The organism is Ferruginibacter sp. SUN002 (assembly GCF_050611725.1).
GTDB lineage: Bacteria > Bacteroidota > Bacteroidia > Chitinophagales > Chitinophagaceae > Ferruginibacter.
On sequence record NZ_JBODJB010000001.1, the window covers coordinates 1,872,586 to 1,930,256 of the forward strand.

Sequence of the window (57,671 nt, forward strand, 5' to 3'; positions counted from 1 at the left end):
CCAATAAACAAATCCTTTGGAGAATCAACAGATTCCGATCTGTTCATCCTTACACATCGGTTTTTATTTATGCTAATGCTTTGCATTATTTTTGATAGCAGAGATAGTGCGATTGATAAAATAAGAGGTATGCATAGTCTGACCACAGATATTTCTAAACGAGTATTGATATATCTGGTAGCTATCGTATTTATGGCACTGTTTGCGGCAGTTCTGTTATACGAACATTTTGATATTTCAGTAGATCAGTCAATTGCATTGCAGGTTTCAACTATTGCCCTGTTGATCACTTTTTATTTTTCTACAAAAAAACAGGGCTATTTCTTTTATTATTTTATGGTAGACGGAATGATGTTATTTTCGTCAATCGCAACTTATATAGCAAGTATTTAATATTTTTGATTTCAAATTTTTATTATGGCAAAAGCAAAAAAGGTAAAAAGTATTCTTACAGAAAAGAGTTACGAGTTTTTAAAGAATTATATAAACAATCCTTCCCCAACGGGTTTTGAAAGCAGCGGACAAAAAATGTGGCTTGAATATGTAAAGCCGTTCACGGATAGTTTTTTTACTGATCCTTATGGAACTGCGGTAGGAGTAATCAATCCCGATGCTCCATTTAAAGTTGTTATAGAAGCACATGCAGATGAGATCAGCTGGTTTGTGAACTATATATCTCCGGAAGGGTTGATCTATTTAAAACGTAATGGTGGTGTAGATCATCAAATTGCACCATCGATGAGGGTTTTGATACATGGCAAAAAAGGCCCTGTAAAAGCAGTATTTGGCTGGCCTGCCATACACACTCGTTTACAAAACCCTGAGGCTAAAGAACCACAACCAAAAGTTGATAACCTGTTTTTAGATTGTGGTGCAAGAAGTAAGAAAGATGTGGAAGCATTAGGTGTTCACATTGGAGCTGTTGCTACTTATGAAGATGGCTATGAAGAATTGAGCTACGGTCATTTGATCGGAAGAGCATTTGACAACCGCATTGGTGGTTTTATGATTGCCGAAGTTGCAAGATTATTAAAAGAAAATAAAAAGAAATTGCCTTATGGTTTGTATATAGTGAACGCAGTACAGGAAGAAATTGGTTTAAGAGGAGCAGAGATGATTGCCCGTAGAATAAAACCAAATGTAGCCATCATTACCGATGTAACGCATGATACTTCTACACCAATGATCAGTAAGATCATTCAAGGCGAAACGGTTTGCGGTAAAGGCCCTTCACTGACCTTTGGTCCGGCGGTGCATAACAAATTATTGGATGTTGTACAAAATGTTGCAGAGAAAACCAAGATTCCTGTTCAGTTGCACACCGTAAGCAGAAGCACCGGCACCGATACGGATTCATTTGCCTATGCAAACGATGGTTGTCCTTCTGTATTGATCTCAATCCCATTGCGTTATATGCATACTACAGTTGAAATGTTGCATAAAGACGATGTGGAGAATACAATTAAGTTAATGTACGAGACTTTACTAACGTTAACGCCTAAAACAAATTTGAGTTACTTTTAATTGTGCAAATTATTATTGAGAGCCTCCTTTATGGGAGGCTTTTTTATTTTACAATAGTCGTTTTGTTGCAAAAGAAGCACCACCAATATTCCATAGTCTTATCCTGCAATAGCCCTTCTGTTTTACGTTTACAGTCAGAGCACTCCTGGATTTTAGTTTCATCTTCATAAGCATGGTAACCACATTCGTCGCACCTCCATTGAGTTAATGGGCTTTCTTCTTCGTCAAAATACCAAGTAAAAGAATCTGATTTACAAGATGGACATATTTGAGTAGCCATTAAATATTTTTTAAAATAATGTTTTTATATCATCTTCCCCTTCGCCTCAACACACCACAACAACTCACTCACAAAACCAGCCGCTCTTTTATCAACACCTGCTTTATCAACCGGGTTGCCTTCTTCATCAAATGAGTCATGTACTTTTGGAACAGGGAACATGGCAGGCACTGTCCATGCTCTTATTTTCCAGAGAGAGAATTGCAAAGAGGTGATTACTTGTGTACCACCGAATACTCCGTCTGATACAGTTGAGATGGCGATTGGTTTACGTCGCCATTCATCATACAAAAGATCTACCACATTTTTTAATGCAGCAGGATAGCCGCCATTGTACTCAGGCGTAACAATGATAACGCCATTTGCAGCTTTTATTTTTTCTGCAAACTCAATTGTTGCAGGAGTGGGGTTGGGTTGTAATCTCAATCTTTCATCGAACAAAGGAAAATTATACTCCTTTAGGTCAAGTATTTCAACTGTTGCAAGATTATTTGTTTCAATGTATTTTTTTAGATAGAGTGCTACTCTATGACTGTTTCTGCCTGTTCTTACACTGGCTGATATAATAGCGATATGTGGCATATGTGTTTAATTATCAAGTTAAAAGGATAAGAAAATTAATACTTATTTTTGATAATACAATCGTCTTGCTATGTCTTATATAAGAAAACTGTCTTTATTAGTGTCTTTCTGTTATGTGTGTATGTCTGTGCAATCACAGATTGCTCCTGTGGCACAAACGATCGTTGGGAAAACGATATGCGGTTATCAGGGGTGGTTCAGTTGTTATGGAGATGGTTCTCCGGTGGCCAGATGGTTTCACTGGTCAAACGGAACATACCAAAGCAATGCAGGAGCTCCGGCACCTGGAGCTATTAAATTTGAAGCTTACCCTGCTATCGATGAATACAATGCCGGCTCTTTATTCCAAACCAATCTGGGTAATTTCGGGGATGGTAGTTCGGCCAAATTATTTTCTTCTTACAAGGCCGATGTAATAGAAACGCATTTCAGGTGGATGAAACAACACGAGATTGATGGGGTAGCGTTGCAGCGTTTTATCAGTGAAACATTTGATGGTGTGTTTAAATTGAATAGAGATAGTATAACGGCAAGGGTTAAACGTTCGGCCGAAGCCAATCAAAGAGTATTTTATTTGATGTACGATATCAGTGGATTAGATGCAACTAAATTTGATTCTTTAAAGACAGATTGGCAAAATAATATGATTGCCAAATTGAATATCACTTCTTCTCCGTATTATTTGCATCAAGGTGGTAAGCCGGTGGTTTGTATATGGGGATTGGGTTTTACGGATAGGCAAGGTGATGCGACTCAATCGTTAGATGTGATCAACTGGTTTAAGGCAAATGGATGTTATGTTGTTGGTGGCGTTCCTACCAACTGGCGTACAAGTTCAGGAGATTCTAAAGCAGGGTTTACAAATGTGTACAATCAATATGATATGATATCTCCTTGGAGTGTAGGTAGATTTGCGGATAGTATTGGTACTGATAATTTCAAGACAAATTATTTGATCCCCGATCTGGCTTATTGCAATAGTAATAATATCCTGTATCAACCGGTTGTATTCCCGGGCTTTGCATGGTCTAACTGGAACGGAGGTTCGAAAAATCAGATTCCAAGAAATAAGGGCGAGTTTATGTGGAGGCAGGTGTATAATATCAAACAGTCCGGTATCGGTAATATGTATGTTGCTATGTTTGATGAATATGATGAAGGAACAGCTATTACTAAAATGGCGGATAGTTATTATTCCATTCCAACCAATCAATATTTTTTAACCACCAGTGCAGATGGTACTTATCTCTCTTCGGATTTTTATATGCGATTAACAGGAAAAGCTACAAAAGCGATCAGGGATGAGGAACCAATTACAAAATACGTGACCATTCCTTATTCGGTTGGTCCCATGTGGTTTAGAACAAGTTTTGAGAAAACATTTGATGCAGCACCCAACTGGACCGATTCTCAGGAGCCAAGCATTCCTGCTGTAAATATCGGAGGTATAGGTGGTGGAGGTAATCCTGAGTGTGGTGTTGTTACCGGAGAGATAACACAGCATATTGGAACAAATGCTATACGTTTTTCAGGTAGAGATAATTCTGCAACATCTTCTTATATCTATTTCAGAACATTTAGTGTAAACATTCCTGTTGATCTGAATACGGATCTGAGTTTCTGGACATATCCGCAACAAAATTTGTCAAGATATGTATCAATAGATCTGCTGTTGAGTGATGGCACAAGATTACAAGATTATCCTGCAATAGATACAAATGGTTTATCCATGCATCCAAGTACACCGAGGGGCACATTAAATACATGGAACAAAACTACCTCACATATCGGCACATGGCTGAACGGAAAAACAATTACCAAAATAATGATTGCATACGATCATCCTGCGGAAACAGGCGATTTTAGGGGGTATGTTGATGATATTTCCATTTATCAGGCTAACAGTACCGTATATACGTTTATTGGTAATGGTAATTGGAATGTACCTTCTAATTGGTTAAACAACAATATGCCTCCGGCAGATCTGACCGGCGGTATTATATATATTGATCCTGTTATCGAAGGGGAGTGTATATTGAATATTACACAACATTTAAGAGACGGGAATAAATTGATTGTAAATCCTAATAAAAAATTCAGACTGACTGAAAGGCTTGAGATCAAAAATTAATTGTGAACTATGAAAGTGAACCCGGTATTTAAAAGACTTTTAATAATATGGCTTTCTATATTTTTTGTTAGTCTTGCAATAACAGCTTTATATTTTCTTATAACAGATAATTTCTTTGGCGAAAGAAAAGACGATGCAGCACTTTTATACAAAGGTTTATACAAACTGGTGGGTTATATCACTGTTTGCATACTTGCAGTTTTTTCTTTGACGATCTTTTTTAATGTTAAACCAAGTGTCAGGTATAGCAGAACCTCACGTTTTGCAAGTTTTTTCTTTCCTTATTTAATGTATCTGACATATGTAATATTATCAAGATTTTTTGTGCATGAGGATAGTCTTAAAAATATACTTTCTTACTTTCTTTTTTCACTTCCGTGGCTTTTACCATTTGCTGTTTTGCTTATAGCAGGATATGTTCATTTTAAAAAATACCTAAAAAACAAGAAAGCTTAAATTAATCAGGCATCAAGCAATGCCTGTATATCAAACTTTCTCATTTTTAAAAATGCATTCATAACTCTTTGCCCTTTTTCAGGATCGGACATGAGTTTTCCCAGTGTTTTCGGAACGATCTGCCAAGACACGCCGTACTTATCTTTCAGCCACCCACACATGCTTTCTTCACCACCATCAGCGATCAATTTGTACCAATAATGATCGATCTCTGCCTGATCTTCACAGTTCACAACAAATGATACAGCCTCATTCGGTGTAAACTGAGGGCCGCCGTTCAGTCCCATGAATTTAAATCCGTTCAACTCAAACAAAACAACAATTGGATTTTCCGTTGTGATTTTTGAATTAGGAAAGATGGAGCCATAGAATTCTGCTGCTGCTTTGGCTTGTCCGTCAAACCAGATGCATGGATAAATTTGATCAGCCATAATTATTTCTTTTTATTTTTTAATAATGCTTTTTCGGCATTTACTTTAACAGCATGTTTAACAAGTTTCGTTATCAATCGTACAGGCACAGGTTTGTCAAAGTCAAATTGCAGGGTTGCTTTAGATGTTCTGTATGGCTCAACTTCATCCTTGAACGTATCCAGTGATTGTGGTACAAATACCGAATAGTGTTTTTTAAATCCGGCAAAATAAGCCAACATGCCGTTGTATTTGAAAGCAGGCATGCCATAACTGATAAGTTCCGTAGCCTTTGGTGCGGCTTTGCTAATTGTTTCCCTTACTTTTTTTAAAGCAGGCTGTGCCAATATTGGTTGTTTTGAGATGTAGGTATCAATATCTTTTATTGTTGTATTCATATGAATTATTTTAGATCAATACTTCTGCATTAAATCCATGTTCGTTCAGTACTGCAATGATCGAATGTTGAGCAATATGCTCGGCTTCTATTCTCAAAATTTTGTCACAATCCTCCAGATCAAAATTGATCTTACTGCCGGGGAAATGCGACAATAATTGTTTGATCAGTATTTCAGATTGATCAACTCTGTTGACATTTGTTTTAAATACCTCTACCATTATTTATTTGGTTTCGAAATATAAAGCTTTGTTCAGTTTGTGATAAAAATAATAGGATAGTATACCCGGTACTATCCAGATCAACATCGTCAACATCATTGGATCAAAACCACCTATAGCTATTCCGGAATAAACTGCGGCGAACAGATCAAAAAATAATCCGGCATAAGCCCATTCTTTAATTCTCGGGAAACCCGGTATAAGTATGGCAATCACGCCCAAAACCTTGGCAATGCCTGTAAACCGGATGAAGTAATTTGGATAGCCAAGATAGTCTCCAAAAATCTTGATGCTCTCTTCATTTAATACAATACTTCCATAAGAGGAAAATACCATTAATGCTGAAAATAAAATGGTGAAGATCCAATAAAGTAGCTTGGTTTTTTTCATGTTTATGTTTTTGATTAAAGATTTAGCTTGATAAACGTACCATACATCTTACATCCTTATCGCTCAGATACCATTCCACACAACAGCCATTAGGGTCAATATCTGGCTGTGATATTAATTTCTGAAATGCAGTACCTATAGCCGGAATATTTTGCATAAAATCGTTTATCAATATACAGTTATATTTCCCTTTTTTGACAATGAACTTCTCTAGATCGTGTTTGCTTAATTCGCCTGAAATTAATTCGTTGGCCGCTGCTTTGTAAATGATGCTGCCAGGTTTTTCAGGATATGAGATGCCGAAATATTTTCTGTCGGTTGTATATGGAATAAGCGCATGCAATGCTTGGTGTGCCTCCAAGACTCCGTCAGGAAAGGATTTGGCCGTAATGCAATATACTTCAATGTCAGTTTCTAAATTGAAAATGGTCATACGATAAATTTTCTACTGCAAACATAAGTGTAAATTCAAAAAACAGTTATATGCAAAAACGACAAACTAACGGGTTGATTGCGACAATGTTTTTATTTAGCTTTGCAGGATGAAAAATATATCCATTTTGATTTTAGAAACTTCGGTGCCTGCGGCTATTGTTGATCCAAGGTATATGTTTACAGCAATTAATGAGTTTTATAAAAGCGCCGGTCATCAGCCGTTTTTTAATGTGAATCTTGTTGGCGTCACTAAAGAAGTGAAATTGTTAGATGGAACAATTACAGTACATCCTGATTTATTGTTGAAGCAAGTGAAGAAGACCGATCTGATCCTTGTTCCTGCCATCAGTGGTAATGTAAATGAAGCATTAAAGAAGAACGCGGCTGTCATTCCATGGATCGTAGAACAGCATAGAAAAGGAGCAGAGGTTGCAAGTTTGTGTATTGGTGCTTTTGTGTTGGCAGCTACAGGGTTATTAAATGGCAAATCATGTTCAACTCACTGGTTATTTGCAAACGATTTCAGAGATATGTTTCCTGAAGTACAGTTGGTAGAAGATAAAATTATCACAGATCAGAATGGTTTGTATTCAAGTGGCGGTGCAACATCTTATTGGAATTTATTATTGTATCTGGTAGAAAAATATACAACAAGACAAATGGCCATCACTGCTTCTAAATTTTTTCTGTTAGATATGGAACGTGAAAGTCAGATGCCTTTTGTGATGTTCAAAGGACAAAAGGATCATGAGGATTTTCAAATTGTAAAAGCACAGGAATTTATAGAAAAGCATTATCAATCTAAATTAACGGTAGATGAATTGGCCAATAAATTCGGCATTGGCAGGAGGACCTTTGAAAGACGATTTAAAAAAGCTACAGCCAATACAGTCATCGAATACATGCAAAGGGTAAAAATTGAAGCTGCTAAAAAACAATTGGAACGTGGTAGAAAGACAGTGAATGAAGTGATGTACGATGTTGGATATACCGATGCAAAAGCTTTCAGGGATGTGTTTAAAAAAGTAGCGGGTATGTCGCCGGTAGATTACAGAAATAAATACAATTAATAAAATACCCACTTAGCGGTATTGTAATATTTCAGTTACTGTAGTTTATTTACATAAAAAAATATGAGATATTTATTACTGTTTTTTCTTATCCTGTCATCAGTAACTCAGGCTCAGCTAACCCAAAAGCAATTGGATGACTTAAAAGAAAATTCTAAAAGATTAGATAGCATAACGGCGAAAACGAACGAGTCGATCAATAATAGTATTCGCAGAATGGACTCGTTGACCAGAGCACAATCTCAAAAACAGATGGATCGTAACCTGGAAGCATTTATGGCTGTTCAGAAAGAAAATCAACGTAAGGCCAAGCAAGGGGCATTCATCCGCATTGGAATAGGCATTTTACTCCTTGTTGTATTGATCATAGGTTTAAGACGTAAGAAAAAGCAACAAGATATCTCATAAATGAATACCGATGATCAGCGCTGCAATACAAAGTATTGTGATCAAAATCAGTAGTGGGGTTATAAATTTCATCCATGTTTTCAAGCTTACATTCACCATTGCAATTGCCGGGAGCACAAGTCCTGTTGGCGCAATGAATGACATCAGGCACATACCATACATATATGAGTTTACGATCTCTCTTCCCGGAATATTAACAATGATGGCTAATGCACCAATAATGGGCATTGTGAGCACTGCCATACCCGAAGATGATTGTATGAATAGCGAAAAGACAAAATAAAACAACATTAATAAAAGAATAAAGAGTGTAGGCGACATGCCCTGCACAATGCCGGCGGTGTAAAAAATAATTGAATCACTTACATGGCCATCATTCAATACAACAGAAACACCTCTTGAAATACCAACTAAAAAAGCTACTGAGAGTAAACTTGCCGCTCCTTTAATAAACTCACTTACAAATACTTTTTCATTTACTCTATTTATAATAGCAATCAAAATAGATGATGCTACAAACAAAGCAGACATTTCAACTGCCCACCATTTTAAAAATACTACACCGGCAATCATGCCGAGAAAAGTGAGTATATATATCAGTAACGATAGTTTTGTTTTCCAGCCTAATGAAGAAGCGATCTCATTATTTATATTTATATCGTAGGGAGGCTTTACAATACCATCAATTTTGTAAACTAATGAAGCCGTTGGATCTTTCTTTATTTTAGCGGCATATCGCAAAATGTACCATATCAGCAATGCGGTGATAATGGCCCAGAATATCAACCTTGCTGTTAGGCCATCCATCCAGTTAATGCCGGCAGCATTTGATGCAATGATAACAGAGAATGGATTAGAAAAAGCGGCGATCGGCCCCATAGATGTACCACCGAAAATAATGGCCAGTGGGATCAGGAGGTCGTAGCCGGCTGCAATAAAGAGTGGAACAAGAATAGGATAGAAAACCAGTGATTCTTCGGCCATGCCATAAGAGGCCCCAAAGAAGGAGAACATAATAGTAAGAATGACGATCAGCCAGGATTCACGTCCTTTCATCTTATACGAAACCCATGTAATGCCTTTTACCATTGCTCCGGTTTCATTAAATACATACATGAATCCACCGATGATGAGAATAAATAAAATGATATCGATGCTTTCAATGATCCCCTTTACAGGAGCCTGAAGAATGCTAATAAAGCCTTGTGGGTTTTTGGGCTGGCTCTTGTATGTATTAGGAACTGATACTGCTTTATGTATATCTCCATTAGCAAATTTTTCTACGTCAATATGAATACCCAGACTGTCCAATGTCTTTTGTGTGAGTGGCAACTTCGTTTCACCTGAGTCGTTAGTAATACTAAAACTACCCTCATTGACTGATAGTTTGCTGTATTCCCCTGCCGGTAAAAACCAAGTGCTGACCGCTGCAAGAATAATAACGATCATCAATATGGTTATAGGGCTGGGTAACGTTCTTTTTTTAGTCATTGTGTTAGTTTACAATATTTATTAATTTTCGCCGAAATCGGTCTGACGATCCCCGTCTGATTGCGGCAGAAATACTGTTGCATTTATTTCCGCCATTTACTTATTCCTAAATAACATATTGTGATACCTATTAATGCAAAAATGATTGTTGAAGGAGTTTTGCCTATTGTATTGATCAAGCTGTTCAGGTCTTCCAGCCTTGATGAGTCTGTATTGCCAACAGGCTTATACACTGCAAAAATAAACCAGGCAAAAGCCAATACGATCAATCCGCAAAATAGTATGATCACTGCTTCCAATCTTTTATTTTTCATCAGTCGGCTTTTTAAAATAAGATTCTAAAAGTAGCCAAAAAGATTTGCATAAAAAAAGTCAGGTATTTTGTACCTGACTCGATGGTTATGATAAGTAATTTCTTACGCAGAGTTTCTACCGGCATTGATGATGCCAAAAGAAGAACGCATTACCAGCTTTTCATACGTTGGTTTCAGCGGTGAGTTGTGAATGAGCTGATCATCCAATTCTCTGATATTATTGATGGCGTATTGTTGTATCGTCAATATCGGCATTACAATTCGTTCTCTCATATTGATCGATAAATTATCAACAGGAAAATCTCCCATCAATTCTTTTTTGCCGGATAATTTCAGTACATACTTTTGTGTAAGTAAAAACTCTTCGTATATGCTGGTCCATAACTCTCCGTATTTAGGATCTTTAGCCAGATAAGCTGTTAAAGGGAAGAAGCATTTCTTCATTGCCATTTCGCAGTTATCCATTAATGTTTTGAAGTATAGTGAATCTTTATAGAGCTCTTTCAAGTCTTTGAATTTGCCGTTCTTCTCCATTATTTGTAACGCAGTACCAACGCCGAAATAGCCTGTTACATTCTGTTTCAACTGAGCCCAGGCACCAACATAAGGAATGGCACGAAGATCTTTCAAGGTTAGTTTGGCAGATACATTCCTTTTAGCAGGGCGGCTGCCGATATTTGTTTCGCTGTAAAATTTAAGCGGACTAACCTGCGACAGATAATCTGCAAAATATGGATGACTTTTCAATGAAACATATTTATCAAAACTTTCATCTGCCAGTTCCTGCAACAGTTTCTCCTGTTTCTTTTCCATCGTTTTATGACGACTGTTGAAAAGTTCATTAGAGATACCGGCATGTAATAATTTTTCAAGATTGTATTGTGCAGCATCAATAGTACCAAAAGTAGAACTGATCGTTTGTCCTTGTACCGTTAGTTGAATTTCTTTGCTGGCAATATTATTACCCATGGATGCATAGAAATTATGTGTTTTACCACCGCCTCTGGATGGAGGGCCACCACGACCATCAAAAAATACTACATCAATTTCATATTTTCTGGAGACAGCAGTAAGTTGTTCTTTTGCTTTGTAGATACCCCAGTTGGCCATAAAGTAACCACCGTCCTTAGTGCCGTCACTGAATCCAAGCATGATGGTTTGACGATTCCCTCTTTGTTTAAGGTGTTTGGCATATACTTTATTCGAATACAATGTTTCCATAATGCTTGCTGCATTCTGAAGGTCATCTACTGTTTCAAACAAAGGGATAATATCTGCAGTAATTTCTTTTTTATCCCAACCACAAAGCAGGAATAAGCCGTATACTTCGAATACGTTCAATGCTGTATTAGTCTGACTGATGATATACCTATGACAGCCCAATTCACCATTGGTGTCCTGTATTTGTTTGATCGCTTTAATAGAGTCGATCGTATCTTTTGCTATTGCTGAATCAAATTGTACCTCTTTTGCAATAGGCTCTTTAATGTTTGTAAGTAAAGTGATTTTTTTCTCATCGCTTAAACTTGCATAATCTTTCGGTAGCAGGTTTGTTTTAGCTGCAATGCTTTCCAAAACAATATTATGTTGTGAACTTTCCTGTCTAATATCAAGTGATGCAAAATGTAAACCGAAAACATTTACTTTATTGATCAAGCTATCAATCAGGTGAAGGAATAAACCATTGGTTTCATATATGATCGTTTCCTTAACCTTGGTCAATCGTTCAATAATGTACTCTTTTGTAATTGGAGTGCGCTTACCCGGAATGAAAATATTTTTATACAGTTCATTTTCCAATTCCACCAATTGCGCTTCAACACCTTTGAAAGTAAGTCTGCGTTTAAGTCTGCGTATCTCCAGATAATAGCATTTGATAATGCCGCCTCTTAACGCATCGGCCACCTGAAGGGTAGTAGCAGCATTCACAAATGGGTTGCCGTCTCTGTCTCCACCCGGCCAAAAACCCATATTGATGATCGGATTTTTTTCATCTACAGCATTTGGAAACTGGTTCTTTAAAAAAGAAATGATCTTGCCGGAGGCAGAATAGAAAACGTTTTCTAAAAACCATATCAGGCTGATTGCCTCGTCGTAAGGCGTAGGTTTTTGTTTTTTAAAGAAAGGAGTTTTACCTAACTGCTGTAAGTAAGTATTTACTAAAAGTGTATCGTTGTCTTTTAATGCCTTTGCAAGGTCATGTATAATACCCAACACCGAATCAGGATAAAACTGGGTAGGGTGTGCCGTTAGTACAAGCCTTACAGCAAAGTCTTTTAATTTAGCAGTAAGTTCTTCTTCTTTACCGTATTGCAAAATTTCGCTTTCAAGATGTTTTAAAGTGCCAACACCACCTGTATCGTTTACATCCTTAAATGCAGAATCTTCCAATGCATCAAATAGTACAATTTGTCTTTCGGCAAACTGAATGAAACGAAAGAGCAGATCCAACTTTTCTTTAGGATCCGTAAAAGTGGTATGTTTATTAAAGAAATCTTCAATAATTTCTGCCGGGCTCTTTTTATTTTTATAGCCTTCCTCACACATGTTCAACAACAACGACAGAAGAATACCCGTTTTTTCGATACGGTGAAACGGCAACGCAGTAAACAAACTATTGTACAGCTGAAATTTAATGCCTACGGCATTTTTAAATTGCTGCAAACCACGTGAAGACTCAACACTCATATTAAAAATTATTAAGATAAATAGAAATTATGGCCCAGCAAACGTATTCAGGGGTGAAATTACTTTAAAAATTTGAAATAATTAATGTTGAACACGTACAATTGTACAAATCCAGGCATTGAGCCCTATTTTACGCTACAAGTCCTCACCCGCCATTGACCACATCCGGGCTTTCCGCTTCAATAGGGTGTAAGGCTTCGGTGGTGAATCACCTTCAGCATTTATTTATTGAATCTGTAAAAGATATAGGGGGCAATGGTGGTCCAGATAGGAATCAATATCCAGATACGACCCTTTAAGATATTATAGTCTGCCAGTAGTGAAGATATTTTATTACCACGGGCAAGTCCGAATCCAAATTCAAAACACAAAGTGAGCAAGAGCCATAATAGGCCAATTAAAATTGATTGTACAGCTGATTGCGGAGGCAATTTTTTTACGATAAAATGCACATAAAAAGCAAAAAGAACAATCAGAGAAATTGTTGATATTTGATGTGCCAGTAATTCGCCTGTATATTTTTTATACCATAAGTCTCTAAATGCCCCATTGAAGATGGCAATGAGCAACATAGGAAACCAACATAGAAAATATTTGAACATGGTTGTTTGTTTTGAACTTAGTCTGTGGTCATTTTCTTTAATTCTTCTTCAAGCCTGTCAAAATTTTCTTCATTTTTATCCGGTATAAATGATATCACCTTGTTATATAGAACCGGATCGTCGAAGACCATTTTGAATATTACTTTGGTTTCTACGTCTGATATTTTTTCGAAACTGATTTCAATGTTAAATAGTGGGTGTGAATGACGTTTCCATGAAATAAATTGCTGTGGAATGATCTTCGTGAATTCACATTCGTTTTGATAATTGCCTTTATCAGGGCCATGCATGGTAAATATCCATTTGCCTCCTGGCTTTAGATCAAATTCATGAAAAGTATTGGTAAATCCTTTTGGTCCCCACCATGCAGCTAAGTGTACGGGGTCGGCCCATGCTTTGTAAACTATCTTAATAGGAGCATTCAGTATTCTGGTGGTTACAATTGTATGGTTTTCGGTTTGTGACGATTCCATTTGTGTTTTTAAATATTTGATGATGGCGTTTTATCAAATTTAAAATATTTTTTCATCACAAACGGATACTTTAATATGAATAGTGACGACCTTCAAAAGTCGTCACTATTACTTAAAAAGGTTGAAACTATTCGGCCTTTATCTCAACAGTATTGCTTTTAGACTTGTCCGTTATTTTATCTGTTTTAATTCTGTTGGCCGGAATATTGCTTTGTTCAATAAGGTATAGTTTAACGGCATCCAACTGTCCATCAGCAATTTCCTGATTTGATTTTTTATAACCGGTATATCCTGTAAGTAGAATTGTTGCGGTTGGGCATTCTTTCATTGAAGCGGCAACCATATCCAATTGCTTTTTTATTTCACTGGTTAGTGTTTCCTTGCTGTTTTCAAAATAAATTTCTATAGGCTTTAAAACCACTTCTTCGCATTTTTTCTTTTTGCAACATATGGTTGGTTTATAAAGTGTAATGTCGTATGTAGTGTTCTCCATTGATGGATGATAACTTCTTATGGCTGTTACTAATCCGTCGTAACTTACCGCAATACTTTGTGCTGTTACCTGTTCTTTTTTTAGCGTAAACGAAAATTGCCCGTTATTGTCTGTCATCAAATCTCCGCCATAGTCAGCTTTTACTTTTGCATTGGCAAGCACATTGCCTGCTTCATCTTTCACAAGGCCTTTAATGGTAACTTCTTCAGGTAGTTTAATTTCCGGAGCGTTTACAACAATTTTATAATACTCTTCCTGTATTTTAATGTTGCCCTGTGCATTTACTATGGTTACACTTGTAATAAAAACGATGATAGTAGCTGTTAGCTTTAAATAAAAGGGGATTGAATTTCTTTTTTCAAATAATGTGTTTATCTTTTTCATGTTTATCAGATGAGGATGATAATATTTCAAACTAAAATATTATTCCTACATACTATTAAACTGAAAAAGGTAGTAATAGGGTTGGGTAGTTATTGAATTTTTTGCAAAATAATAAGTGTAAGCATGAGCAAGTTTTATTAGTAATCTATATTTATGTCGGCAGTATCTGTTGCATTGATATTAATGATGGATGATAGCGTATCTTGATTGGCAATATTAACATACCAGGAGATTTTGTTGTCATATTTTGCACGGCCATACACATTAACGATAGTGTCTGTTGGAGTACGAGGAAACCAGTTGTTTGATCTCCACCAACATACAACTGCATCGCAATCCCCATTAACATCAATATTTAAAGCATCTGTACTTGAGTAGGAATTTATTTTTTTGAGGTGGGCTCTTATCAAACATTTAGGTGTTAGAGAAATACTATAGCTAATACTGCTTCTAAAGCCTTTTGTCCAATATTTTGTGTGCTCAACAACCAACTCATCAATGGCGTTCGGACGAACAAAAATGGCTCTACCCAAATAGTCGGTCGTAATTGTTTTAAATGGAGAAAAGACTCCCGTGCATCCAACAAAAAAATCCCATTGGGTACATTTTTTTAAAATTACTTTAGCCCCGGCTATGGGTTTGCTGCTAAATTCCTCTGATACGTAGATTGTGTCATTTATCGGAACGACAGCATTGATTCCTTTTTCCTTTGTACAACCCGAAACGATTGTAGCAAGCAAAATCAAACATGCAAAGGAAATCCTCATTATAATTTGTTTATTGATAGCTTATGCGTTTAGTAAAATAGTAAAAATTTGTGGCAAATACAAACGAATAATCAGTAGAATCCTTATAAAACCCTGAAGGTAATAGAGGGGTTTTTATTGTTAAGCACCAATGAGCGGACGGTGCTAGTTATGCAACGCATGGAATGCTTTTGATATTTCATGCCTTATTTTCGGAGAAAGGTCGCTGGTTGGTTTCCACTCCATATAACATATATAATCATCGATCATGAATGAAATATGATTTGTTATGTGATCATGCCTATCTTCAAAAAAATCTTTATGCCTTTTTTCAATTTCTTTGAGCACATTCAGGAATGCTACTTTTTCTTCTATATTAAGTTCCCTTCCCATGCTAAATTAATATCAATTAGTAAGCCAAATTTTGTTAATTATTTGGGGCTGGGAACAATGACCAAACCATTTCCTTCGCAAGTCCATATAGACATATATTTTTCGGAAACAACAATATGGCTTTTCCATTTTCCATACTCCTGATACAAGCGAATGGTACATATATCAGTGGCTGTAATAAAGTCACCCGTTTCCGGTAAATGATTGTGTACCGATCCAAATTCATCTTTTTTATCCGGGTCGGTATAAGGTACAGGAATAAGGCTTTGATGAATTCTCTTTTTTGAGATCAACTCGTTCTTGTTGGTAAATGTCATTAAATAATCATTGCCGAGGTATGCAGTATTTGGTTTGGATGAGCCTGAAATTGCGTAAACCCATTTCCTGTCTTTTTCGATGATGGGAACTAGATTAAGTGTGGATCCTTTGTAGTACAAAAAAAGACCGGTGTCGGATTGTATCACGTTTTGTGCAGCGGTCTTTAAATTATAAAAATCTTTTTCTGTTGCTGTCATGGTTCTTCTCACAGAATCGTACACTACTTTTTTATTGCTTTTGAAATGTATGGTTCCAATGATCTCTGGATCATTGGAGTTGCTATAAAAAATGCAAACATCATCATCGCCGATCGGGTAAGAAACATAACCACCAATAATATCTTGATCGCCTTTGTATTCCTGAAAGAAAATGTCGGTGCCATACCATGAAGCATATTCGGATTTGTACAACTTATCCGCTTCTTTTATGATAGAGTCACGTATCTTATCAATATCAGTTTGTCCGCATACCTGATCAATAAATATCAGCGTTATAAAAAATGTCAATATTGATTTAAGCATGTGCAACTATTAAATTGTATTTTTTTAACTAGGTTGTTCATCAAATTTAAAGCATTTTAATGTGTTTTAGACACACCGATGTTAACCCAAATCTGGTTGGCTTGTGCTTGGCTCATGCAAGCAGTTTCCTTATGATCTTTAATTTACTGTCCTGTAATATTGAGTACACCTGATTGCAACGTAACTTTATTTCTGATATAAAGTTTTGGTAAAGATAGAATTCCATTGATCATCAATTCATTTATTGTACCCCCTTGCAATGATAATACACCATTTCCTGTAATCGTATTGTTATTTGTATTTAATGCTAGTGATACGACTAATGTATCGGAGCTATTGGGTAAATTAATTGTAGCACCTGCTGCTAAATTCAATATCCCGGTGTAAACAGTTCCGTTAACAACGGGAGATAGGGGCGTACCGCTATTAATGAAAACAGTATCGGTAATGCCCGGGACTTGCGATCCTGACCAGTTTAACGGATCTGTCCAATTGCCTGTGCTCCCATTACCATTGAAAACAAAGCCGCTATTTGTATTTGATAAACTAAGCTTAAGTAATTTTACACCGGATCCGTTGTTAGCAAAAAAATATAGATTGTTGCTTAGTGTAAATAATCCATACGGATAACTTTCTGCAACCCCGGGATTTACATCAACATATTGTGTAGTATTAGCAGTAGCTCCATCACTTTTCCATAACTCTCTGCTTCCGGCGGCACCCGAATTAAAATGAGCAGCATTATTATAGAGTACCATAAATATGGCATTTGTAAGATCATTTCTTAATAAACTCGTTCCTGCAGGGGAGCCGTCCGTAACATACAATTTTGAGTTGTCATTTATCCAGAAAGTACGCTGATTAGATATTGCACAAAACCCGCCACCACTGTAATTAGTACCTGAATACACACCGTCTAGTGTTAATTGAATTGTTCCACTAACGGTGCCGTCTGTACGCCATAAGGCATTGCCTGTTGGACTGGCAGCAACAAAAAATACGTATTGATCATTAAAACGCAGATGTATATTTTGTACAGCAGTTGTGTTAGAGCCTGTGCCTCCTGTATTTATATCTTTCAGCATAAAAGTTCCTTCAACTGTTCCATCACTTACCCATGGCTCGGGGCCTGTAACAAAATTATCATTACCAATAAATATCAGTTTGTTATTCACTTTAGCAATGGTGGTTGACCAAATGGTAAGTGTTGGTACAACAATTTCTACAGTTCCTGCTTCAGTTCCATCTGTTCGCCAAAGTGTGGCTGCTGTCCCTGAGCTTGCTGCTCTGAAATATACATTTCCATTCATTTGTATATAACCATCGGCATAACTGGGTGATGCACCCGTTTTGATATCTTTAATGATATGTGTGCCAGCTGCAGTACCGTTTGTGATCCATGGTTCAGCACCGTTGGTAGCGTCATATCCGGTAAAATACATCAGGTTGCCGGTTACCGAATAGTTTCTGTCATTTTCCACATCTGTTCCTGCATCTAACCCCGAAGTAGTAAATCCATGAGCGGCGAATTCAAGTACCAGCAATGTTCCTACAGTTGTTCCGTCGCTTTTCCATATTTTTTCTATGATCCCAAAAGATGGAGTAAATACGGTTTCATTAGTAACGATGTAGATGAAATCTGCTGCAGGAATAAAATTAATTATGTTGGAAGCCCCAAGGTCGGCTATAACTTTAGTTCCTACATCTGTGCCATCAGTTACGGCAAGTTTACAACTGCTTCCCTTTGCCCTATAAAAAAGCTTTCCATTCCATTTGTTATTCTCCCATTCATCTTGAGATGCATTTTTGGGTTCCTCTGCTGTGCCTGCAACAGATTTAACAACAACTATGTCTTGAGCATTGCCGAATACTAATGTGAATAACAGCAAAATGAAAAGGGTACAGTACCTCATTAATTTAGTTTTGGCTAAAGTATACTTTTCTTAAAATTTCAATATACCCAATGCAGGGTATATTCGCTATTGAAGCTATAAAACCAACTCATTAAAGGGCTGTAAGTATACTTGCCTGTGTATGCGAAACAAGCTTCTACTGAAGCTATACAATAAGTAACTTTAGTTCTATACGTATACACATAATCGTTAGTATTTAAAAAAAATTGCAGTACTTATCCATTCCCATTGCAGCATTTTCATGCTTTGTTTGAATTATATGCATCATAGTCAGGCATCCCATATTACTCTGTGCCAGGATTATCAAGAAAATGTTAAATGAAACATCGATTTTTTAACAATAACAATTCTTGGCATGGTTGTGGTTTATCTGTCTTTTTTCAACTTTAAATCTAAATATCATGCTTACATCAAATTATCCGCAAGCCACTGTGCCTGAAACAGGTAGTGAGTCTTCAAAAAAAAATTATAAAAATGCAATCATTGGAATTTTATCAGTTGCTCTCATAGGGGTAAGTGGTTATGCTATTTACAGCACAAGTGAGAGCGGGAGTAAAATATCTAAACAGGAAACTGTTATTGCACAGGCTGCTGTTGAGAAAAGTAATATTCAAAAAAGTTTTGACGAATCCTTAGCCAGGATTGAGAATATGAAAACATTGAATGCAAGTCTGGAAACTAAACTGGCTGATAATAATACAGAAATAGAAAAAACGAAAGCAGAGATCCGTACTATTTTAAATAAAAATAATGCTACCGCTGCAGAATTAAAAAAGGCAAGGAACCTTATTGCAGATCTTAATACAAAGATCTCCGGTATGGAACAGGAGGTGGTTCGTTTAACACAGGAAAATCAGGTGTTGGCACAGGATAAAAATACGCTGACAATAGAAAAGGAAAAATTAACACAAGATCTTACTGCCACTACAACTGTTAAACAAGAACTAGAAAAGAAGGTCGATGTGGCTTCCACTTTAAATGCATCTAATATTTCTATTACCCCGGTGAATGTTAAAGGAAATGGTAAAGAAAAGGTAACGACTACGGCTAAACGTGTAGATAAACTAGTAATATCTTTTGATGTAGATAATAGAATTGTACAGCCTGGTACTACAGATGTATATGTAGTTGTAACTGCCCCGGATGGCAAAGCAGTTAATGCTGCTACTACGGGAGGATCGTTTACCACACGTGAGGAAGGAGATAAAACGTACACAGCAAAAGTGGCCGTTGACCTTGAAACTGCTAAGAAGAAAAATGTAGAATTTGCATTTATTCCTTCTGATAATTTTCAGCAGGGTAGCTATAAGATACAGATATATCAAAACGGGTTTAAAATCGGAGAAAGCGTAAGCGAATTAAAGAAAGGCGGCTTGTTTAGTTAGTCTTGCTATAAACTTATATCCATGAAAATTACAAGCCCTTGTTGGTGTTATTGCCGGCAGGGGCTTTTGTATTTCTTTAAGACAATTTCTATTTGACTTGTAAATGGCATAATAAAAGAAAAATCACTAATCAGGCTTGTGAATGAACCTGATACCTGCACTGGTTTGCTCTGTACTTTCAAGTCTAGCTTCGTAGCGTTTATCATCTACATAGCAAACCATGTATGAAGTATTGGGAGGAATTGAGCCAAGGTTTTCTGCCACCATTATCAGCTCAGTTGTTTGTTGTAATTCAGCAACAGCAAGTTTAATGATATAAGCTTTTTCGGTGAGCCTGATATGTTCTTGCATCAGATGGCCGTTGAGGAAGATCGCAATGGAGTCGCCATCAACTTCTGCATTATCGTAAAAGCGTAATTCAATAGAATCACCTGCTAACGGTATTTCTGTTAGTATCACTTTTTTACGTGCCATGAATTTTTCGTCTATGGCAGGGACAGGAATAACGGGAGTAAATTTGGGGGTGTCCGGTATGGGTGTAATTTCAGGTTCTTTTATTACAGGTGGTATTTCAATGGGGGCCGGTATTTCAGCTACTGCTACTTCGGGAGTAATGATTGCAGGCGGTGTTTCAACTATTCCGGGTTCTTCTACTGCAACTGTTTCAGGAATGATTGGTTCTTTTATTTCTTCTACAATTTTTTCTTCCTGCATTACAGGTGCAGGTTTAATAAATGCTATTTGTGCAACGCTGTCAATAATGTAAGAGTCATTTGCACCGAGGGTGTAGTTGTCAATTACATCATCCCATTCATCTGAAAAAAAATGCGTATCGTTTTTTTGCAGATCTACCAAGCCGGCGGCTTCTTCATTTTCTTTCTTAGAAGCATTACCGGTTAAAAACATTTTTGTTCCGCCGGGACAATTAAAATCTGCTATGGACATATATGAAGCAAGTTTCGGCGTACCAAAAAGTCTGTTGCCTTTTTTCTGTTCTATCAATTGGTCATCCCACCATACAACGCTGTTATCTATGCTGCTAAAATATCCTTTGATCGTATATCGTCTGTAGCTGTTGGCTGATTCGTAATAGTAGCTGGTGCCAGTAAGACTGTCACCATTCTTTACGATTTTAACCTCCACTTTTTTACCATCGATCTTTCCTTTCCAGAAGCCGGTGATCTGTTGTGCATTGGTACCAGAGTAAAAGAACAGGCACGCAGGGAATATTAATTGTTTGATGAAATTCAATTTGAGTATCGGTCTTTAAAGAACAACTAACTCAAATGTAATAATTATTAGGGGCTTGAATATTTATAGTTCTGTTAAAAACTTATTTTATTTCAAGATTCCCCGGCACCGTGAATTTTTTATCGGCTTTAATAATAATGCTGCTGCCGCTATTGATGGTTTGATCAACATTCAAAATGCATTCGCCATTAATTACAGGATCAATGATGATCTGACTGCCACCGGATAAGATAGCAGGAGGTATCTCATTATTCATCCAGTTTGCAGCATCATCCCAATTGCCATTGCCTGTGAACGTGTACACTTTTATAGCAACATCCAACCCAAGGATATAATACAAAGAGTTCTCAATAAGTTGCCTAGCTGTTGTTGTCAAACTAGTCATTGAAAATTCGCTGATGCCAAGCATAATGAAGCGATGTGTAGTAACCGTGCCATTCATGTTGGTGCCTACAGGGATCTCTACCACGCTGTTGGTGGTAGGAGCTGTATTTGCATTACCTAATACCGTAACGGCAGGGGTTGCTATCCATGTAGAATTGGTTATACCTGTTACGGCATTCGTACTAACGGATGAGAATAACTGCAGTTCATTGTCATCTAAACCGGTAAAAGTCAATCCACTGAAAATTGGATGGGTTTTATCAGAAATGGTGACTGTTGTTTGTGCCGTATTAACTGCCGTGCCTGTAACCCAGTTCCAGACAGTGTTTCTAAGTGTGAAAGGTTTTAATAATAGTTTAGGTTTGTTTACTGCTTCTAAAGGAATAAATCCTGCAGAAGTTGAGCCGGGCACTGAACTGATCACTATGGCGTCAAATGAACTATAATCGGTTGAAGCAAGTGTTGCATCAACAGGAATGATTAAGAAATCCGGGTTTGCATTGAGTTTGTTAAACACTACAGAATCTGCAGCTGACAATGGGAGCAAGGTAAAGTAAGCAATTCTTTTTGTTGAAGCAGAACTCACATAGATATTACCGTTAGTAACGATCGGCATATCGGCTCCGCCAACACTAGTGACCGTGTAGGAGAAATTACCGGCAGCAGGCGGAGTGCCTTGCAGCGTCAATGTTTTATTGGTGTAATTAAATGTTGCAGTAATGCCCGGTGGTATATTAGCGGTATCCAGCCCAGTTGCACCACCACCCCAGGTGAAAGTAATATTAACGATTGGGTTGCCTAAAAGAATAGACTGCGTTGTATTTTGACTAGTAACAATCGGCGGAAATTTATCAATGGTGCCGTATTCATAATAACCCAGATCAGGGAAATTACCGGCATATTCAATGCCCACATATATACCTGCATCAATCAGATCGCTGCCATTTACCAAATTCATGAAAGGGGTAGAGTACGAACCATCTGTATTTCTTGCTGCTAATATCATTGATGTATCCAGGCTTACAAAATCACTACTATTCACAGTTACACTTGGTTTGTTCCAGCTATTATTAGTATTGGTTACTACTTTAGCATTGAATGCATTCGAACCTACTGAACTTAAGGATACACAATTTTTAATGATCAGTGATCCTCCGGTATTATTACCGAAGCCATAGTTGATGCCATTCTGATATGCTGAACCATTGGTGATGGTCATTGTACCATAGTTGTTGTTTTGGTCGAAACCTCTTACACGATTGCCTACTGCTAAACAACGGATGGCAGTAACATTGTGTGCAGTATAATCGCCGCCCAATTTAAAACCATTGCCGTTTCCATAATTAGGGTAGGCGGCAAGGTTAGCAAATTGATCAAACCATGCTTTGTCTGTAAGATAACGGGGATGGTTAACCATATTATAGGTAGTAGGACCGTTTCGATAGCAGACACAATTCTTCAACACACTACTGCCTATTTTCTGAAAGAAATCCCAGCCATCGTCTGAATTATTCCAGGCACGACAACCGATGTAGGTATTAGGGTTAACATTTGAATATTGTTTGTCAGCAAAGCCATCTGCATTACCACCATAATTTACAACGGTACCTTCCATACTTTCGTAATCGAAATTATCGTGAGAGTCGCAATTGATGATAAGATTATTACCGCCTGATTTATGTTGCAAGCCTGTATCGCAATTGCCGTAAAATTCGCAATTCTCTATGATGGTATTACTGCCGTTATTGATGATGCCATTGTCACCTGTATAACGAACCACTAAACCTTTTATATGCATGTACGATGAAGTAGCGGCCAATGAAATACCCGGATTAGAACTGCTGTATGGTTGAGTGCTGAAGTCGAGTATCGGTTGTTCACCGGGGTAGGCCATGATGCAAATTCTTGCAGATGTTGTACCTGATTTATTGATAGATACTTTTGCGGACAGGCTGTATATACCACCTCTCAAATACAATGTATCACCGGCAGTTGTTAACTTCGTTAATCCGCTGGCAAAACTGCAGGGAGATACAAGTGTGCCTGAGCCGGTACCTGTCGGCGAAGCATAATAAGTATTTGCCGATACTGTAAGTTGAAGAAGAATTAGAAATAGAAGTGTAAATAGTTGTTTCATATAGAAGTGTGCAAACGTTTTTGCAAAGGTAGCACACCGGTATAAGTATCGTTGTTAAAAGGCTGGCAACGATTGCGGAAAAGAATGTATTAACGAACTTCGTATTGTAATCTCGTTCCTAAAAGTTTAGCAAGATCATTCATCGCTTCGAAACTGAGCTTTTCAGGGGTATCTTTTGCTCCGGTATTGGCAATGGTTTCAATTGTATCTGACGAACTGTATTTTGTTTTTCCTGTGATAATGATCTTATCATCTCTGCAAATAAAAACATAATAACTAGTGCCCGAACTTTTAATGTCTATTGGTCCTGTTTCAATTTGAAAGGCCTCTTTATCTAAACTTACGATCTCAATTCCCTTTTTAGAAAGTAATAGTTTTACATCAATGAAATTAGCATAAGCAGTTTCACTATTTAACACGGTGATCTGGTCGGTTTTATCAGGTACAACCTGAGCAAAACTGAATAATGGAAAGAGTAGGAGGAGCAACAATAGTTTTTTCATTTCGGTACGTTTATTATGCTAAAGATAATAAACTAAACAATCAATAAAAAAACACGTAATGGTTGCGTTATTCAGGATTTGTTGGCCCCTATTTTTACAATTGGCATATTATTTTTCACCATAAATAACCAAAGCGCTTGAGTCAACCACTACATTTCCATCCGTATATTTATTATTAATTATTTCGTACGTTTCTTTTTTTATTTTTTCTTTCATTGCATCATCAGCTTTGCCGAGTGCAGCAACAATAGGCGCTGCCACTTCTGTTTGCATTCCCCAGTAACCATCAGCAGTTTTGCAATTCAGTTTTCCTGCAATTTCTGTTTGGGATATGTTTTTCAATCCTGCTTGCATGAACAGGTCTGCAATAAATCCATCTTTGGCACAACGAAACATTCCCGGAGCTCCGGGTGGAGGTGGAGGTAATTCCATGTTCCTGTTAATTGTTCCCATGATAGCTGTAACCCAAAAATTTTTTTCAGGCACATTCCAAACGGCAGTAGCAATTTTCCCTCCCGGTTTAAGCACACGAGCCATTTCTTTAGCGGCCATTAACATATCTGGAAAAAACATGAACCCAAATCGGCAACTTATTTTGTCAAATGTATTGTCAGCAAATGGGAGTTCACATACATCACATGCAACCGTCTCTATATTGTTAATCCCTCTCCGTGTAGCATTTTCACGGGCTATTGTTAGCATGTCTTCAGCAAGATCTGTAATGACCACTTTGCCCCCGCTTAATTTTGTTGCGATTGTAAGTCCCGGTTCTCCTGTTCCTGCTGCAACATCGAGAATGACATCATTCCCTTGCGGTTTCAATAAACGGATAATCTCATCACCCATTGGCTTTAGAAAATCCATAACGAGTGTATCCCATTTTTTCCAGCCGGGAGAAAATTTATTCCAAGATTCTTTTTGTTGATTGCGTATTTGTTCGAGTTGCTGTTCCATTTTGTTTTTTTAATTGTGAATACAATTGTTACAAGTTGTCAAAAGGTAACAGTCTAAATCAACTGGTATTAATACACCTAATATAAGATTATTTGATGTTAATTGCAATAGTTGATTTTGTGCTTTGGAAATAAAAGGCTTGGAAAGATTTTTGCACAAATCAACTTGCCTTATGAAAGTTTTTATTTTTTACAAGATAAGTAGTGGTTTGTATCTGCATAGAAAGAGAAAAAAGACTCCGCCATACATAGATAAGGCAACAAGATTATGGAGGATCATTGACTGATGCCTACTAGGAATGCTTTATGATTTAGTTTTTAAAACTCCCTGATGGCTCTTACGTGTGCAGTTGTGACAGTATTTTGTTCTACTGGAATTCCACTTTTAAAATCTACTAGCCAGGCATTATTAAAATCAGTTTCGGAAGAACTCCAATAGTATGCATCTGCAAGGTTTCCAAGATTCTTTGTTTTAAGATTGTCATATATAAGTTCCAACTCTTTTTTTGATGGTAAGTGCCAATCGTTGAATTTGTCTACTTTATAATGCGTACATAATCCAGCAGCTAGTGTACTGTCGGTAAGCGTTTTTGTAATGATCTCGGTATTGGATTTTCCAGCGCCGATATTTTTTGCATTTGCATGAAGTACGGTATCGGAATAGCCCCATTTTGCTTTTACACTTATATCTTCATTTGAAACAATGAGACCATGTTTTTCGGTTGAATCCACATAAAAAACAATACCACCGCCAAATGCTTCACCTATAAAATGTTTTTTAATTATAGGCAATTTATTCCCTGCTTGATCTTTGAAACTGATGACTGTAAAAGACAGGATAAGCAAGATCGCAAATGTAAATATCTTGATTAAGGACAAACTGCCAAGAAATCGATTAGGATTTATCATACAGGTATTTATATTATTAATATTAAGATGTTTCAACGTTTTTCTCTATTTATTATTGCCTTTTTGCTTTACTAAGTTCTAAAGGTAAATGGTGTTCTGCTATTACAAAATAAGTCACGGTGCAAAATGATTGTTGAATTTTCGGAAGTTTTTTGAAACTCGATATTTGCACATCACAATTTCTTCAACGCTTCAGTAAAGCTTAATCGTTTTTTTTGCATTAGTGTTCTTGTTTTTATTTTTAGACTTGCTACAATTTTTGCGCTTAAATAAGTTTATTTTTGTTTACTATCAAAATAACCTTTGCTTTCAACCCTGTTAGAGAAGAAATTAAGAAACATTACTACTACTATAAAAAATATAATCACCTGCGAACATACCAGCAATTTGCCCGAAAAATTTACAGGATAATAATCACCATAACCCACCGTTGATGAAGTCATAAGACTGAAATAAATTGCATCAAACCAATGTCCGAAAGGTTTATTCAAATAATTTCCCTTTGCGTAGATCACACCATAGCTGATAACAATTTGAAGATAGTTAAGGAACATCAGCAACATAGATCGTCTGTAGGATCTTGGCTTTGAAAATATATCAGATGCAAACACAAGTGTTGCCAGGTAAAAAATTGTTTCCAGTAGGAGCCATATCTGTATGTAATACAAAATGGTATTCGATTCACTGTGTGTATATAAAAGCAGGAAAGGAAAAAATACTTTTATCAATACAAAAAAATCTACAGACAATTCCTGATATCCAACTCCTTTTTTGCCAAAAAAATGTTTGAGGTAGATGCCGGGAAAAATGAATTGAGATAAGGCCAGCAATAAGCGAAGTATTTTTTCAATGCCAATATCATCCTGGTGGTCATTGTGCCAGATAGACCGTATGTTCTCAATCCTGTTGCCAATACTACCTTGAACAGGTATTTTGTCAACTTCAGGTTTTGCTAAAAAAATTTTTTTGATAATTCGTTTCATCTTAGGCTATCTGCCGATAAATGTAAGTAAGCTTTTGCATAGCTGCAAATTCATATTTGTATAATCTCTATCTGCAACTTGATTTAATGGGGCAGGGCGGCATAAATTGGGGAAGTTTAATTCATTAAATTATGTTGTGTAAATCGTGAATATCTACATATTATAATATTGTGTTTTTTCTGGTTTTTTTTATATTTTACACAAAAATAAACTTATGAGAATAATATTAATACTTGTCACTTTTCTTTTCACAGTTATCACTTCTTCGGCTCAAGTTGGAATAGGCATAGCATCGCCTAATAGCTCATCTATGTTGGACATAACGAGTGTTAACAAAGGTTTATTGATCCCAAGAATGTCTTCTGTTCAACGAAAAGCAATTGGCTCGCCTGCTCGAGGGTTATCGGTATATGATCTTACTACTAAAAGTCATTGGTATTTTGATGGTATCTGGAAGGAACTTGCCACAGTTGCAAACTCGGACAGTGGGTTTGTATTTATGCAAGGAGCAGCGCCTTCTTATAATATCTCCGGGGGATTGCTTGTTTCCGACTCAGCAGGATATATTTATGATAGTGGGGGGCCTGTTGGTGGGTATGGTAATAGTGAAAATATCACCATGGGTATTAATTTCCCGCCGGGTTCTCAACTTTGCCGAATACAGGTAATTAGTCTTACTACCGAAGCATTATTGGATACGCTTCGTATATATAATAGTACAAAGAGTTATACCTTTTCCGGTAATGTTTCCAATCAATCGGTTTTCTTTGGATTTAGTTATGATCCAATCCTTGTTCAATTTGGCTCCAACCCTTCAAGTACTTTGTCTGGATTTCAAATAAGATTTGATCATTATTTTGTAAACTCAACTACAACTACTAATCTAACGGCAACGAATACAGGTTTTTATTATATACCTGAAAAAGTGGCTATAAGAGGTGGCGTACAAGCAAATGACTATTGGAATAAAGATAGTGTAGGCCTAAACTCATTTAGTTTTGGTAATGGGAATAAAGCGAATGGTAATTATGGATTTGCCGGAGGCTTAAATACATATGCTGAAGGTACAGGGACATCCGCTTTTGGCATTGAAACCATTGCAAGAGGCTTTGCTTCTACATCAATAGGTATGTATAATGATCCTGTTCTTTCAAGCGGCGAAACATTTACCAATTCAACTTCGCCTTTATTTATAGTTGGTAATGGCGGCAGTAATAGCAACCGATCCAATGCATTGCTTATTCGAAGAAATGGAAGTGTAGGCATAGGAACATCGAATCCGGATGAAGATGCAATATTAGACATTGCCAGCACAACCAGAGGTGTATTATTACCCAGAATGAATATAACTCAACGCAATGCAATGGGTGTACCTGCTACAGGAATGATCATTTATCAAACCGATTTTACTCCGGGTTATTATTTTTATAATGGTTCTAGCTGGGTTCCGTTCAGGGATAATTTAGGAAATCATATCATGACCACTAACCTTATTGCACAAAATAATTATATAACTAGGTCTGGAAACAATATGGGTATTCAGATCTTGGATAGTGGTGCTGTAAGAATAGTAACGGACATGGATTTTGGGGGCAGCTCTACAGTTCCTAGTGAAAGATTTAAATTCGATGCATGGGGAGGTATAGTTGCAAAGGGTATTCTTGGATATGGGATTATTCCTGCCTCCGGTGCAGGCGAAAGGTTTATGTGGCATCCTCAAAAAGGAGCTCTGAGAGCAGGATCTATTGGCTCTGCAGGAACATTTTGGGATGAAGCAAACGTTGGGTATTACACTGTTGCATTTGGTTACAACACGATTGCATTGGGACTTGCTTCTTTTGCATCCGGCTATCAAAGTCAGGCATTAGGCTCTTATAGTACCGGATTGGGTTATAACGCATTGGCCGATGGTACAGGAGCTATAGCTATTGGTTATCGTTGTACTGCCGATGCTGATTATAGTACAGCTATAGGCCAAAGAGCCAGTACCAATGGGCATGCAGGAGCAATGGTGTTTTCTGATGGATCAACAACTGATAGTACAGAAGCTAGTGCAAACAACCAAATGACGATGCGTTTTGCAGGGGGCTACCGGTTATTTTCAAACGCATCAGAAACTGTCGGGGTACAAATGTCTGCCGGAGGTAGTTCATGGTCTGTGATATCTGATGTAAGAAAGAAAGAAAATTATATACCGGCCTCAACTGATTATTTCCTGGATAAATTATCTACACTGAATTTAGGGTCATGGAATTATATCGGTCAGGATCCAAAAAGTTTCCGACATTATGGTCCAATGGCACAGGATATTTTTTCAGCTTTTGGTAGAGATAAAATTGGTACTATTGGTTGTGATACTTTATTAGCCAGTGCGGATATGGATGGTATTATGATGATCATGTTGAAAGGGCTGGAAAAACGTAGTGCCGATCAAACAATTAAAATTAAAAAATTAGAAGAACAAAACGATGCGATTTTACAAGAGAACGAAAAACTAAAACAACAATTGTCTAGAATCGATTATTTGGAAGCTGAATTCAAAAAGCTTGCACCGGATGTAAAAACAAAACAGTTTTAGTTGTTAGGATTTCAATAATGCTTTAATACAAATTAATAAGAAGCCTTTGGTTTTGAATAACCAAAGGCTTCTTGTTTTGTGATGGCAAAGAAATATTGGGGGACTTATTTAAATGTCAGTTTATTCCGAAACTGCTTCGGCCCTAAAAACCCAATCTGCATTTTGTCTTACTATTTGCAATAACAGGAATGGAACCTCGGGGTGGCTTTTAGAAAGATATGACTTTAGTAATTGTACGGTTTCTTTATCATTGTATGAGCTTAAAGTGGCGGAAATCCAATCAGGAGCGAAAAATATATCGTTTGTATGTAGTACATCAGCTAAAATTGCTAAGGATTGCTTTATATATTTTTTGCTATGTTTCTGCCTGAGCGGATGATGTAAAAGGTATAAACTGCTTATCACATCACTTCCTTCTTTTCTTCCCTCATATTTAAGCAATGAGGTAAAAAAGCTGTCCCTTACCTGAACATTATTTGAAAGTGCTTTTGTGAGCAATAGAAATGATTTATGATCTGCATAAAAATTCTTGAGACTATCGAGTTCGGTTTTAAGTACTTCATCTACCTTATAGTTCATCAAAGCCAGGTGTGTTGCTATCGAAGTAAAGTCGGATACATCTATAGAAATATCATAAGGAGCTTTTCTTTTGCTCCAATAAAAATACAGGGAATCATTAGCTTTTGCGGACTCTGCAATCTTTATATAAGTTCTAAAGATTGAAGTTCTATTGGGTATTGTTTGCTGTTGTATTGCATTCAATAAAGTTTCCTCCAATTGCGGGCCAACCTTTTGCCTGGTTGCCGGTTTAAGTAAATTCCAATAGATGGTGGAGATATATCTGAGTTCTCTTTCTAACAACTGCCGATCCGTTTCCCAACTCACCAATGAACATAATAGGTTAAGCATTTCTTTTGGCCGGGGTTTGTATACCGTAGAAAACTGATCTGGTTCTTTTTCTTTTGATCGAAGCATTAACTCAAAAAGATTGATGATGGCCGATGCTCTTGTAACTACAGAAGTATGACGCAGCCCTTTATTGACAAACGCTTTATCAATTGGAAAAACACCATAGCCTTCACCTGATGTGTTGAACAGGATCAAAGCAGGGGCTTTTTTGCCAATGATCTCACTGATCTTTTGAGATGCTTTGGTCATATTTACATGAATGGTTTCTGTTGTGCTGCTGTCATAGTAAAGCATCATATCGAATTGCTGGGGTAAGATCCTTTTTGTATCATACTCACCATATTGTGTAAACGAAAATTGATTAATAATGCCGCCGGTAGTGTCAATAGTATAATGAATAATTGGCCTGCCTTGTTTTTTTACCCATCCTTCCAACCAATAATCAAGATCGGCAGTGGTATATTTTTTAAACTGTTCAATTAATTGGCTAAAATCAGCATTGCCCCCCTTATATGTTTTGATATAATCCTGTATGCCTTTCCTGAAATTTTCTTCACCTATCAATAGTTCCAATTGATGCATCATGATGGGAGTCTTATGATAAGATATCTCGCCATAGGCAAGGCCGGCCTGATCCAGGTTAGGTAGTTGTAAAAGTATAGGATTGGAAGAAGGGAATCTGTCTTTTGAATAGGCGGTAGGAAAATTACCCAATAAAAATTTTTTGTTGAAGTTTTTATCAATGCCTTGTGTGTTGGCAAACTTATCACCCATATAATTTGCAAAAACCTCTTTCAACCAAACTTCATTGAACCACTTCATTGTTACTATATCGCCAAACCAGATATGGCTCACTTCGTGTCCTATGACACGTTTGCGTTCATAGATGTCTGTTGCGGATGGTTTTTCAAGAAAAATTTCATCTCCTTTATAGAATATAGAACCGGGGTGTTCCATTCCACCAACACCGAATCCGGGGATCTCCACAAAATCAAACTTACTGAATGGGTATTCAGATTGAAGATAATCAGAGTCGAAAGCCAATGCTTTGAATTGAAGGTCCATACAATCGGCAAGATTCGAATCGAGTTTATTTTTATTGGTCTCCCTGTAATAGAAATTTATAGTGCGACCTTCTCTTGTCTCCGAATACACATTGAATTTACCTGCAGCAAAACAAAACAGGTAAGTGCTGATAGGGGCTGTAGGTTCAAAATAGCAAGTCTTTTCAGTGGATGTTGTTGTTTCTTTTACAGCTTTGCCGTTACTAACGGATACCCATGTATTAGGAATGGTCAATGTTAATTCAAAGCTTGCTTTGAGATCAGGTTGATCAAAACAAGCAAAACTCTCTCTGGCATTGGCTGGAACAAATAAAGTATATACTAAGCCATTCGTGTCTGTTTTTATTGAGTTGCCCGATACATCAAAATCGATCTGTACCTGGTTGTTCTTTTTTAATAGTAAAGAAGGGTTTAAAACGATGTGCTCGTTGATCAAAAGCGGTTTTACTATTTTATTATTTACAACTAATTTTTTTATTTTCTTCAGATCGGTTTTAAAATCGATCTGCAATTTTTTATCTGTGTGCTTCAGGTCAAATTGAATGACCTCTTTTGCAGTAATATGTCGGGTAGAAGCCGGTATATGAAAGCTTAACCGGTATTGTATGTTGCTGATCTCCTTTTTACGCCAGGCGGCTAGTTCATCACTGACTCCGTTATCTACTTTCTGAGCAAAAGAGCCGGCGCAAATGAATAACAATACAATGGATGTGATCAATCTTGTTTGCATAGATAAAAATGTTTTTACCGACGGTAAAGTATTAGTGATTTTGCTGATTGAAAATATAAAGTTGAATGTAAGCACAAAAGCTGAGAATACATACTGTTTCGTCCTAAGTTGCAAACTCATCACATATTCAGCTTGTAGCAACACTATGGTGGGATGTACTAAATTGTCTTAGTGTGCTCATACTGTAAGCTATTCAAGACATGTAGCCAGTTTTTTAAGCTGACTTGAATATACTGAGCCACCACCATTGCAGGCAGAGCAGGCTTGTGTTGAAGTGCTGCTATAAGTGACTTTAGCACCATACGTATATTCGTAGTCGTTAGTATGAGAATATCCTGTGGTTATTTTTCCGGAGCCGTTACATTTTTTACATGTTTGTGGTTGAGCTGGTAAATAAGGGTCGTATGCATCGTAAAGAGGGGGGCCGTACCAAATCGTTTCTGCATCTACGGTTTTTGTTTCAACATTACAATTGTTAAAAATATCTGCAAAAAATGCTTGTTTAAAAGTTACTTGAAAATTATCATTGTAGGGGTTTTTGTTATAACTAATTATTTTTATCACTACTTCTTTAGGATTGCCAAAGTAAGTAGCATTTCTTTCTTTGTAGTACCTTCCAATGATGGATTTTAGTTGTGCCTCTGTTACTGCAGCTTTAGCAGGTTGATAAACTGGTGCACTTGTTGAAGGGCTGTAGGCATTGTTATTTGCATAAACGGGTTTATCGCTGCTTACTGTTTTGCCCCAGCCGTAACCTGGTTTTGGGAGGCCTTTTGGCCATTCCGGTGCAGGTTTGTTATTGCTGGCTGCAATAAATTCATCAGTAACATGTTGTGCAGCAATTGTAATATAACTGATTTGTTCTTTTGTGAGCGAATTCCTTGCAGCTAAATAAATAGTTGCATTATTTTTTTCATTTTTATAATGCATAAATGCTTCAAACATTCCATAATAATCAATATCTACTACCTGTTTAAATTTTTCTCCAAGTAAATATATTTTTTCATCTTCTGTTAGTTGTGTAGTATGCAGTTGTGTTACATATTGATTAATGGCTTCACCTCTTTGTTTTGAATTTGCTGCAGCTGCCAATGCTTTTTGAAAATTAGATTCATGCGGCTCTGGTGATACTACCGTAGGTAATGCTTTGCCCGATAGTTCAAATTTGAAAGTTTTGTCATCTTTAACAAGCGACAAGAAATTTGTTGTGAAATCTTGTTTTGGAATAGCATTGTATTCAAATGGCACAATGGTTTGATTGCTGCGGTTAACAACTCCGTACTTGTTATTTTGTTTTACGATGAAGCAGTCTTTGTTACGTATAAACAGTTCAGTATATGTTACGGGTAAAATAACTGTTCCTGTTTGAGACAGTATGCCACGCAGGTTGTTTTTTGTTACACTAAAAAATTTATGATCGGACAGGTAATAAAGTTTATCATATATTGTAGGGATGATGAGTTTGCCGGATCTATCTACAGCTCCCCATTTACCGCCCTCATAATCCAATGAAAAGAAGGAGTATTTATTTTTTGTAGCTGCACCTATGTTGCAGATGGCAATATTATCCTCAAAATTGTCTATAAAAGTATACATGGGTTGAACAACGAATTTACCTTGTGGATTAATGAATCCCCATTTATCATTCAGCATTACTTTGGCGAGCCCGTTTTTGAATCCTCCTGCTTTTTGGTATTGTAGTGGAATAACTTCTTTACCGGTTCCGTCAATAAATCCCCATTTGCCCGTGTTGGCGATGATCTCTTTATTGTTTTCAAATTTATTTTTAAATCCCTTGTTTACACATAGCCGACCATTTTCGAAAACAGTATAAACAACATCGTAGATAGGTTGCACTTTTATAATGCCATCTGTTGTTTTAAAACCATATTTCCCCTGTTCATTTTTGAAAGATACGAGCTGTGAAAAAGAGACACTGTTCACCATTACGGCCAGGTAAAAAAGTAAATGCAATTTCATTGGAAAATGTTTTCAATAAAGTTAGTAAAATATGACTTTGATGGAATAAGGGAAAGTGGGTATTTTTTGGTCTTTGCTTACGAATAATTCATTGTTATACTCGTACCGTTGTAGGTGTATATATCAGGGGTTGAATAATTTCCTATCTCGAGAGCTCCGCCGGGCCTTCTGACCAGAAGGAACCCGATGCCCACTTTTATTAGTGAAAATAATTGCAGTATATTTTATACATTTTTTTTGTCTTTGTTCTTGCACTGTTACATGCCGGAAACGTTGAGACAAGAAGTTGAGAATATATCCACAGCCACAATATTCCCAGTATAATATTATATAGAGATATATTCTACGCCATAGCCTTTGCATAACCAACTGTATCTCTGTATAATTGAGGAGACACATCTGCATTTACTTTGAAGAATCGGCTGAAATAATATTCATCTTCATAACCTAATTCCCAGGCAATTTCTTTTACAGTTTTATTGGTAAGATATAATTCCCTTTTAGCTTCAATGATAATACGTTCATTGATCATAGCGCTGAGTGTTTTATTAAAGTATGACTTGGTAATCTTTGCCAAAGCCTTTGGCGTTATATAAAGCAGTTCAGCATAGTCGGCAGGTGCATGTTTTGTTTTAAAGTTTTCTTCGATGGCATCTTTTAATTTTTGAAGAATAAAAGGTTCTTTATTATCTGTCATGATTGTTGCGGCATCAGGTTGTTGCTGTGTTTTTAAACGAGCAGCATTGATCAATAATATTTTTAAATAAGCAACAAGCAATTCGTGTTGTGCCAGATCTGCATTTTGCATTTCTGTTTTTATTTGCTCACAGATCATTTTAAAAGTTGCCGCAGTGCCATCATCAAGCTTTACAAATGGAGGCTGATAAATATTATTGTACAATACCCCGTTGCAGGAAACTTCTTTATGATGTTTAAAAATGCAAAAGAACTCCGGGTGGAAATATATTGCAACTCCTTTTATGGGTTGTATCGTTTTAAGCATATAAGGCTGGTAAGGAGAGAAGGCAAATAAATTTCCAGCCTCAAAATCGTACTCAGCAAAATCGGCATTTAGTTTTCCGGCACCATCAGTGATCCAGATCAATGAAAAATAATTATTACGTTGTATGTGATCGAAAAAACTATTGTCTTCAAACTCTATATATTTGAATGCAAGGTTGCCGTTCTGCGGATTTACTAACGTCAAAGTAGATTGATTAAGCATGTATGAATGTACAATTTATATTGTTGATTGAGAAGCCTCTCTTAATTTGGCTTTAAGGTTTTTGATTTCTGTTTCCAGTTTACCGATTTGATCCTTTTGTGCTAGAAAAACTTCCGCAATATCTTCTACGGTATATCTTGCTACAATATGTTTCGGACAATTCCAATCATACGCTTCTATATTGAAAACCATCATCCTTTCAGGTCTAAAATTATAATCGTTCAGATCTAACAGGTCATATAATTCGGGATTATCTTTTAGTTCAATCACTTCTGCCTTAGCCAAAATTTTTAATCTTGTTTTTGAAGGATAATCAACCATGATCAATGCTACGTTTTTATTGGTGGCAATATTGCCAACAGAAATGTATTGCATATTGCCTTTGAAATCTATAAAACCAATTCTTTTATCATCAAGTACTTTTACAAATCCTTTCGGACCGCCACGATGCTGTACGTAGGGGAAATCATTTTCACCAATACTTGCGATGTAAAAGCTGTCACGTTGTTCAATAAAATCAATCTCGTTCTCTGTTAAACCATCTACATAAGTATCTCTTTCTACTCTTGCATAACTCGGTCTGCTGCCCAGTTTTTCTTGTACGGCTTTAACAGCGTCTGTAAATGCGATTGATGCAAAATTCTTTGCCATTTTATTGTTGATTTAGTTTTTCAATATTGATCAATAAAGAAGCGGCATTTTCAGAAATGCTGTTTACTCTACAAGCTTTCACTTCCTGTTGCAATACTTCATCCCAAATACTGTCTCCACATTCATCCGGAATAACAACAGGAACTTCTTCTGTTTTTATAGCATCTTCTTGCATAAAAAATATTTTTATTATTTCAATTCTCTTTCGCTTTCTTTTATCGGCAGGTCGTTGATGCTTGCATATCTTTTTCGCATTAAACCATTTTCATCAAACTCCCAGTTCTCATTGCCATAGGCACGAAACCATTGTCCTTCGGCGTTATGGTACTCATATACGAACCTCACTGCCATACGGTTCTCTCTAAAACCCCATAATTCTTTTTTGAGTTTATAGTCGAGCTCTTTTTCCCATTTGCTTTTCAAGAATTCTTTTACTGCTTCTCTGCCATTGATAAACTGGGTTCTGTTTCTCCATTCAGTATCGATGGTGTAAGCCAGACAAACCCTTTCAGGATCCTTACTGTTCCAGGCATCTTCTGCCATTTGAACTTTTTGTAAAGCTGTTTCTATTGTAAAGGGCGGGAGTGGGTGACGTTGTTCCATGATGTTTGTTTTTGTTTTACAAAGATGAGATTTAATTGATTTTATTTAAATGGAGGAATAACGCAAAGGGATGGACAATTTTCCTCTTCAAAAAATAAAGCCGGGATAAGTTGCCCGGCTTTAAACTTTTTACTGAATTAGTTAAGCACTGCTTCCGTTTCCAAAGTCGGTGCAATTGGAAAATCAACCGGTATCTGCGTAAGGTTATGCAAATAATTCATAGCGGTTTTATCGCTTACCTGTAAAATAAGGTCAATCAAGCTTTCATTGGTATAGCCTTGTGCGTAAAAATCATCAACCAACGCAGCATCTACTCTACCACGATTTTTTGTAATACTTGCCGCTAATTTTACCAATGCATTCAATTTTGCATCTGTTGCTTTGCCTCTGCGGATATCAAGCAATTGATCATCTGTAAAACCATTCATCTTGCCTAAAACTGTATGTGCGCTTTTGCAATACAAGCAATTGTTTACTTCGCTTACAATAAGATTAACCGCTTCTTTTTCTTTATTGCTTAATGTGGTCTTAGCACCTTGATAGGCAAGGTATCTTCCTAATCCATTTTCCGAATATCCGATCACTGCATACAGGTTTGGTACAAAGCCCAAAGCTTTTGTAAGGTTGTCAAAAATAGCTTGATTGGCCGGAGCTACTTGTTCTTTTGTTGGAACTGCGAAATTTTTCATTGTGTATTTTTTTATTTTGTTTGTCGTTATTGACAGTGCAAAGATGCTGCGACAAACAACCCCGGAAAATGGAGAAACAACGCAAAGGGATGGACAATTTTTTCTTTTACTGTATATTAATTCGAACACAAGTAAATACATATGCTAAAGGCATTAAATTCTTTGTTATGCTCGCTCCAGTGAGGCTTACTTACTATTTTTATTATAATTTTTTTATTAACTTTATGAGGATGTAGTAAATTTGAAGTAATCGGCTAACATAAGCCGTATCTGCTCATGAGGAATACTGTTTTTATTTTCATGCTATTTAGCTTTGTGATTATCCACAATAATGTCATTGCCCAGGGAAGTGGCCTTAAATATTGTTATAGGGATAATGACGGTGATGGTTACGGCAACCCCAATGTTTACGAGGTTACATCAGCAGAAGTATCTTGCAGCTTTATCTCATTTGGTAAGTATGTAGATAATCCTTCGGATTGTAATGATGCCGATGCCGATGCTTACCCGGGCCAGGTGTGGTATAGAGATTTTGATAGTGATGGGTTAACAGATGGTAATTCTCTTTCACAATGTACTCGTCCATATTTATACACACCGGCAAATAAGTTAAAGAGTTTGGCATCTTATTGTGGTTATAGCAGATCTTTTCCTAAACTGATCGATTGCAATGATTATACTTCGACCAATATCGATGACCCGAATTTTGCCTTTTGGTTCGTTGACAGAGATGGAGATGGCTATATCAAAAACAAAACAGACTATTATTATTCTAATGCTAATCCATCTACATGCAATCCATTTCTTTTGGACAAATACATAAGTTTTAAACCCACCGGTAATGTTACAACCGATACGCTTTGTAAGCTGATCGTAGATTGTGATGATAACGACAGTATTCAGCATCCTCATCAAAACTGGTATTTAGATGATGATGGAGATGGGTATCCATTAAATAGTACGCCTGAATGGGTAGACAGATGCTCTAACCCAGGTCCCGGATCTTATGTAGCATTCAGCCAGTTGAAATCTTTGAAAGAAGATTGTAACGATCAAAACCCTACTATATATCCCCGCCGGTATTATAAAGACAACGATGGCGATGGCTTCTTTTTAAATATATGGGTTGAAGCATGCAGTAAGCCTGCAGGCTATGATACGTTGCGATCGAATCTGTTTGTTGACTGTAATGATAATAATGCTGATGCTGATACTTTACGTACATGGTATTCTGATAATGATGGAGATGGTTATGGAGGCACTTCAACCATTTATGCATGTGACAGGCCTGTAGGTTATTTTAAACGCAATCAACTGACCAACGGTATTGGTGACTGTAATGATAATAACGCCAACGTACACCCGAATGCCACAGAACTTTGCAACGGTATAGATGATAATTGTAATGGTACCTTTGATGATCTGTTTTGTTGCCCGACGGGTAATACGCTATATGTTAATGCAGGCAACGCCGGTTTGGTAAAAGACGGAACTACCTGGGCAAAGGCTTATACCCGTTTACAGGATGCATTAGAAACAGCTAAACGGTGTAATATAGTAACGCAGATATGGGTAGCAGGAGGTAATTATTATCCTGATGACGGCGGCACTGCTACAAATAATAATGTCAACAATTCATTTACACCCCGTGGCGGATTATCCATCTATGGCGGCTTTGCCGGAAATGAAACAGCCCTGTCACAACGTAATCTCAATCTTGGATATACTTCAGTAATGAATGGTGAGATACAGCAGGATGGAGATAATACAAACAATACCAATCATATCCTGCTCATTGATAATGTAACTACAAGCTTAACGATAGACGGATTTACGATCCGTAATGGATATTCCAATATCGTTTTGCCTGAAGATAAAGGAAGGGGTATTGGTATATACATTGTAAACAGTAGTACTCCCACAATAAGAAATTGCATTATCCGCAATAATACAGGAGTAACAGGGGCGGCTATAACTACTATCAATTCAACACCATCTTTTATAAATTGTGTGATCAATAATAATCACTCGGGTTATGGTAACGGTACCATTCAGAATATTGATGCCTCACCTTATTTTATAAACTGCTCGGTTGCGAATAACACTATTGCAGGTAGTAACCTAACGGTGATGTATAATACTCCGGTTAATGCTTCTCCGCTTATCATCAATACTATCTTAAGAGGAATTGCTCCTGCTATTATTGGAGGTGCGCCAAACGTTAGTTACTCATTGATACAGAATGGAAGTGTATGGCCGGGTGTAGCGAATGTGAATACTGATCCATTATTCATCAGTGAAGCAACCGGCAATCTCCGTTTGCGGCCTTGTTCTCCTATGGTAAATGCAGGAAAAGTATTATATCCTGTGGTGAATGATATTCTTGATCTGCCAAGGGTTGTTTCCACTACGATCGATATTGGGGCTTATGAATTGCAGTTAGTCGACTCCGTTAGTGCAAGGGTATATGTAAGTGCTACAGCTTCCGGTAATAATGATGGCAGTTCATGGGCAAATGCCTATACTACATTAAATGCCGCTACAACATATGCTAATACTTGCGCCGGCATTAGGGAAATTTGGGTGAGTGCAGGCACCTATAAACCTACTGCAACTACTGATAGAACAGCTTATTTTTCTATGTTGAATAATATAGCGATTTATGGGGGTTTTAATGGAACGGAAACAGCATTAAGTCAACGTAACTGGAATACGAATGTCTCCATTTTGAGTGGTGACATAGGTTTACTGAATAATAATACAGATAATAGCTACACTATTATTTCAAACACCGGCATTGATGCCACGGCAGTATTGGATGGATTCACCATTACAGGTGGAAATTCAAATACGAATGGCGGTGCTATGAAAAACAGTACAGCTTCACCCACTATTCAAAACTGTATCTTTAAAAATAATGCTGCCAGCAGTTTTGGTGGAGCTATTTATAACAGTGCTTCTAATCCTGCATTTACGAACTGTCTTTTTACAGGCAATACAGCTACGTATGGAGGGGGTATGTTTAATACAGGCTCTTCACCGGTAATTGTAAACTGTACCATGTCGGGCAATACATCAGTGAATGGTTCTTTTGCATGGAGCCAAACCAATTCGTTTGCTAATATCTCCAATTCTATTATATGGGGCAATACCGGAAGTGCAGGTTTGGTAAACACGGTTACAAGTCCTTATACGGTTAATTATTCAATAACGCAGGAGAGCGTAACGGGAACGGACAACCTTAATACGAATCCTTATTTTATGAATGCAGCCAATAATAATTTTTCATTGGCATCTTGTAGTCCCGCTATCAATGCCGGGAACAATGCAGCACTGCCGGCCAATGTTACAAAAGATCTGACCGCAGGCTCACGTGTAGCATTCACCACTATTGATATGGGAGCGTATGAGCGTCAATCAGCGCAGATCAATATTGTTTATGTAGATTCCGCAGCAACAGGTACAGGAGATGGTAGCAGTTGGGTTAATGCTTGTACTGATCTTACTGCCGCATTAAATACCATTAAATTATGCCCACCTGTTGTTACTGTAGCAATAGCAAAAGGTTCCTACAACGCCCCTGTTGGCTTACCACATAGCTTTGATAAATTAAATGCAATTATTCTTGGTGGGTATCCGCATGGCGGTGGAGTTAGAAATCCTACGTTATATCCTGTGGTCTTAAAAGGTAATGTGCAGGTACTTCAATCTTTACAGATGGAAGGAGTACGTGTGGTAGGGCCTTGATAACTATGATGTTTCAATGTACTGATTTGCTAATTATAAAAGTTCTGCTGTCGGTATATCTTTGACTACGGGCATACAAATTATTACTATTGTTTTTGATTATGTTGTATGTACTAAGTTTGGAAACTCTCACTGTTGGCGCAAGCATCCGCATATGCCTGAGTATAAAAGCGCTTGCAAAATGTAATTACAAGCTAATAAAATCTGTTGAATATTTCTTTGTTCAATTATTACTTGTTAGGGTATTCAATTCGGGCACAAACGTATGCTTTCGCTAAGAGAATGGTTTCAAATAAAAAAAAGACTGCTTTTCAATGAAGCAGTCTTTTATAGAAGCTATTTTTTCAATTACTTATTTACAATTATTTCTGCACCTAATGCTTGTGCACCAGTTCCACCAAGAAAACCTTTAGCGAATATTGTGTAGATTTTGCCGCTTTCTAATGTGATTGCTGGTAAAACCAATGCTACAGTTGATGTTCCTGCAACTCTAACATCTAAGTTATAAGTGCCTGCATCAAGCGGTGTAAAATCGGTTGATTCTTTAAATGCTTTGTTGCCAAAAACAACTGCACCACTACTTGCTACCGCAACATCTACCGAAGGGGCATTTGGCGATAAATGAACAAAACGAACATGCGCTTTACCTGCCGCCGGAGCAGTAAGATTATCTGTAAGTACAACTGCTGAAATTTTCGATACAGAGTCTACAGCAAATACTGTGTAAGAGGCATCCTTGGTTAAAGAAAGATCGGCCTCGATAACTGTGGTTGCAGTGCCGGAAACGTTTACCTTAATATTACGAGTACCGGATGCCACTTTTAAATACCCTGTGTTGTTAGGGAAGGCGAGTGCTGAAGAATTTTTTTTGCTGTTATCGACTAATAAATCCACTCCGGGTGCATTTGGCGAAGCATGCACTACAAGTACATTTGATTGTGCAGGACTATCTTTTTCGCAAGAAACAAATAATAATGACGCTGCAACTAAAATTGCTGAAGTAATAAATAAGATTCTGTGTTTCATAATCATTAATTTTTTTGGTTTAAATGACTATAACAACAGTGTAAACATTTTGTTTAATAAAAGGACGTTAAATATTAAACAGAATATTTACTTGGGCGGTAACAGCGTAAATATTTGTGCTCGGTTTTACTGCACGGTAATATTAAAACTCTAATTGTTTTAATATTATTCAACATTGGCTAAGTAATCTTAAACAAAAAAATAAATAGACTATGAAATTTTTCGTTAGGAACTTTCTAAAAGCAATAGTATTTAAATGTTGTAGGTTGGAGATTACTCCGCTGACCGTATGTCTTTGTCTACGGACTTATAACTTAATAATGTTGTTTTGATTATGTTATATGTCTTGAATTGTAAACTCAAGACGGCTTCGGCTCGTTACATACTAGGGATAGCCGGGGAATAATTTTCATTTGCAGGAAATAAAAGCCGATTCATGGAATTAATATATTGTATAAACAAATTTCATTTTATCCGCCTTAGTTCGTGGCACACCAAACATTTTTTTAATTTAGTTGCATTTCAAACTTTGCCGTTTCGTGTACCAGGAACCTAGGCAGAGGGGGGAGAATTAAATTCTTTAGCGTGCTTGCACAAATAAGGGTCTAATAAAATCCTAGCAATGCAACCATTTCTATTCAATTCCAGTCTTACACAAATAGAAACTTTTTTTATATCATGAAAAATTAGGCCTATGGATAAATGAAAAATAAAAGCAATAAGATATGTATGATGCTAATTCACTAGTATTTTTTATTATTTTAAAAACAATATTTGTTATTAATATTCATTCACCAAAGCAGTAACATTGTTGCTGCTGTTTTTATTTTATAAGATGAAAAATAAATTACTTTTTGTTGTTCTAAGTCTAATCTCTATTGTCGGTAAATCTCAAGTAAGATACTCCTCTGAATGGTACGCTAAAATAAGTGTCGGTTATAATGTATTAGACCCTGTAGGGAAAGGCTACTTTTACAAAGCCGGTGCAGAATATAAGCCCTTAAAGAAATGGCGTGTAGCTTTACATTTTACGCATGGCGAAGTAGATACATACGATAAAAACTTTACACATGATTATTACTTTCCGGCTGATACAGCTAGGTACTTTGCCAAATACAGAGGTATTACAAGATCAGAATGGTTTAATGGTAAAGGAAGTTTTCTCTATTGGACAGCCAATACTTTATCAATTCAGATAGGGTATGATATTTATTTCAAAAAAAATCATCGTTTTTTTCTAAGTCCTAAATTTGGGTTAAGTAGAATAAATAGTAAGTATTACAGTACGCATTTAGTTGCTGCCGCTTTTCATAATAATATTTTAACCGGAGGTATCTTAGCTACCGAAGTGCGATTTAGCAGAATGTGGGGAGTGAACTATGGCGGAGATATTAATTATAATATTACTAAACGACATTGCTTGTTTATCGATATAGATAAAATAGCAGATATGGCACGATGGGAAGATAAAGAGCCAGGGAGTTTTACAGGGAAGCATTATTATAATGCATGGAATTTGGGGGTAGGGTATAGGTATAAAATTAAATAGCAGTAAAATTTATTCAGAACAACTTCGCCTTGGTTAGTGGCACACGAAATAATATTTTAAATTAAGTTGAATTTCAAACTTTCTGCCTTTGTTGGTCTTCTTTTTTCGATTTTAATAATGCTGCTATTTCCGAAAGCCCTTGTTGGTGTTTTTCACCAACAAGCGAAGCCATCATTGGCTTGGGTGTTTAAATAATATGATTATTAGCGTGAGTAAGTTCTCTTGAATTTATACCCTTCGGATGTTGGTGGAAAACACCAACATCGGCGTGCCGGGATAGGTTGATTTATTATGCACATACCAACAGCGGCGGAAAGAGCCAGGGAGTTTTACAGGGAAGCATTATTATAATGCATGGAATTTGGGGATAGGGTATAGGTATAAAATTAAATAGCAGTAAAATTTATTCAGAACAACTTCGCCTTGGTTAGTGGTACATGAACCAAGGCGGCAGAATAAAAAAAGCTGCATTCTAAAAAGATGCAGCTTTTCTGCCTTTGTTGGTCTTCTTTTTCGGCTTTGATAATGCTGCTATTTTCGAAAGCCCTTGTTGGTGTTTTTCACCAACAAGCGAAGCCATCATTGGCTTGGGTGTTTAAATAATATGATTATTAGCGTGAGTAAGATCTCTTAAATTTATACCCTTCGGATGTTGGTGGAAAACACCAACATCGGCGTGCCCGGATAGATTGATTTATTATGCACATACCAACAACGGCGGAAAGACACCTAGGTTGGTGTCGCCACCGACCGGCGATGGGTAGTGCCGACCAAGCATAAATTCGTTGATATGCTTGCGCCAATATGTGTACTATGGATGTAGTATTTTTATCATTTTATGAAAATTTATTACTACGGATGTAGTGTCTTTATCACTTTGGAGAAATCTGTTACTACAGACGTAATGCCTGTATCACTTTGGAGAAATCTGGTGCTACGGATGTAATGCCTGTATCACTTTGGAGAAATCGGGTATTACGGATGTAAATACCTGTATCATGTTGTCTATATTGTGTGTTATATATGACAATATTTTGTATTATCTTTAATAAAACGATCCGTATGCTATTTCTAGACATAAAAAAACAATGCAGTAACATTGGTATTGAAGACCCTAAGCGTTGGTTGGTAAAGAACGGCTTTTCTCATGTGGATGCAGCAAGGCTGGTTAATAATACCCAGGCCAGTATTACTTATGCAAAACTTGAAAAACTTTGCCTGCTGCTTAATTGCACACCCAACCAATTGATAAGCTGGCAACCGAAAGACAATACAACTGTTGCTTCCACCCACCCGTTACAGCAATTAAAACCCGTTCCTAAAGGGGCATCCATTAGTGCAAAACTACAGACATTGCCACCCGAAAAAATGGAGGAACTGCAGCGTTATCTTGATGAATTAGCGGGGAAATAAATCATCGCTTTGGTTTGTGTCTATTTAACATCGGCATAGGAACGCTAACGCACATTAGGTTGGCTGCATTCCTGCGCCTAAGGGGAATGTCTTTTAATTTGTCCGGTCGGTGGGGACACCGACCTAGGGAGGGAGTATGCTAATTAATTATTCTCTTCTTTACTTGTTATGAATTAAAGATACCTAGGTCGGTGTCTTCACCGACCGACGATGGGTGGGTGGAGTACCAACCAAGGATAAAGTATAAAAGAGTTTTCGAAATGTGCCTGTATTTTTTTAGTATTTCTTTATTTAGATATTGCTTGTTAGTGTATTGAATTCGAGCACAAGCGGATGCTTGCGCCAAGAGAATTAAATTTGTTGGTATGCTTGCGCCAAGAGCATTAAATTCGATAGTATGCTTGCACCAATGTGGTTTTTTAATGTATCAATACATTTGTATCAATTTGATAGCCTGCACCTTTTAATTCTTTAGCTAATTCAAACTGCCATCCACTATCATTTGGGTTATATGGAATATATACGATCCCATCAATGTCTGAAGGTTTTTCGAAATCATCTGTTTGTTCAAAGATGGCAACCACTTTTTTGCGTTCCAATTTGCCATAAAAAAATCCAAGTTCAAAAATTACATTTTGCCTTGCTCTTAATTTTGCATTGGCTGAGCTGTCTTTTTTTGAATAACCATAATCATCAGCAGATAACAAAATAATTGCAAAACCAACATCTGAATTTCTTGTAAATTTTTCTATTATGGTATCTCCATTATTAGCTTGTTCATGAAGAATTATAGGTTCTAATTTAAATTTTTCAAGCGTTCTGGCTGTAGCGAATTTCATCGCATCATTATGTCCATGAACGATAAATATTCTTGAATTATTTTTTGCAGATTTAGCAGGATTGTAACTATTTAGAGGAGTGATATTTTCGAAATTCGTTAAGACCTTTTGTTCTTGATGCTGTAATAAATCGAGTTCATCAATCATTACTTCAATAATGCTTACTAAATCATTAACATGGTAATGATTTAAGCCAAATACGGCCCTAGAAATCCTTTCACTAAGAACCTCAATCTTTTCGCTGTAAGTTTGAGTTGGGGTAAACTGTCTTGTCGCAATACCTTTAGTTCGTTCTACTATTCTGTCAAATTTTTTCCTATCAGCATCAGTGGCTCCTGTAATGAGATTTAGCTCACTTAAAAGTCCTTTCAATTTTGTTATTGCTATTTCCATATGATTATGCTAAATTACTAGCAATGCAAATATATATCAGTTATAGCTTTTTAACGCAGTAGCTGTTGTCTGTATATCTTTGACCACTGACATACGAATTGTAAATGTTGTTTTGATTATGTTGTATGTCTTGAGTTATAAGTTCAAGACAGCTTCAACTCGTTAGAACACTACGGATAGCTGGGATTAAATTTCATCATTGATTTCTTCAGCTGTTACAATAGAGATTTCTAAATCTCTTCGAATCGTTCTTCTTTTTTTAATTTGGTAATCTGTAAAATCATGTGAAGCCAAAACTTTATCTGTTGAATTACAAGTAACTCGTAAAAACATTCGATCTTTCTTATTTCTAATTATTTGTTCGATGTAGTTTTTAATATTATTGATAGGCTTATTTGAAACAAAATCCATTCTGCCATTTGATGCTAAGTGAGTAATTAATCTATATCCAAGAGTACCTGGTTGGAGATGTTTAATATACTCATAACCTAAATAACTAGTATTTTCTGTTTCATCCATAGAGAATCCTTCATCAACAGTGCAATTAATTGTATTTATAAACATCTTTTGTATGAATATTACTGAGTATTCAAAATATTTGGATTTTGGGTCATCAGCATGTTTAAGAGTACACGTATCGATTACTATATCAACCATTTTTCTTTCTTTTTGCTTGTTCCGATGCTATGATTAATGCCTCTTTTAATGATTCTGCAAAAAAATCTTTAGGCCAATCGATTTGCTTAATTTGTCCGTTTTCTTGTAAATTAATAGGACTAATCTTTGAGCTAATAACATCTCCTTCAATAAAGTAAATTGCAACTTCATCTGACTTTACTTTCCCCTCAGCTATCAATCTTCTTAATCTTAATAATAAATGCTCGCTATGTGTCTCAGCAATTACAGTTTGTTTCTTTTTTGCCATAGCGACAAATAAGTCGGCAAGTTCACATTGTATTTTTGGGTTAAGATGAATTTCAGGCTGTTCAGCTATAGTGATATTTCCTTTTGGAGAAACTAAAGCTTGTACAATTAAAGGTAATATTTGAGAAGCTCCAAACCCTGCGTTAGAAATACTTGTGTAATACATTGAATTTTTTTTCATAAATCTTAGGGAATATGCATTGCTGTATAATTTTTCCAAACACACTTCATCCCCAAATCCAAACTTTTGCACCCAGCTATTAAGCTCAGTATTATTGTTACCTATTTTTTTTAATAGATTTGGCATATTTTCCCCCTTGCTTCCTACTGTATTATACGTTTCATTTGTGATTTCATAAATACGATGTGGATTGTCTCGAATAGGGCCTAAGAAACTAAGGTCTCCTAAAAATTTTTGAACACTCGAATTATTGTAAGATAATGCAGATAAAAATTGGGAAAATCCTTTTGAAAATCTACCAACTTTTCTTTTTATTTTTTCAGAGTTATTATTTTCTTCATCTTCTAAGTCTGATAAAATAGAGTTAGTTGAAAATAAAAAATTGACTGTTTCACTTTTTGAAATTGCTCTCTTCTCTTTTTCTGTCATCGTATCTTTCCCTATTCCAACAAATTTATTTGTGCCGTTTTTATTTCTAGTTAAACTTAAAAATTTTCGACCATATAAGTCATAAATGGTCATTGCCTTAAGTTTGATTTCAGCTTCTTTATTTTCAACATTAAATGTTACATCAAACCCACCTGGAGGATAATCTCCAATCTCGGATAATCTCTCTGTTGTTTCATGAATATGATATTTAAATCCAAAATAAATTTCATTTTCAGTTACATATTCTCTCGCTATCTCTTGATAATTTCCTGCATCATATAAATCTCCTTTTAAAATTATTGGAGATAATCGATCCCTAGAGTTAACAGTCTGGTTCATTAATAAGAATGGAGCAAGAAAATTCGTTTTCCCTGAGTTATTTGATCCCAGAATTATAGTAATAGGTTTTATTTTTACCCACCCCGTATCTTTAAAACCTTTAAAATTTTTCCATCTTACCTCAATGTAGTCATGATGTATATCCATTAATTTTCAAGTATTTTGGTAATCAATTTTTTTAGATTAAGCTAATATACTAACACTCCCCAACATAACATCCAAAAAGCTCAATAACATTCCTATGCTCAGCATAGCCGGGATAGGAGTGGAAAGCCCGCCGCTTGCGGCGGCTTGGAACGTATAGCCCGAGCATAAAGCCCAGCTTTGCACTCTGCCCATGCTACTAATGTGCTGATTTGTCGATATGCTGATTGGGGTGGTCTTATTAATAGAAGACTCTTGATTTTTTCATCAGCACATCGGCATATTAGCACATCAGCACATCAATTACAATATTTTTTCCCTATTTTCGTTTTACAAACGTCGTGGTACACAAAAACACACATATTATTCCTTCTTTTTCTGCTATAATTAGCAGCACTACCACAATTTCTACAACAACCCGTTAGGGTTGTACATTTTCATATTACCTTTGGGCGCTTTTAGCTTTTAGTTCAACAAAACGAATTAGTAAACATTATTATATATTATCCTTAAATAAGTAGCAAATGCAGGTGTTAAAATTTGGCGGAAGTTCAGTAGCCAATGCAGAAAATATCAATAAAGTAGTAGCAATTGTAAAAGATAAAGTGGCTGCCGATAAAACGGCGGTGGTGGTATCGGCGCTGGGGGGCATTACGGATGTGTTATTGGGTTGCAGCGCTTTGGCTGCTAAAGGTGACGAAAGTTTTAAAGACAAGTTGCTGGAAGTAGAGCAACGCCATTTACAAACGGTAAAAGAATTGTTGCCGCTGACACAGCAGAGCAGCGTATTGAGCCTGGTAAAAACATTGTGCAACGAGATAGAAGATATCTGCAACGGTATCTTTTTACTGAAAGAATTATCGGAGCATACGAAAGACCGTATTGTAAGTTATGGTGAATTGTTGTCGTCGCAGATCATTGCGGCTCGTTTAAAAGATGCCGTGGGTGAATGTGAGTGGATCGACAGCAGGGAGGTAATTACCACCGATTCTAATTTCGGTTCGGCTGCGGTTGACTTTGGTACTACCGATAAAAAAGTGGCTGCAAAATTTGCGGCATCGTCTTCAAAATTATTTATTCTTCCGGGTTTTATTTCGAGTAACGAAGCAGGTGAGGGCACTACCTTGGGTAGAGGTGGCTCGGATTATACTGCTGCTATTTTAGCGGCTGCATTGAATGCACATACATTAGAGATATGGACAGATGTATCGGGTATGATGACGGCGGATCCCCGTTTGGTGGCGAATGTAAAAATGATACCTCGTATCTCTTACCAGGAAGCGATGGAATTGTCGCATTTTGGAGCAAAGGTTATTTACCCGCCAACGATTCAACCGGTGTTGAAAAAAGGAATTCCTACATGGATCAAAAATACTTTTGCGCCGGGTGATATTGGTACAGTGATTGAAAAAGATGCAGCAAAAGATGATACCAGCATCCGTGGTATCTCCAGCATTGGTAAAATAACGTTGTTGAGTTTGGAAGGTAGTGGTATGATCGGTATTCCGGGTTTTAGCAAAAGATTGTTTGGTGCATTGGCCAATGCAAAGATCAATGTGATATTAATTACACAGAGTTCTTCTGAACATTCTATTTGTGTGGGTATTGATGATGCAAATGCTGCATTGGCAAAGAAAGTGGTGGATGAAGAATTCAGCTACGAAATAGAAACCAACAAAGTGGAACCATTGGGTATGGAAAGAGAGTTGGCTATTGTTGCACTGGTGGGTGATAATATGCGTAGTCACCCGGGTATCAGCGGTAAAATGTTTGGTACACTGGGTCGTAATGGGGTGAATGTTCGTGCTATCTCCCAGGGGTCTTCTGAAAGAAATATTTCTGCAGTGATAGGAGCGAAGGATGTGAAGAAAGCGATCAACGTATTGCATGAAGCATTTTTTGAAACAACGTATAAAGAGATCAATTTATTTGTGGCTGGTGTGGGTAATGTGGGTGGTAAATTATTGGCGCAATTGCACAAACAACAATCTTACTTACAAAAATACCTTCGCATTAAAGTGAAAGTGGCGGGTATTGCCAACAGTACTAAAATGTTGTTCAATGATAATGGTGGTATTGATCTGGCAAACTGGAAAGAAACATTGTTGAAAGATGGTGTGCATATGACTAGTGCAGGTTTTATCAATACCATTATTGAGAAGAACGTACGTAACTCAGTGTTTGCAGATGTTACAGCGAATGCGGATATTGCTGAACTGTATGATAGATTGCTATCAAAAAGTATTTCTGTAGTAGCGTGTAATAAGATAGCCGCTTCTTCTTCGTTTGAATATTTTAAGAGCTTGAAAGAATTGGCAAATGAATTCAACGCAGGTTTCTTATACGAAACAAATGTGGGGGCTAGTCTACCGGTGATTGGTACACTAAACGATTTGATTCGCAGTGGCGATAAAGTGCGTAAGATAGAAGCGGTATTGAGTGGTACATTGAATTTTGTTTTCAACAACTATAAAGGCGAAGGTTTTTCTGACGTGGTGATGCAGGCGAAGAAAGAAGGGTATACTGAACCGGATCCTCGTTTAGACTTGAGTGGTAAAGATGTGATGCGTAAAATATTGATTCTTGCACGTGAGTGTGGGTCTAAAATAGAACTGGACGATATTACCAACCATTCCTTTATGCCGGAAGAATGTATGCAGGGATCAGTAGATGATTTCTTTGCATCGATGGTGAAACATGAGGCTCACTTTAAAAAGTTGTATGATGAAGCAGCTTCTAAAGGGAATATCCTGAAGTTTGTTGCTAAGTATGAGAATGGTAAAGCGTCTGTAGGTTTGCAGCATATTCATCCGGAGCATGATCTGTTCCATTTGTATGGTAAGGATAATATTGTGTTGTTTTATACGGATAGATATGTTGATCAGCCTCTTGTAATAAAGGGTGCAGGTGCTGGAGCGGAGGTTACTGCTTCGGGAGTGTTCGCTGATATCATACGGGCCTCTAGGGCGTAATGTGCTGATGTGCTAATATGCTGATGTGCTGATGACGAACTCGATGAAGTATGATAATAGGCAATCAGTAATTATTTTAATAAGGAATAAGAAATGAGAAATAAGGAATAAGAAAGTTGAGGAGCTTCTAAACTCTAAACATTCTAAACTTCTAAACCCTCTAAACAATTTAAATGAGTAACACTAAATATGTTAAGGTTTTAGCACCTGGTACGGTAGCGAATTTGGTTTGTGGCTTCGATGTGCTGGGTATGTGCATCAATGAGCCGAATGATGTGATGGAAGTGACGATGCTGGATACGAAAGAGATCATTATCAAAAGTGCAGACGGCTATCCTTTGCCGCTAGACCCTGCAATGAATACGGCAGGTGCTCCTTTAATTGAAATGATCAATGAAGTGGGTGGTAATGTTGGCTTTGAAGTGATCATTCATAAAAAGATAAAACCGGGTAGCGGTATTGGTAGCAGTGCTGCCAGTGCGGCGGGTGCTACGGTTGCGGCGAATCATTTATTGGGTAATCGTTTTTCTAAAGAAGATATGGTTCGCTTTGCGATGTTTGGCGAAAAAGTTGCCAGCGGTGTAAAACATGCGGATAATGTGGCACCCTGTATCTATGGAGGGATTACGTTGATACGTGGTATTCATCCGTTGGATATTGTGAGCATTCCTTCTCCTGACTTATTCGTTACCGTTGTACATCCGCAGATAGAAGTGAAGACCTCTGATGCAAGACAAATTCTTCGTAAAGAAGTGAAGTTGAAAGATGCGATCAAACAATGGGGAAATATTGCAGGATTGGTTGCAGGCTTTATACAAAATGATCTGCCACTGATCAGTCGCTCTTTGGAAGATGTGATCATAGAACCCGTACGCAGTATTCTGATACCTGGTTTTGATGATGTAAAACGTTTGTGTAAAGAAGCTGGAGCATTGGGTGGAGGTATATCCGGTAGCGGACCTTCTATTTTTATGTTGAGTGAAACGGAGGCAACGGCTAATGCGGTTAATGAAGTGATGAAAGATGTGTATAATAAGATTGGGCTTGATTATAACACATATGTGACTACTATTAATAAGACTGGTGTTAAAATAGTTGATGCATAAATGTGTGTTGTTCTTTTTTGCTTGCCCAAAAAAGAACCAAAAAAGGGCCCCGACAAAGGATTACATCCCCTTTGTCGGTTGGTACTCCGATTAAGCTTTTGTACTACTGTAAACTCGGCTTTGGTAATTCTACATTATGGAGAAGATCGAATCGAGTTAGTAGACTTTAAGGCTACAAGTTGCAAGCTTCAAGGGAGAAGCAGAAGAACTTGAAATATAATTCTTGTCCCTTGAAGCTTGTAGCTTGAGGCTCGAAATAAATAATTTAACGAATTAAATAAATTCATGCAGTATTACAGTACCAACCATCAATCACCGAACGTAAGTTTTAAAGAAGCTACTATTCAAGGACAAGCACCGGATAAAGGATTGTACTTTCCTGAATCGATTCCGACTGTGCCGAAGGAGTTGATTGAGAATATTACACAATACAGTAATGAAGAAATTGCTTATCAGGTGATCAAACCTTATGTGGGTGATACGATCCCTGAAGATGTGTTGAGAAAGATCGTTGCAGAGACGGTGAATTTTGATAGTCCGTTAGTGAAGATCAATGAGCATATTTCTTCATTGGAATTGTATCATGGCCCGACGTTAGCATTTAAAGATACAGGTGCAAGATTCATGAGTCGTTGCCTTGGTTATTTTGTAAAAGAACAAAATAAAAAGGTTACCGTATTGGTGGCAACATCGGGTGATACAGGTGGAGCAGTGGCTAATGGTTTTTACGATGTGGATGGGGTAGATGTGGTGATCTTGTATCCTTCAGGAAAAGTAAGTTCTGTACAGGAAAAACAATTAACTACGCTAGGTAAAAATATTCATGCCTTAGAAGTGAATGGAACATTTGATGATTGTCAGCAAATGGTGAAGCATGCATTCACTGATAAAGAATTGAATGAAAAATTGTTTTTGACCTCTGCAAATTCAATCAATGTTGCAAGATGGTTGCCGCAACAGTTCTATTATTTCTTTGCTTATAAACAATGGGTTAGCACCCCTTTAGGGGATGGGGGCAATCCTCCGGTGATTTCAGTGCCGAGCGGCAACTTCGGAAATATCTGTGCAGGAATCTTAGCGCATATCTCAGGCTTGCCTGTAAAACATTTTATTGCTGCATGCAATGCCAATGATATTGTTCCTGAATTCTTTAAAACAGGACAGTACACGCCTAAAAAAGCAGTTGCTACTATTTCCAATGCAATGGATGTTGGCAACCCAAGCAACTTTGTTCGCATCTTAGAAATATTTGATAATAAGATCGATAATCTAAAAGAAGTATTGAGCGCCTGCAGCATCACCGATGATGAAACAAAAGATACGATGCTTAAGGTTAAACGTACCGATCATTATTTGTTAGATCCACATGGAGCAGTTGGGTATCTGGCTTTGGAAAGATATCAAAAAGATCATCCAACAGATAAGGGAATGATATTGGAAACAGCACATCCGGTGAAATTTTACGATGTTGTAGAGCCGGTAATTGGGGAAGCTGTTCCTATCCCTGAAGCCATACAGGAGCAGATCAATCTTGAGAAGAAGAGCACGGTGATAAATGCTGATGGAGAGCTACTTAAAGCGTTTTTGCTGAAAAATTAATGCCGTTTCATACAATAAAAAGGGCCTTGTTGTCGTTTAGGTGTTTAGGTTCAATTTTAATTAATCTTTAACCCTAAAACCCCAATCTATGAAAGCATTATCAGTAAAATTAATCATGGTAGCCAGTGCACTAACTTTTAGTGTTTGCACTACAATGTTGCTTTATCAATTAAGTTAAACATTAACAATAAAATCATTACAACTCCTGTTGATCATTCAACAGGAGTTTTTTTATGCTTCCGTTTCACAGAGATGCACGTAGTAACAGATATTCACAGAGAAATTTCAATCTTTTGAAAGACTGTTCTACATTCGAATACTTTCTCTGTACATCTTTTTGTTTCTTTGTATATCTCTGTGAAATATTTTCAATTTTTATAGTATGAATAAAATAAAATGGGGCATCATTGGTTGCGGAGATGTAACAGAAATTAAAAGCGGACCGGCATTTAATAAAGTTCCAAATTCATCTTTGGTTGCAGTGATGCGAAGAGATGCTGCAAAAGCTGAAGATTATGCTATTCGGCATAATGTGCCGAAATGGTACAGCAATGCAAATGAATTGATCAATGACCCTGAAGTGAACGCTGTTTATATTGCTACACCTCCTTCTTCACATTTTGAATATGCCATTGCTGCAATGAAAGCAGGGAAACCTGTTTATGTTGAAAAGCCAATGTGCTTGAATGCTGAAGAAGCAGTTATCATGTCAACGTTTTCTAAAGAGAAGAATGTAAAGTTGGTGGTGGCTCATTACAGAAGAGGTCATGCAATCTTTCAAAAGATAAAACAACTAATCGATGAAAAAGCGATCGGCGAAATACGTTTTGCTACGATGGAATTTCTACGCAAACCATTAACCATTGATAAAACAAATATCTGGCGTGTAGATCCGAAAATATCCGGTGGCGGTTTGTTTCATGATCTTGCACCTCATCAACTCGACCTAATGTATTATTTTTTCGGAGAAACAAAACAGATCAATGGTTTTGGTGCAAACCAGGCCGGATTGTATGCGGCCGATGATATAGTTACTGGTAATATATTGTTCGATTCTGGAGTAGTGTTTAATGGTACCTGGTGTTTTTCCGTTGCGGAAGGTTTAGAAAAAGATCATTGTGAAATGATCGGTTCGGAAGGGAAATTAAGCTTTAGTATTTTTGAAGGGAATACGATCACCATTACAAAAGCAGGTAAGGAGACTGTATTGGAATTCGATCTGTTGCAACATGTGCAACAACCGATGATAGAAATGGTTGTAAATTATTTTTTAGATGAAGCAAATAATCCTTGCAGTGGCGATGATGGAATAGTGGTAATGAAAATGCTGGATGTGTTTACAGGTAAATAAATAAACAGTAACAAATGAATATCTCTCCTGGTACAATATTGATCAGCACGCCAACAGTAGATGATCCTAATTTTGAGCAAGTGGTTATTCTTATTACGGAGTATAATGATAAAGGGGCCTCCGGTTTTGTCATAAATAAATTGTTCTCTCGAAAATTAAATGAATTGATAGAGTTCAAGCACTCAAAAGCGTTTCCTCTATTTGAAGGTGGACCGGTAGAAAAAGAAAGCCTTTATTTTATTCATCAATGTCCCGACCTCATTGATGGTGGAATGTTCATTGTTGATTCAATTTATTTAGGTGGGAATTTTGAACAAGCAGTTAAGTATATCAGCAACGATACCATCGATGAAAGTGATATCAGGCTTTTTGTTGGTTATTGTGGTTGGGATCCGGGGCAGTTGGAAGAAGAGATACAGGAATCGAGTTGGGTTATAACAGATATTGATGCACAAACTGTTTTTGCTCATCCCGATAAAATACATCAACTGCTATTTCCGGCATTATAATATTCTTTAAAAGCATTAATACCACCCTGTTGTTTTTATTAGTGATGATGTTTTATTTTTAGGGCATGGAAAATGTTGCAGTCATCATTATGTTGTTGTTTGGAATTGCCTTTCTAGGTATCATTACCAATAAGTATAAATTTCCTTTCCCTATTGCATTGGTTCTTTGCGGAGTTGTGATCAGCGTAATTCCCGGCTTTCCTTTAATAACATTAAGGCCCGATGTAGTCTTCATCGTATTTCTGCCACCATTGCTTTATAGTGCTGCATGGTATACCAGTTGGCACGATTTTAAAGCAGCCAAACGATCCATCAGTCTGGCTGCTATAGGGTTGGTAATATTTACAACGGCTATTGTTGCAGTTGTAGCACATGTTCTCATTCCGGATGTTAGCTGGCCCTTGGCATTTTTGATCGGCGCCATTGTTTCGCCACCCGATGCTGTAGCTGCAACATCGGTTACGAAAGGATTGGGATTGCAGCCACGACTCATCTCTATACTCGAAGGAGAAAGTTTGGTGAACGATGCAAGTGGTCTTGTTGCATATAAATATGCACTTACGGCTATTACTGCCGGTAATTTTATTTTATGGCAGGCGAGTCTTAATTTTTTGCTGGTTGCTTCGGCAGGTATTGCTATTGGTTTGGCTATTGGATATATTATGTATCTGGTGCATAAAAATTTTGTTTGTGACCCGGTGATAGAAACCACCCTCACTTTTCTAACACCTTTTGCGTCTTATTTATTAGCAGAACATTTTCATTTTTCCGGAGTGCTGGCAGTAGTTACAACCGGTTTGTATTTATCCTTCAGGTCGGCAGAAATATTAACCCATCAAAGTCGTATTATGGCAACTGCGGTATGGGATGTAGTTGTATATATTTTAAACGGCTTGATCTTTATTCTGATCGGCCTTCAGTTACGTAGTGTAATAAATGGTATCAGTAATTATTCGGTTGGTTCATTGATCTTATGGGGGCTCGTTGTGAGTGTTGTTGTGATACTGGTAAGGTTTGTATGGGTATTTCCGGCAGCCATGTTGCCTCGTTTTTTAAGTAAAAGGATCAGAGAAAAAGAGCCACCTGTTGATCCCCGTAATATGGTGATATTCGGATGGGCCGGCATGCGTGGAGTGGTTTCAATGGCTGCTGCACTGGCTTTGCCGTTAACGTTGCCGGATGGAACGGCCTTTCCTCATCGCCATTTGGTGATATATCTTACTTTCTGTGTGATCTTATCTACCCTCGTATTGTTAGGGCTTACCTTGCCCTGGGTGATCCGTAAAATGAAAGTGGAGCCTTATTCAGCTTCAGCCGAAGAGTACGAGATAAGAACTAACGTTGTTGCACACACTATTACTCACATAGAAGAAAATCTTTCACTAATGCATGGCGAATTATTACATAATATAAAAAGCAAGTATGAGGTAAAATACAACCGCCTTCAAAAAACCGATCTTCCTGCCAATTATTTTGGGCAGGGAGCAGTACTTGCCAGTAATGTCTTTAATGAGTTTACGCAATTACAGATAGATCTTATCACCATCGAAAGAAATAAGATAGAAGAAATGCATAG

General features: G+C 37.1%; 50 protein-coding genes (2 of these 50 only partly in view). 17 read left to right on the plus strand and 33 right to left on the minus strand.

Features of this window, described 5'->3' with window-relative positions:
* On the plus strand, positions 1-393 hold the end of the coding sequence (locus ACQ33O_RS08475; protein WP_430995134.1) for a hypothetical protein. 441 nt of this gene lie to the left of the window's left edge; only the last 393 of its 834 coding nucleotides appear in the window; its start codon lies off the left edge, out of view; it ends in the stop codon at positions 391-393.
* 24 nt (positions 394-417) lie between these two features.
* Positions 418-1,524 carry a M42 family metallopeptidase gene (locus ACQ33O_RS08480; RefSeq protein WP_430995135.1) on the plus strand — a complete coding sequence of 369 codons (1,107 nt, stop codon included), beginning with the start codon at positions 418-420 and terminating at the stop codon, positions 1,522-1,524.
* A 304-nt stretch (positions 1,525-1,828) separates the two neighbouring features.
* On the opposite strand, the gene ACQ33O_RS08485 is transcribed toward ACQ33O_RS08480, so the two are convergent.
* Entirely contained in the window at positions 1,829-2,386 is a 558-nt protein-coding gene (locus tag ACQ33O_RS08485; protein WP_430995136.1) for an NADPH-dependent FMN reductase, read from the minus strand.
* Between the two features lie 70 nt (positions 2,387-2,456).
* Here ACQ33O_RS08485 and ACQ33O_RS08490 point away from each other — a divergent pair, with 70 nt between their 5' ends.
* Positions 2,457-4,517 carry a glycoside hydrolase family 71/99-like protein gene (locus ACQ33O_RS08490; protein WP_430995137.1) on the plus strand — a complete coding sequence of 687 codons (2,061 nt, stop codon included), beginning with the start codon at positions 2,457-2,459 and terminating at the stop codon, positions 4,515-4,517.
* A 9-nt stretch (positions 4,518-4,526) separates the two neighbouring features.
* Positions 4,527-4,973, plus strand: a complete 447-nt coding sequence (locus ACQ33O_RS08495; protein WP_430995138.1) for a hypothetical protein — start codon at positions 4,527-4,529, stop codon at positions 4,971-4,973.
* A gap of 5 nt (positions 4,974-4,978) precedes the next feature.
* Here ACQ33O_RS08495 and ACQ33O_RS08500 read toward each other — a convergent pair whose 3' ends face one another.
* The 5 genes from ACQ33O_RS08500 to ACQ33O_RS08520 are packed head-to-tail and all read right to left on the minus strand — an operon-like array spanning position 4,979 to position 6,824.
* Positions 4,979-5,404: a VOC family protein gene (locus ACQ33O_RS08500; RefSeq protein WP_430995139.1), complete on the minus strand. Its 426-nt coding sequence runs from the start codon at positions 5,402-5,404 to the stop codon at positions 4,979-4,981.
* Between the two features lie 2 nt (positions 5,405-5,406).
* On the minus strand, positions 5,407-5,781 hold the full coding sequence (locus ACQ33O_RS08505) for an iron chaperone (protein ID WP_430995140.1): 375 nt from the start codon (positions 5,779-5,781) through the stop codon (positions 5,407-5,409).
* A 10-nt stretch (positions 5,782-5,791) separates the two neighbouring features.
* The gene (locus ACQ33O_RS08510; RefSeq protein ID WP_430995141.1) at positions 5,792-6,001 is read right to left on the minus strand and encodes a hypothetical protein; all 210 of its coding nucleotides are present in this window, start codon (positions 5,999-6,001) and stop codon (positions 5,792-5,794) included.
* A 3-nt stretch (positions 6,002-6,004) separates the two neighbouring features.
* Positions 6,005-6,391: a DoxX family protein gene (locus ACQ33O_RS08515; RefSeq protein WP_430995142.1), complete on the minus strand. Its 387-nt coding sequence runs from the start codon at positions 6,389-6,391 to the stop codon at positions 6,005-6,007.
* Between the two features lie 22 nt (positions 6,392-6,413).
* Complete coding sequence (locus ACQ33O_RS08520) at positions 6,414-6,824, minus strand: hypothetical protein (RefSeq protein ID WP_430995143.1); 411 nt, start codon at positions 6,822-6,824, stop codon at positions 6,414-6,416.
* A 109-nt stretch (positions 6,825-6,933) separates the two neighbouring features.
* Here ACQ33O_RS08520 and ACQ33O_RS08525 point away from each other — a divergent pair, with 109 nt between their 5' ends.
* Complete coding sequence (locus ACQ33O_RS08525) at positions 6,934-7,896, plus strand: GlxA family transcriptional regulator (RefSeq protein WP_430995144.1); 963 nt, start codon at positions 6,934-6,936, stop codon at positions 7,894-7,896.
* A gap of 63 nt (positions 7,897-7,959) precedes the next feature.
* On the plus strand, positions 7,960-8,304 hold the full coding sequence (locus ACQ33O_RS08530) for a hypothetical protein (RefSeq protein WP_430995145.1): 345 nt from the start codon (positions 7,960-7,962) through the stop codon (positions 8,302-8,304).
* Here the strand turns inward: ACQ33O_RS08530 and ACQ33O_RS08535 are convergent.
* From ACQ33O_RS08535 to ACQ33O_RS08580, 10 genes are all read right to left on the minus strand, one after another.
* Positions 8,299-9,795 (minus strand): YfcC family protein, encoded by a 1,497-nt coding sequence (locus ACQ33O_RS08535; protein ID WP_430995146.1) that lies wholly within the window; start codon positions 9,793-9,795, stop codon positions 8,299-8,301. The two genes, ACQ33O_RS08530 and ACQ33O_RS08535, sit on opposite strands and share 6 nt — an antisense overlap.
* 83 nt (positions 9,796-9,878) lie before the next feature.
* Positions 9,879-10,109 carry a hypothetical protein gene (locus tag ACQ33O_RS08540; protein ID WP_430995147.1) on the minus strand — a complete coding sequence of 77 codons (231 nt, stop codon included), beginning with the start codon at positions 10,107-10,109 and terminating at the stop codon, positions 9,879-9,881.
* Between the two features lie 102 nt (positions 10,110-10,211).
* Positions 10,212-12,797: a phosphoenolpyruvate carboxylase gene (locus tag ACQ33O_RS08545; protein ID WP_430995148.1), complete on the minus strand. Its 2,586-nt coding sequence runs from the start codon at positions 12,795-12,797 to the stop codon at positions 10,212-10,214.
* A gap of 221 nt (positions 12,798-13,018) precedes the next feature.
* Complete coding sequence (locus ACQ33O_RS08550; RefSeq protein WP_430995149.1) at positions 13,019-13,399, minus strand: hypothetical protein; 381 nt, start codon at positions 13,397-13,399, stop codon at positions 13,019-13,021.
* Positions 13,400-13,416: 17 nt separating this feature from the next.
* Positions 13,417-13,872: an SRPBCC family protein gene (locus ACQ33O_RS08555; RefSeq protein WP_430995150.1), complete on the minus strand. Its 456-nt coding sequence runs from the start codon at positions 13,870-13,872 to the stop codon at positions 13,417-13,419.
* 127 nt (positions 13,873-13,999) lie between these two features.
* Positions 14,000-14,749, minus strand: coding sequence for an OmpA family protein (locus tag ACQ33O_RS08560; protein ID WP_430995151.1), 750 nt, complete (start codon positions 14,747-14,749; stop codon positions 14,000-14,002).
* Between the two features lie 137 nt (positions 14,750-14,886).
* Positions 14,887-15,516 (minus strand): hypothetical protein, encoded by a 630-nt coding sequence (locus tag ACQ33O_RS08565; RefSeq protein ID WP_430995152.1) that lies wholly within the window; start codon positions 15,514-15,516, stop codon positions 14,887-14,889.
* A gap of 144 nt (positions 15,517-15,660) precedes the next feature.
* Positions 15,661-15,888, minus strand: coding sequence for a hypothetical protein (locus ACQ33O_RS08570; protein ID WP_430995153.1), 228 nt, complete (start codon positions 15,886-15,888; stop codon positions 15,661-15,663).
* 38 nt (positions 15,889-15,926) lie between these two features.
* The gene (locus ACQ33O_RS08575) at positions 15,927-16,727 is read right to left on the minus strand and encodes a hypothetical protein (RefSeq protein WP_430995154.1); all 801 of its coding nucleotides are present in this window, start codon (positions 16,725-16,727) and stop codon (positions 15,927-15,929) included.
* A gap of 143 nt (positions 16,728-16,870) precedes the next feature.
* Complete coding sequence (locus ACQ33O_RS08580; RefSeq protein WP_430995155.1) at positions 16,871-18,640, minus strand: hypothetical protein; 1,770 nt, start codon at positions 18,638-18,640, stop codon at positions 16,871-16,873.
* Positions 18,641-19,041: 401 nt separating this feature from the next.
* Here ACQ33O_RS08580 and ACQ33O_RS08585 point away from each other — a divergent pair, with 401 nt between their 5' ends.
* Positions 19,042-20,025, plus strand: a complete 984-nt coding sequence (locus ACQ33O_RS08585; RefSeq protein WP_430995156.1) for a hypothetical protein — start codon at positions 19,042-19,044, stop codon at positions 20,023-20,025.
* Between the two features lie 126 nt (positions 20,026-20,151).
* On the opposite strand, the gene ACQ33O_RS08590 is transcribed toward ACQ33O_RS08585, so the two are convergent.
* The 6 genes from ACQ33O_RS08590 to ACQ33O_RS08615 form a co-directional block, all read right to left on the minus strand.
* Entirely contained in the window at positions 20,152-21,276 is a 1,125-nt protein-coding gene (locus tag ACQ33O_RS08590) for a hypothetical protein (protein ID WP_430995157.1), read from the minus strand.
* A gap of 82 nt (positions 21,277-21,358) precedes the next feature.
* Positions 21,359-23,797, minus strand: a complete 2,439-nt coding sequence (locus ACQ33O_RS08595; RefSeq protein ID WP_430995158.1) for a right-handed parallel beta-helix repeat-containing protein — start codon at positions 23,795-23,797, stop codon at positions 21,359-21,361.
* Between the two features lie 89 nt (positions 23,798-23,886).
* Positions 23,887-24,300: a hypothetical protein gene (locus tag ACQ33O_RS08600; RefSeq protein ID WP_430995159.1), complete on the minus strand. Its 414-nt coding sequence runs from the start codon at positions 24,298-24,300 to the stop codon at positions 23,887-23,889.
* A gap of 108 nt (positions 24,301-24,408) precedes the next feature.
* Positions 24,409-25,254 carry a class I SAM-dependent methyltransferase gene (locus ACQ33O_RS08605; RefSeq protein WP_430995160.1) on the minus strand — a complete coding sequence of 282 codons (846 nt, stop codon included), beginning with the start codon at positions 25,252-25,254 and terminating at the stop codon, positions 24,409-24,411.
* 317 nt (positions 25,255-25,571) lie between these two features.
* Positions 25,572-26,162 carry a DUF1566 domain-containing protein gene (locus ACQ33O_RS08610; RefSeq protein ID WP_430995161.1) on the minus strand — a complete coding sequence of 197 codons (591 nt, stop codon included), beginning with the start codon at positions 26,160-26,162 and terminating at the stop codon, positions 25,572-25,574.
* 275 nt (positions 26,163-26,437) lie between these two features.
* Positions 26,438-27,145: a potassium channel family protein gene (locus ACQ33O_RS08615; RefSeq protein ID WP_430995162.1), complete on the minus strand. Its 708-nt coding sequence runs from the start codon at positions 27,143-27,145 to the stop codon at positions 26,438-26,440.
* A gap of 214 nt (positions 27,146-27,359) precedes the next feature.
* Here ACQ33O_RS08615 and ACQ33O_RS08620 point away from each other — a divergent pair, with 214 nt between their 5' ends.
* Positions 27,360-29,723, plus strand: a complete 2,364-nt coding sequence (locus ACQ33O_RS08620) for a tail fiber domain-containing protein (protein ID WP_430995163.1) — start codon at positions 27,360-27,362, stop codon at positions 29,721-29,723.
* A gap of 120 nt (positions 29,724-29,843) precedes the next feature.
* Here ACQ33O_RS08620 and ACQ33O_RS08625 read toward each other — a convergent pair whose 3' ends face one another.
* From ACQ33O_RS08625 to ACQ33O_RS08655, 7 genes are all read right to left on the minus strand, one after another.
* On the minus strand, positions 29,844-32,426 hold the full coding sequence (locus ACQ33O_RS08625) for a M1 family aminopeptidase (RefSeq protein ID WP_430995164.1): 2,583 nt from the start codon (positions 32,424-32,426) through the stop codon (positions 29,844-29,846).
* A gap of 189 nt (positions 32,427-32,615) precedes the next feature.
* Positions 32,616-34,406: a WG repeat-containing protein gene (locus tag ACQ33O_RS08630; RefSeq protein WP_430995165.1), complete on the minus strand. Its 1,791-nt coding sequence runs from the start codon at positions 34,404-34,406 to the stop codon at positions 32,616-32,618.
* Positions 34,407-34,749: 343 nt separating this feature from the next.
* The gene (locus tag ACQ33O_RS08635; protein ID WP_430995166.1) at positions 34,750-35,631 is read right to left on the minus strand and encodes a helix-turn-helix domain-containing protein; all 882 of its coding nucleotides are present in this window, start codon (positions 35,629-35,631) and stop codon (positions 34,750-34,752) included.
* 15 nt (positions 35,632-35,646) lie between these two features.
* Positions 35,647-36,282, minus strand: a complete 636-nt coding sequence (locus tag ACQ33O_RS08640; protein ID WP_430995167.1) for a pyridoxamine 5'-phosphate oxidase family protein — start codon at positions 36,280-36,282, stop codon at positions 35,647-35,649.
* A 1-nt stretch (position 36,283) separates the two neighbouring features.
* Positions 36,284-36,457 (minus strand): hypothetical protein, encoded by a 174-nt coding sequence (locus ACQ33O_RS08645; RefSeq protein WP_430995168.1) that lies wholly within the window; start codon positions 36,455-36,457, stop codon positions 36,284-36,286.
* Between the two features lie 14 nt (positions 36,458-36,471).
* Positions 36,472-36,885 carry a DUF1348 family protein gene (locus ACQ33O_RS08650; protein ID WP_430995169.1) on the minus strand — a complete coding sequence of 138 codons (414 nt, stop codon included), beginning with the start codon at positions 36,883-36,885 and terminating at the stop codon, positions 36,472-36,474.
* Positions 36,886-37,022: 137 nt separating this feature from the next.
* Positions 37,023-37,574, minus strand: a complete 552-nt coding sequence (locus tag ACQ33O_RS08655) for a carboxymuconolactone decarboxylase family protein (protein WP_430995170.1) — start codon at positions 37,572-37,574, stop codon at positions 37,023-37,025.
* Between the two features lie 276 nt (positions 37,575-37,850).
* Between ACQ33O_RS08655 and ACQ33O_RS08660 the strand changes: the two genes are divergently transcribed.
* Positions 37,851-41,321, plus strand: a complete 3,471-nt coding sequence (locus ACQ33O_RS08660) for a choice-of-anchor Q domain-containing protein (protein WP_430995171.1) — start codon at positions 37,851-37,853, stop codon at positions 41,319-41,321.
* 348 nt (positions 41,322-41,669) lie between these two features.
* Here the strand turns inward: ACQ33O_RS08660 and ACQ33O_RS08665 are convergent, their stop codons facing one another.
* Positions 41,670-42,347, minus strand: coding sequence for a DUF4397 domain-containing protein (locus ACQ33O_RS08665; protein WP_430995172.1), 678 nt, complete (start codon positions 42,345-42,347; stop codon positions 41,670-41,672).
* Between the two features lie 835 nt (positions 42,348-43,182).
* Here ACQ33O_RS08665 and ACQ33O_RS08670 point away from each other — a divergent pair.
* Complete coding sequence (locus tag ACQ33O_RS08670) at positions 43,183-43,896, plus strand: hypothetical protein (protein WP_430995173.1); 714 nt, start codon at positions 43,183-43,185, stop codon at positions 43,894-43,896.
* A gap of 1,062 nt (positions 43,897-44,958) precedes the next feature.
* Complete coding sequence (locus tag ACQ33O_RS08675) at positions 44,959-45,309, plus strand: helix-turn-helix domain-containing protein (RefSeq protein ID WP_430995174.1); 351 nt, start codon at positions 44,959-44,961, stop codon at positions 45,307-45,309.
* A 419-nt stretch (positions 45,310-45,728) separates the two neighbouring features.
* Here ACQ33O_RS08675 and ACQ33O_RS08680 read toward each other — a convergent pair whose 3' ends face one another.
* From ACQ33O_RS08680 to ACQ33O_RS08690, 3 genes are all read right to left on the minus strand, one after another.
* On the minus strand, positions 45,729-46,541 hold the full coding sequence (locus ACQ33O_RS08680) for a TIR domain-containing protein (protein ID WP_430995175.1): 813 nt from the start codon (positions 46,539-46,541) through the stop codon (positions 45,729-45,731).
* Between the two features lie 186 nt (positions 46,542-46,727).
* Positions 46,728-47,198: a hypothetical protein gene (locus tag ACQ33O_RS08685; RefSeq protein ID WP_430995176.1), complete on the minus strand. Its 471-nt coding sequence runs from the start codon at positions 47,196-47,198 to the stop codon at positions 46,728-46,730.
* A complete protein-coding gene (locus tag ACQ33O_RS08690) occupies positions 47,191-48,561 on the minus strand; it encodes a DUF3696 domain-containing protein (RefSeq protein WP_430995177.1) in 1,371 nt (456 codons plus the stop codon). The genes ACQ33O_RS08685 and ACQ33O_RS08690 overlap by 8 nt, the downstream gene beginning before the upstream one ends.
* Before the next feature lie 521 nt (positions 48,562-49,082).
* Between ACQ33O_RS08690 and thrA the strand changes: the two genes are divergently transcribed.
* The 6 genes from thrA to ACQ33O_RS08720 all read left to right on the plus strand — a co-directional run.
* The gene (thrA, locus tag ACQ33O_RS08695) at positions 49,083-51,530 is read left to right on the plus strand and encodes a bifunctional aspartate kinase/homoserine dehydrogenase I (RefSeq protein WP_430995178.1); all 2,448 of its coding nucleotides are present in this window, start codon (positions 49,083-49,085) and stop codon (positions 51,528-51,530) included.
* 173 nt (positions 51,531-51,703) lie between these two features.
* Positions 51,704-52,636 carry a homoserine kinase gene (locus tag ACQ33O_RS08700; RefSeq protein ID WP_430995179.1) on the plus strand — a complete coding sequence of 311 codons (933 nt, stop codon included), beginning with the start codon at positions 51,704-51,706 and terminating at the stop codon, positions 52,634-52,636.
* Between the two features lie 285 nt (positions 52,637-52,921).
* Positions 52,922-54,235 (plus strand): threonine synthase, encoded by a 1,314-nt coding sequence (gene thrC, locus ACQ33O_RS08705; protein WP_430995180.1) that lies wholly within the window; start codon positions 52,922-52,924, stop codon positions 54,233-54,235.
* A 382-nt stretch (positions 54,236-54,617) separates the two neighbouring features.
* The gene (locus ACQ33O_RS08710) at positions 54,618-55,586 is read left to right on the plus strand and encodes a Gfo/Idh/MocA family protein (RefSeq protein ID WP_430995181.1); all 969 of its coding nucleotides are present in this window, start codon (positions 54,618-54,620) and stop codon (positions 55,584-55,586) included.
* Positions 55,587-55,600: 14 nt separating this feature from the next.
* Complete coding sequence (locus tag ACQ33O_RS08715; protein WP_430995182.1) at positions 55,601-56,095, plus strand: YqgE/AlgH family protein; 495 nt, start codon at positions 55,601-55,603, stop codon at positions 56,093-56,095.
* Between the two features lie 65 nt (positions 56,096-56,160).
* On the plus strand, positions 56,161-57,671 hold the 5' portion of the coding sequence (locus ACQ33O_RS08720) for a Na+/H+ antiporter (protein WP_430995183.1). It continues 94 nt past the right edge of the window; the window shows 1,511 of its 1,605 coding nt (coding positions 1-1,511); the start codon lies at positions 56,161-56,163; the stop codon falls past the right edge of the window.

Bases quoted from the DNA above. Each gene is read 5' to 3' on its own strand.
- ACQ33O_RS08660 (WP_430995171.1), top strand. From the start codon at position 37,851: ATGAGGAATACTGTTTTTATTTTCATGCTATTTAGCTTTGTGATTATC.
- ACQ33O_RS08690 (WP_430995177.1), bottom strand. From the start codon at position 48,561: ATGGATATACATCATGACTACATTGAGGTAAGATGGAAAAATTTTAAA.
- ACQ33O_RS08485 (WP_430995136.1), bottom strand. From the start codon at position 2,386: ATGCCACATATCGCTATTATATCAGCCAGTGTAAGAACAGGCAGAAAC.
- ACQ33O_RS08550 (WP_430995149.1), bottom strand. From the start codon at position 13,399: ATGTTCAAATATTTTCTATGTTGGTTTCCTATGTTGCTCATTGCCATC.
- ACQ33O_RS08615 (WP_430995162.1), bottom strand. From the start codon at position 27,145: ATGAAACGAATTATCAAAAAAATTTTTTTAGCAAAACCTGAAGTTGAC.
- ACQ33O_RS08490 (WP_430995137.1), top strand. From the start codon at position 2,457: ATGTCTTATATAAGAAAACTGTCTTTATTAGTGTCTTTCTGTTATGTG.
- ACQ33O_RS08560 (WP_430995151.1), bottom strand. From the start codon at position 14,749: ATGAAAAAGATAAACACATTATTTGAAAAAAGAAATTCAATCCCCTTT.
- ACQ33O_RS08515 (WP_430995142.1), bottom strand. From the start codon at position 6,391: ATGAAAAAAACCAAGCTACTTTATTGGATCTTCACCATTTTATTTTCA.
- ACQ33O_RS08535 (WP_430995146.1), bottom strand. From the start codon at position 9,795: ATGACTAAAAAAAGAACGTTACCCAGCCCTATAACCATATTGATGATC.
- ACQ33O_RS08715 (WP_430995182.1), top strand. From the start codon at position 55,601: ATGAATATCTCTCCTGGTACAATATTGATCAGCACGCCAACAGTAGAT.
- ACQ33O_RS08625 (WP_430995164.1), bottom strand. From the start codon at position 32,426: ATGCAAACAAGATTGATCACATCCATTGTATTGTTATTCATTTGCGCC.
- ACQ33O_RS08655 (WP_430995170.1), bottom strand. From the start codon at position 37,574: ATGAAAAATTTCGCAGTTCCAACAAAAGAACAAGTAGCTCCGGCCAAT.
- ACQ33O_RS08500 (WP_430995139.1), bottom strand. From the start codon at position 5,404: ATGGCTGATCAAATTTATCCATGCATCTGGTTTGACGGACAAGCCAAA.
- ACQ33O_RS08555 (WP_430995150.1), bottom strand. From the start codon at position 13,872: ATGGAATCGTCACAAACCGAAAACCATACAATTGTAACCACCAGAATA.
- ACQ33O_RS08580 (WP_430995155.1), bottom strand. From the start codon at position 18,640: ATGAGGTACTGTACCCTTTTCATTTTGCTGTTATTCACATTAGTATTC.
- ACQ33O_RS08605 (WP_430995160.1), bottom strand. From the start codon at position 25,254: ATGGAACAGCAACTCGAACAAATACGCAATCAACAAAAAGAATCTTGG.
- ACQ33O_RS08540 (WP_430995147.1), bottom strand. From the start codon at position 10,109: ATGAAAAATAAAAGATTGGAAGCAGTGATCATACTATTTTGCGGATTG.
- ACQ33O_RS08710 (WP_430995181.1), top strand. From the start codon at position 54,618: ATGAATAAAATAAAATGGGGCATCATTGGTTGCGGAGATGTAACAGAA.
- thrC (WP_430995180.1), top strand. From the start codon at position 52,922: ATGCAGTATTACAGTACCAACCATCAATCACCGAACGTAAGTTTTAAA.
- ACQ33O_RS08575 (WP_430995154.1), bottom strand. From the start codon at position 16,727: ATGCTTAAATCAATATTGACATTTTTTATAACGCTGATATTTATTGAT.
- ACQ33O_RS08585 (WP_430995156.1), top strand. From the start codon at position 19,042: ATGCTTACATCAAATTATCCGCAAGCCACTGTGCCTGAAACAGGTAGT.
- ACQ33O_RS08650 (WP_430995169.1), bottom strand. From the start codon at position 36,885: ATGGAACAACGTCACCCACTCCCGCCCTTTACAATAGAAACAGCTTTA.
- ACQ33O_RS08685 (WP_430995176.1), bottom strand. From the start codon at position 47,198: ATGGTTGATATAGTAATCGATACGTGTACTCTTAAACATGCTGATGAC.
- ACQ33O_RS08700 (WP_430995179.1), top strand. From the start codon at position 51,704: ATGAGTAACACTAAATATGTTAAGGTTTTAGCACCTGGTACGGTAGCG.
- ACQ33O_RS08675 (WP_430995174.1), top strand. From the start codon at position 44,959: ATGCTATTTCTAGACATAAAAAAACAATGCAGTAACATTGGTATTGAA.
- ACQ33O_RS08665 (WP_430995172.1), bottom strand. From the start codon at position 42,347: ATGAAACACAGAATCTTATTTATTACTTCAGCAATTTTAGTTGCAGCG.
- ACQ33O_RS08645 (WP_430995168.1), bottom strand. From the start codon at position 36,457: ATGCAAGAAGATGCTATAAAAACAGAAGAAGTTCCTGTTGTTATTCCG.
- thrA (WP_430995178.1), top strand. From the start codon at position 49,083: ATGCAGGTGTTAAAATTTGGCGGAAGTTCAGTAGCCAATGCAGAAAAT.
- ACQ33O_RS08520 (WP_430995143.1), bottom strand. From the start codon at position 6,824: ATGACCATTTTCAATTTAGAAACTGACATTGAAGTATATTGCATTACG.
- ACQ33O_RS08525 (WP_430995144.1), top strand. From the start codon at position 6,934: ATGAAAAATATATCCATTTTGATTTTAGAAACTTCGGTGCCTGCGGCT.
- ACQ33O_RS08530 (WP_430995145.1), top strand. From the start codon at position 7,960: ATGAGATATTTATTACTGTTTTTTCTTATCCTGTCATCAGTAACTCAG.
- ACQ33O_RS08640 (WP_430995167.1), bottom strand. From the start codon at position 36,282: ATGGCAAAGAATTTTGCATCAATCGCATTTACAGACGCTGTTAAAGCC.
- ACQ33O_RS08495 (WP_430995138.1), top strand. From the start codon at position 4,527: ATGAAAGTGAACCCGGTATTTAAAAGACTTTTAATAATATGGCTTTCT.
- ACQ33O_RS08620 (WP_430995163.1), top strand. From the start codon at position 27,360: ATGAGAATAATATTAATACTTGTCACTTTTCTTTTCACAGTTATCACT.
- ACQ33O_RS08480 (WP_430995135.1), top strand. From the start codon at position 418: ATGGCAAAAGCAAAAAAGGTAAAAAGTATTCTTACAGAAAAGAGTTAC.
- ACQ33O_RS08595 (WP_430995158.1), bottom strand. From the start codon at position 23,797: ATGAAACAACTATTTACACTTCTATTTCTAATTCTTCTTCAACTTACA.
- ACQ33O_RS08630 (WP_430995165.1), bottom strand. From the start codon at position 34,406: ATGAAATTGCATTTACTTTTTTACCTGGCCGTAATGGTGAACAGTGTC.
- ACQ33O_RS08680 (WP_430995175.1), bottom strand. From the start codon at position 46,541: ATGGAAATAGCAATAACAAAATTGAAAGGACTTTTAAGTGAGCTAAAT.
- ACQ33O_RS08570 (WP_430995153.1), bottom strand. From the start codon at position 15,888: ATGGGAAGGGAACTTAATATAGAAGAAAAAGTAGCATTCCTGAATGTG.
- ACQ33O_RS08670 (WP_430995173.1), top strand. From the start codon at position 43,183: ATGAAAAATAAATTACTTTTTGTTGTTCTAAGTCTAATCTCTATTGTC.
- ACQ33O_RS08545 (WP_430995148.1), bottom strand. From the start codon at position 12,797: ATGAGTGTTGAGTCTTCACGTGGTTTGCAGCAATTTAAAAATGCCGTA.
- ACQ33O_RS08600 (WP_430995159.1), bottom strand. From the start codon at position 24,300: ATGAAAAAACTATTGTTGCTCCTCCTACTCTTTCCATTATTCAGTTTT.
- ACQ33O_RS08635 (WP_430995166.1), bottom strand. From the start codon at position 35,631: ATGCTTAATCAATCTACTTTGACGTTAGTAAATCCGCAGAACGGCAAC.
- ACQ33O_RS08505 (WP_430995140.1), bottom strand. From the start codon at position 5,781: ATGAATACAACAATAAAAGATATTGATACCTACATCTCAAAACAACCA.
- ACQ33O_RS08610 (WP_430995161.1), bottom strand. From the start codon at position 26,162: ATGATAAATCCTAATCGATTTCTTGGCAGTTTGTCCTTAATCAAGATA.
- ACQ33O_RS08565 (WP_430995152.1), bottom strand. From the start codon at position 15,516: ATGAGGATTTCCTTTGCATGTTTGATTTTGCTTGCTACAATCGTTTCG.
- ACQ33O_RS08510 (WP_430995141.1), bottom strand. From the start codon at position 6,001: ATGGTAGAGGTATTTAAAACAAATGTCAACAGAGTTGATCAATCTGAA.